Raw genomic sequence first — 57,671 nt, 5'->3', positions numbered from 1 at the left:
ATCCATATCGGCCGCAACTTCTATGCGAACACCGACTGCATCGTCCTCGACGTCGCGCCGGTCACGATCGGCGACAATGTGTTCTTCGGCCCGCGCGTCGCGCTGTGCACGCCGTACCATCCGATCGACGCCGCCACGCGCAACGAGCAGCTCGAAGGCGGTCTGCCGATCACGATCGGCTCCGACGTCTGGTTCGGCGGCGGCGTGACCGTCTGCCCGGGAGTGACGATCGGCGACGACGTCGTCGTCGGCGCCGGGTCCGTCGTCACGAAGGACATCCCGTCGCATGCGGTCGTCGTCGGCAACCCGGCGCACGTCGTGCGTGCGATCGGCGAGGAGGACCGCCGCCGGTGGCGCGCGCAGGCCGACGCCTACCGCGCATGGAAGGACGCGCAGTAGGGTTTCCGCATACGGCGCGCGGCGCGGCGCGGGCGAGGGCTTGTGCATTAGAATGGCGAACGTGTGCACGAAGAGGACAGCATTGATCATCGTCGACGTCCAGCCGACGTTCACCGAGGGCGGCGAGCTCTCCGTCGCGGGCGGCGATGCCGTCGCCCGGGCCATCCACGACTTCGTCGAACGCGAACGGGGCCATTACGCGCTGATCGCGACGACGCAGGACTGGCACGTCGACCCCGGCGACCACTGGTCGGCCGAGCCGGATTACGTGGACACGTGGCCGCGGCACGGCGTCGCCGGATCAGAGAACGCGCGGCTGCATCCGGCGATCGGGTCGCTCGACGTGCCGCACCACATCAGGAAAGGGCAGTACGCGGCCGCCTACTCCGGCTTCGAAGGCGTCGAGGACAACGACGACCATGTCCCGACGCGCGGCGACGTCGACGCGGCGCTCGCAGCGGGACGTACGCTTGACGGGCTGCTGCGCGCGCACGATATCACCCGCGTCGACCTCGTCGGCATCGCGCTGTCGCACTGCGTGCGCGACACGGCGCTCGACGCGGCCGCGCGCGGCTACGAGACGCGCGTCTACGAGGACCTGACTGTGCCGGTGAGCGCCGAACTCGGTGCGCAGGCGGTCGAACGGATGCGCAAGGCCGGCGTCGCGATCATCGAAGGGGAACGATATGTCGATTAGCGCGAGCGAAAAGCCGCTGTCCAAGGTGTTCACATCCGACTACCGCTTCGCGATCCCGGCGTTCCAGCGCGCCTACAGCTGGCATGACGTGCAGATGCGGCAGCTCATCGAGGACGTCGCCGACGCGTGCGCCGTCGACGACGGACCGTATTTCCTCGGCTCGCTGATCCTCGTGCGCGACGAACGCGGCATGCATCAGGTCATCGACGGCCAGCAGCGCCTCGTGTCGCTGTCGATCGTCTTCTCGGTGCTGCTCACGCTCGAGGACGACCCGCAGCTGGCCGCGAGCCTCGCCGGGCTGCTCACCGAGACCGGCGACAAGCTGCGCGGCATCGCCGCCGAGCCGCGGCTGAGCCTGCGCGAACAGGACGAGGGCTTCTTCCGCGAATACGTGCAGCGCGGCGACCTCGAGGCGCTCTTCGACCTGCGCGAGACCGACATCGCGACGCAGGCGCAGCGCAACATCCAGACGAACGCGAAATGCGCGTACGACATGCTCGCGCCGCTCAGGGAGGACGAGCGCCGCCGCTTCGCGTCCTACCTCGTCAACGACGTCATGTTCGTCATCGTGACGACCGACGACATCTCCGGTGCCTACCGCATCTTCGACGTCATGAACATGCGTGGCATGCCGCTGACGCCGTCCGACGTGTTCAAGGCGAAGGTCGTCTCCGGCATCTCGAGCGCCGCGCGCGACGTCTACGCGCGCTACTGGGACGACATCATGGAGCCGATGGGCGACGACAACGCGCGCATCGAACGCTTCTTCGCCGACCTCGACCTGATCTTCACGCGCGCGCCGATGTGCCAGTCGCTGCTCGCCGACTTCGGCGACCATGTGCTCGCGAAGTACATCGGCAAGGGGCAGTGCATCGAGTTCATCGACGACGTGCTGCGTCCGTACGCGATCTGCGACGAGATCGTGCACAGGCCGGGCGAGAGCCTGCTGCCCGCCAAGGTGCGCGACCTGCTCGCCGGCCTCGCCGACTACCCGTACGACGACTGGCAACCGGTGGCGCTGTGGGCGCTCGTGCATTCGCTCAAGCATCTCGACGACCCCGACACCGTCGTCTTCGAACGCTCCGGCAGGGTCGGGCCGCACGTCTCGCTGCACGACGGCGAACGGCTCGTGCAGATTCTCACATTGCTCGACCGCGTCACCGGCATCGACTGCCTCAACGGCAAGTCGGAGCTCGAACGGCGCACGCGTTCGGCGACGATCGTGCGCGACCTGAGAAAAGGCACGCCGCTGCAGCGCGTCGCCGGCTTCCACGTCAGCGGCGACGAGCAGCGGCTCGCGATGCTGCATCTGCGCGGCGAGCTGTCGATCGACGCCGGCATGAAGCGGCTGCTGCTCATCCGCGCGAACGAACAGCTCGCCGGTGCGCGCATCACGCGCCCGCGCAGCCTCAACGCCGTGCCGATCATCCCCGAGCACGTGTCGGCGAGGTCGCCGTTCGCGTCGTGGCCGGCGGGCACCTGCGACTACTGGGCGGAGCGGATCGGCAACTTCGTGCTCACGCAGACGATGCCGCGTTCGCTCGACGACGTCGGCGACTTCGCGACGCGGCGCGCAATCATCCTGCGTTCGCCCAGCTCGCAGCGCTTCCCGCTCACGCGCGCGCTGCTCGACCTCGAGACGCTCACGCCGCAGTTCCTCGAGCTGCGGCAGACGCAGATCATCGACCTCATCGCGCAGGCGTGGCACATCAGCTACGAGGAGATCGTCGTCGCCGAACAGGAGGAGCGGCGCCGCGAGCGCGCCGGCGGCAGCACGCACCGTTCGAAGCGCACATCGAAGCGCGTGACGGTCGCCGAGGTCGTGCGCGCCGGGCTGCTCAGGCCGGGCGACCGCTTCGTGTGGGTGCGTCCGCGCAAGCACGAGACATGGATCATCACCGTCACCGAGGACGGCTTCGCCGGCGAGGACGGCGCCGAATACGCGACGCCGACGGCCGCGGCGCGCGCGGTCGGCGGTGCGAGCGCGAGCCTCAACGTCTGGAAGCGCGAATCGGACGGCCGCGCGCTGAGCGACATCTGGAAGGCGTACCGCGCCGCGATGTGATCGGACGCGGATCGCGCGCGGAACGATCGCGGACGGACGGCGTTGCGAACGGAACGGGTGCGGATCGCGCGCGGGACGATCGCGGGGAGCAGTCGTTGCGAACGGAACGGGTGCGGGATGCGTCTGCGATGGTCGCGAAGAGGCCCCGCGGCGATCGGAAGAGGTGCAGATTGCATCCGTTCCGGTCGCCGCGGGGCCTTCGTATGTCCGGTGGGGCGGGCCGTCAGGCTTCGGCGAGCTGCCTGGCGCCCGGCGCGGACAGGTCGGGGCGGTTGCGGCGCAGCTTCGAGAAGGCGAGGCCGAGGCAGATGAACGCGACGCCGAAGAGCAGCACGAGGCCGTTGCACGACAGCCATGCGCCGGCGTCGACGCGGCCGTCGACGCCGTTGACCGCGTCGACCGACTGGCAGAACCACCAGCCCGGCAGCAGCTTGCCGATCGCGATCATCACCTTCGGCATCATGTCGACCGGGAAGGCCATGCCCGACGTGAACATGATGAGCAGGCCGAACACGTTCGCGATCGCGTTGACGGCGACGGCGTTGGCCGACAGCATGCTGATCATGAAGCCGGCGGCCACGGCGATGAGCGCGTAGCTGACGAGCGAGGCGCCGGAGTACAGGATGGTCGGCAGCGGGACGCCGTCGATCGGCAGGCCGGCGAGCGCCGGCAATGCGAGCGATGCGGCCCAATACAGCAGGCTGACGACGACGCCGAAGAGCGCGCATCCGGCGAACTCCTGGATGACCATCGCGCCGGTGCGCTGCGGTGATGCGTACAGGCGGCGGCGCACGTTCGACTCGGCGAAGGAGATCATCGTCAGCGCCGTGCACACGAGCATCGCGGCGAGCAGCGGGTAGACGCCCATCTTGACGGTCGTCACATAGGCGACGTGCGCGGACTCCTGCCGGTCGCTCGCGGCCTTGGGGTCGTCGGCGACGTGGATCGCCGGGTAGGCGTCGGCGTCGTCGGCGAGCGTGGCGACGACCTGCGTCGCGGCGTCGCCGAGCGTCGCCGGCGTCGTCGCCGCGCCGGTCGCGCTCTGACGGGCGAGCGCCTCGAGACGTGTCAGGCGCAGGAAGTCGTCCACCTGCAGCCTGGCGAGCGAGCCGTAGGCGCCGGTGAAGCTGACGACGACGTCGAGCTGCGGCTCCTCGCCGCCGTCGGCGAGCGCGTCGGCGAGCCGCTGCGTGTAGCCGTCGGGGACGATGACGATCAGGTCGGCGTAGTTGGACGCGGCGGCCGTCTGCAGCTCCTCGCTCGTCGTGCCGACGTCGACGAGGTCGCAGTCCTTGCCCAGGAAGCCGCGCAGCGCGTCGCCGAACGCCTCGCCGTGCACGTCACGGCTGACGACGGCGACCTCGGGGCGCGCCGAGTCGAAGGTGGTCGAATTGTCCGACTTCGCGAGGCCGGCGATGATCGACCAGCTCAGGCCGAACATCATCAGGCACAGCCATACGACGTAGATGAGGATCATCAGACGCTGCGCGAGCAGGATCTTCAACGTGGTTTTAAAGGTGTGCATAGCGCTGCCTCCTGAGGAACACGGTCGCGAGGGCCAGGGCGAGGACCGACATCGTCAGCAGGATGCCGACGGTGCGGAAGAACGGGGTGTAGGAGTCGTAGTAGAGGATGTCGTAGAACAGGTTCGTCACCTGCTGCGTGGGGTTGATCGTCGCGACGACCGGCGCATGGCGCTGGATCCAGTCGCTCAGCGCCATCGCGCCCGAGCCGTACAGGCCACTGAGCAGCGACAGTGCGCAGGAGGACGCCGTCGTCAGGCCGATCTTCGTGCCGGCACTCAGCTTCGGCAGCGAGCCGAGCAATGTGCCGAGCGCGTTCGCCGTGAACGAGGCGACGACGATCGCGAGCAGCGTGGCCGCCCACCGTCCGCCGAAGGAGATGCGGCACACGAAGTGGATGTAGAGCAGCGCGACGACGAGCGAGCAGAACGTGCACAGCCAGCTGGCGAGGAAGCCGCCCATCAGCTGACGGAACCGCGTCAGCGGCGCGAGCGAGCGGCGCATGCCGAGCGCGGACAGGTTCGCCTGCGTCGAGCACACCGTCGTCACGGCGAAGGTCATCGCCATCAGCGCCGTCATCGCGAGCAGCGCGTAGTAGTAGCGGGCGCCTTCGTCGGGCTTGAAGTTCGTCAGGCGCACCTGGCGCGTGAACTCGGGCGTCCGTCCGGCGGCCTCCTGGAATCCGGCATCGGCGAGCGCGGCCGGGTCGGTGCGCATGATCTGTTCGACGGTCAGCGTCTGGCGGTTGAACATGCCGAAGGCGCCGTTGAGGATGCTCAGCGACACCGGCAGTCCGGGCGAGCCCATCGCGTCGTTCGCGTTCGAGACGGTCGCATGGCTGATCGTCATATGCGGCAGGCCTTCGTCGTCGACGCTGACGAAGCCGCGCACGTCGTCGTCGGCGTTGATCAGGTCGCGCGCCGCGTCCGCGTCGTCGACGGCCGTCAGCTCGAGCAGGTCGCGCAGGTCGACGCCGCCGGTGTCGACGTCGTCGACGTCTGCTCCGGCCGCCGGCGCGTTCCCGTCGGCCGTGCAGGCCGCCGGCTCGACCGGCTCGCGCTGCATCGCGTCGAGCAGCTTCCGCGCGCCGGCCGCGTTGCAGTAGGCGTCGTCGGCCACGACGGCGAAGCGCATCGTCGTGATCTCGTAGGTGGCCTCCAGATTGCCGAACATGCCGAGGAACATCGTCGACAGCAGGATCGGGAAGCAGAACAGCCAGAACAATGAGGACTTCTCGCGCAGGTTGATGCGCAGCGTCGTCAGGAACGTGGCTCCCATCGTCGCTCTCCTTTCGTTGGTGCGGTCGTCCCGGTCGTCTCAGTCGCGCAGGTCGGTGCCGGTGAGCGCGAGGAACACGTCGTTGAGCGTCGGCGTGCGCGAGCTGACATGGCCGGCCGGCACGTCGAGGCGGCGCAGCTCCTGCAGTACGTCGATCAGGTTGTGCGCGCCCTGCACGCACGAGACGGTGAGCACGTCGTCCTCGTAGGCCGCGTCGTGCACGGCGTCGAGCGCGCGCAGCGCCGCGAGCGTGCGTTCGCGCATCGCCTCGTCGGCGGCGAGCGACGGCGCCTCGATGCTGATGCGCTCGCCGACGTCGATCATGCGCTTGAGCTCGTCGGCGGTGCCGAGCGCGATCTGGCGGCCGTGGTCGATGATCTGGATGCGGTCGCAGATCTGCTCGACCTCCTCCATGTAGTGGCTCGTATACACGATCGTCGACCCCTCGGCGTTGAGCTTCTCGATGCCCTCGAGGATCGAGTTGCGGCTCTGCGGGTCGACGGCGACGGTCGGCTCGTCGAAGAAGATCAGCTCGGGCTTGTGCACGACGCCGCACGCGATGTTCAGCCGCCGCAGCAGGCCGCCCGACAGCTTGCGCGGACGGAAGCGGCGGTAGTCGTCGAGGCCGACGAACGCGATCGCCTCGTCGACGAGGCTTTTGCGGCGCGCGCGGTCGGCGACGTACAGCGAGCAGAAATAGGAGACGTTCTCCTCGACCGTCAGCTCGTTGAACACGGCGATGTCCTGCGGGACGACGCCGATGCGGCGCTTAAGGTCGTAGCTCGTCGGCCCCATCGGCTCGCCGAAGATGCGGATCTCGCCCGAATCGTAGGTGAGCAGCCCGAGGATGCAGTTGATCGCCGTCGTCTTGCCGGAGCCGTTCGGTCCGAGCAGGCCGTAGATCTCGCCGCGGCGCACCTCCATGTTGAGGTAGTCGAGGGCGAGCTTGTCGCCGTAGTGCTTGACGAGCTCGTCGACGGCGATGGCGGGGGAGGGGTGCGCGACGCGCTGCGCGGGTCGTGGTGCCGTGCGCGTCCTGGAATCGGCATGGGTCGTATCGTTCATGGACACCATGATGCGCGCGCAGGCGGCGGCGACACGGTGCCGCGAATACCGGATTTCGTGAACGGATGGTGACTTTTGTCACGACGCGCGTGACGCGGGCCATGCTGTACTCGATAATGGAAGCCGCACATCAGCGGCGCCGGCGGACGGCGGCGGAGGAAAGGAGACACGGATGGCGGACACGGTCGTGCATGCGCTCATCGTCGCCGTCTGCGTGCTGCTCGCCGTCGCCCAGCACGGCGACGTCACCTCCGCCCTCATCGTCGGCGTCCTCGTCGTCGTCTCGCTGTCCGCGCTCGGCGTCCTCGTCGGCCGGCGCCGATGGCTCGCGATGGCCGTCCTGTGCTGCGCCGCCGCGCTCGCGCTGCCCGGATGGTCGGCGCTGCTGCCGGTCCTCGGCGCCGACGTCGCCCAACGGATCGTGCAGGGACGATGGCCGCGCGCGCGCCGCGCGCGCATCGCGCTCGCGGTCGTGCCGTGCGCCGCGTCGGCCGTGGCCGCCATGTCCGCGCTCGCGCACGCCACGGCCGTATGGCCGCCGACGACGGCGACGCTCGTCGCGCTGCTGCTCGTGCCATTGACGGCGGCGACGAGCATCGCCGGATGGATGCGCGCCGCAGGACGCGACGCGCAGCGGCGCTACCGCGCGCTCGCCGATCTCAGGCGTGAACGGCTGCGGCTGACGCACGCGCGCATCAACGACGTCGAGGCGTCGCGCGCCTCCGACCTGCGCCGTGCACGGCTCAGCGAACGCATAAGGATCGCGCGCGAGATCCACGACAACGTCGGCCATACGCTCACGCGCGCGATCATGATGACGCAGGCCGACCAGGTCGTCGCGACGACGCTCGGCGACGACATGCACGCCGCGCAGTTCGCGCAGATCGGCGCGACGCTCGACGAGGCGATGACGATGATCCGCCGTTCGGTGCACGACCTCAAGGACGAAGGCACCGACTTCCAGGGGATGATGGAGGACGCGGCCGCCGTGCCCGAAGGCGCGGCGCTGCAGGTGCGGCTCGACGACGGCATCCGGCAGGCGCCGTCGGCGCTCGCTCACTGCTTCGCCGCCGTCATCCGCGAGGCGCTGACGAACACGGTGCGCCACGGCACGGCGCGCGAGGCGACGGTGCGGCTCATCGACCTGCCGGGACTGTGGCAGCTCGTCGTGCAGGACGACGGCGGCAAGCCGGAGCGCACGGCGCCGCGGGGCGGCATCGGGCTCGCCGACATCGAGGAGCGTGCACGCGCGCTCGGCGGCACCGCCACATGCGGGCCGTACGCGCAGGGCTGGCGCGTCTTCGTCTCGGTGCCGAAGACGACGGCCGGCGACGCGCGGGAGACGGCGGCGTCCGCGCCGGCGTACGCGACGGAAAGGACGGAGGAATGACGACGATCTCGGTGGCCATTGTGGACGACGACCCGATCGTATGCTCGTCGATCGGCACGATTCTGACGGCGACCGGCACCACGACGGTGCTGTGGACGGCGCACGACGGCGCCGCTGCGGTGCGCGAATACGCGGCGCATACGCCGGACGTGCTGCTCATCGACGTGCAGATGCCGGGCATGGACGGCCTCGACGCGGCCGAACGGATCCTGGACGGGCATCCGGACGCGCGGATCCTGATACTGACGACCTTCGCCGACCCCGACTACATCCGACGCGCCGTGCAGCTGCACACGAAGGGCTATCTGATCAAGCAGGACGTCGCGTCGGTCATCCCGGCCGTGCAGGCCGTCATGGCCGGGCAGGTCGTGCTCGGCGCCGAGGTGCTCGGGCAGATCGCGGCCGACGGCGGACACGACGGGGGGCGGGACATGCAGGTCGTCGAGGACGAACGCTTCTCGCGGCTGACCGAGCGCGAGCGCGACGTCGTCGCGCTCGTCGCCGAAGGCTGCGACAACCGTCAGATCGCCGCCGAGCTCCATCTGAGCGAGGGCACGGTGCGCAACCGCATCAGCGACATCCTCGCGAAGACGAACATCGCGAACCGCACGAAGCTCGCCGTCGAATGGCTCAGCTGCCACTGAGCGGCGGCGTCCGCCGTCGTCCGTCATCGTTGTCCGCCGTCGTTGTTGCAAATGTTGTCATGCTGCTACGCAATATGAGTAGACGGATTTTGTTTTCAAATCTGCATAGGTTATCATCGTGCTATGGAGACGACGGAGATGAAGACGGCGGCGGACGCCGGAACGACGATGGACGTCAACGGCAGGCCCTATGAGGTCGTGCGGCTGCTCGGCAAGGGCAAGGGCGGCTACTCGTATCTCGTGCGGGACGTGGACGGCGTGCTGCGCGTGCTCAAGCAGATCCACCACGAACCCTGCGCCTACTACCAGTTCGGGGACAAGCTCGCCTCGGAGCTCAGCGACTACCGCACGCTCACGTCGATCAGCGTCGCCATGCCGAGGATGATCGACGTGGACGAGGCCGCCGAACGCATCCTCAAGGAATACGTCGACGGACCCACCGTCTATGAGCTCGTCCTCGCGGGCGACGTGCGTCCCGCCCACATCGAGCGGATGCGCGCGATATGCCGCAGGCTGTACGCGGCGAACACGAACATCGACTACTTCCCGACGAACTTCGTCGTGCAGGGCGACGGGCTGGTCTACGTCGACTACGAATGCAACGCCTACATGGAGGAGTGGGACTTCGAGCACTGGGGGATCCGCTACTGGAGCCGCACGCCGGAGCTGCTCGCCTACGCCGCCGAGCACGGCGACGAGGTGCATGGGGAGGACACCGGGAGCGCCGGCGACGGGCCGGCCGCGGACAAGGAGGAATGATGACACCGTTCGAATCACTGTGGCGCGCCTTCGCGCAGCTGCCCGAGGTGACGGCGATCGCATTGGGCGGATCGCGAGCCGGCGGCGCGGCCGACGCGACGAGCGACTACGACCTGTACATCTACTGCGACGCGCTGCCCGGCGAGGACGAGCGCCGCGCGATCATCGCCGAACATTGCGGCTACGCCGAGATCGGCAACACGTTCTGGGAGCTCGAGGACGACTGCACGCTCAACGACGGCGTCGACATCGACATCCTCTACCGCAGCCTCAACGACTTCGCGCGCTCGATCTCGGCGGTCGTCGACGAGGGTCGGGCCTCCACCGGATACACGACGTGCATGTGGCACAACCTGTTGCGCAGCCGCATCCTGTTCGACCGCGACGGACGCCTCGAGGCGCTGCGCCGGCACTATACGGTCGACTATCCGGACGAGCTGCGCGCGAACATCATCGGCAAGAACATGCGTCTGCTCGCCGCGAACCTGCCGTCCTACGACCATCAGATCGCGAAGGCCGAGGCGCGCGGCGACCTCGTCAGCGTCAACCACCGCACGGCCGCGTATCTGGAATCGTATTTCGACGTGCTGTTCGCGCTCAACCGGCTCACGCATCCGGGCGAGAAGCGCATGGCGAGCTACGCGCGCGAGCATGCGGGGCTGCTGCCCGCGCATTTCGACGAGGACCTCGATACGCTGTTCTCGTCGATGTTCACCGACGCCGCCGCGACGTCGCGCACGCTCGCGCGGATGACCGGCGAGCTGGGCGACCTCGTCGGCGCGGACGCCCGCGCCGAATGAGCGGCGACGGACGACAGACGCAATGGACGCGAGGGGCGTGCGGTCCCAACGATGGGACCGCACGCCCCTCGCGTCCATTCGGATTCCGCGGTCATGCGACGCGCACGACGAAGGAGGGGCGCAGTCCGGGTCCAATGTGCACCGAACTGCGCCCCTCCGTCATTCCTCCGTCCTCATCGGTCCGCGGCGGCCGCCCACCGCGGCATGCGGCTCACGCGACGTACAGCGCGGCCGGGTAGGCGAGGTAGCGAATCTCGTCGAGCTGGTCGACGGTGACGTAGCCTGCCGGCGCGTTGAGCACGTCGGGGATGCGGTTGACGACCGTCGCGCAGGTGTGCGCGACGGTGGCCGGCTTGACGACGTGGAACTCGGTGTCGGGCTCGCCCTCGATCCTCCAGTCGCACATGTCGCCGTCGTCCGGTCCGTAGACCTTGCCGATGCAGGCGGTCTCGAGCACCGGTTCCTGCATCGTCTCCGTCGTGACGACCGCCGACATGCCGACGCACTTGCCGGCCGGGATCGTCTCGCCCATCGTCTGCGAGTACACGTCGACGTCGTTGAAGTACGGCACCGACTTCTGCGTCTGCGACCTGATCGTCAGGCCGAGTTTCTGCGCGAGCGCCTCGTTCGAGTTCCACACGTACGACGGCACGATCTCCTGCGGGTGCGCGAGCTGCGCCTTGAACTCGTCGGCTGTCAGGCCCACGCCGTGCGCCTTCGCGAGCGCCAGGCCGTAGTCCTCGACGTTGTAGCTGACGGCGCCGGTGATCTTGTCAACGCGGTCGCATCCGCCTGCGACCTGCGCGACCATGTTGATCCAGAAGATGTCCTGCATGCCGGTGCCGACGATCGTCGCGCCGTGCTCCTTGGCGATGCGGTCGAGGCGGTTCGTGACGGCCGGGTCCGTCGTCCACGGGTAGATCGCCTCCTCGCAGGTCGTGACGACGCTGACGCCGTGCTCGAGGCACAGCTCGCACATCGGCGCGATGTCGTCCATGAAGCTGAACAGCGTGACGACGGCGATGTCGGCGTCGCACGAGTCGAGCACGGCCTCAGCGTCGTCGCTCACCTTGACGTTGAGCGGGCCGATGCCGGCGAACTCGCCGATGTCCATGCCGACGACGTCCGGGTTGACGTCGATCGCGCCGACGATCTGGATGCCCTTCTCGTGCATGTAGCGCACCGTATACTTCGCCATCTTGCCGCAGCCGTACTGAATCGCTCGTATTGGTTCCATCGTCGCTCCTTTGGTCAAATGGATGGGTGCCGGTCGATCCGGGCCGTCGTCGTCGGCGTCCCGGGCCGTGCCCTCCACTATAGACCGCCATGCAAGCTGCGACGCACCCGCAATCGCCGTCCGAAGGCCGTCGAAGCCGGGAATACCGCCGCTTGGGCGGCTGTTGTGAAGATACTGCGAACTTTTGCGGGCTCGCATGGTTTTCCCAGCCGCCTTTCAGCCGGCGGCCACGGACGGCCGGTAGAATGGGGCCCGAACAAGCAAACCAAGGAGCAACAATGACTTACGGTCAGCAGCCGGGCGCGCGGCGCCCCGACGACCGCCAGCCGTACGGCGCGGCGCCGCAGTACGGCATATATGGCAATCCGAACCAGGGCGCCGGAACGATGCGCCAGGGCGTCGACGGCATCTACACGATCCAGCCCACGGCCGTCACCGAACGCGCCGAACATGTCTCGATGACGCGCGCCTACGGCGAGATGACGATCGCGCTCGTGCTCACGGGCCTCGTCGCGATCGTCACGAACATGACGGGCCTGTATGAGAGCTTCTTCAAAGCGGCTGGGGTCATCGGCGTGTGGCTGCCGATGATCGTCGAGGTCGGCATCGCCATCTACCTGGGCATGCGCGTCATGAACATGAAGGCATCGACGGCACGCGTGTGGTTCTACGTCTACGCGGCGTTGATGGGCTTCTCGCTGAGCGTCATCTTCAGCGCCTACAGCATCGCGACGATCGGCTACGCGTTCCTGATCAGCGCCGTCTTCTACTTCGCGCTGACGATGTTCGGCCTGACGACGAAGGCGAACATGCTCAAGGCGGGGCCGGTGCTCGTCATCGGCCTCATCGTGCTCATCGTCACGCAGGTCGTGCTGATGTTCGTCGCGCCGACGAACACGACGCTCAAGGTCGTCGCCGCGATCGGCATCGTGCTGTTCGCCGCGATGACGATCTACGACGCGCAGTTCACGAAGCGCGTCTTCGCGCAGTACGCGTCGCAGGGCCCGGAGATGATCAAGCGCGTCTCGATCCTGTGCGCGCTCAACCTCTACCTCGACTTCGTCAACATGTTCCTTTACGTGCTGCAGCTGCTGGGGCTGAGCAGGGACTGATGTAGACGGCACGCCGCCGATGATATGGGCGGCTATATGCGGAAGGCGGCCGACGCATCATCACGATGCGCCGGCCGCCTTCCGCTTTTTCGTTCGCCTCTGCGCCGTCGCCGCGCTCAGCCGAGCGGCCGCGTCCTGTCGTCCGTCGACGGCGCCTGCGTGCCCTGCGGCGCGCCGTTGATGTCCCGGTGGATCGACTGCATCTGCGTTTCGACGTTCTGCAGCGCGCGCGCGCAGTCGAGCAGCGTCTGCGAATGCTCGCTGAGCTTGGCGTCGGGAAGGTCGGTCTTGTAGCGCAGCGCGTGCTCGAGGCTCGCCCAGTAGTCCATCGCGATCGTGCGGAACTGCACCTCGACCGGCGTGTAGTGCGCGCCCGACGATAGGAACACCGGCACCGCGTAGATGACGTGCAGCGAACGGTAGCCGTTCTGCTTGGGGTTGAGGATGTAGTCCTTGACGCGCAGCACCTGGATGTCCGACTGCGCGGACAGGTAGTTGGCGACCGAGTACACGTCGTCGCGGTAGTTGCAGATGACGCGGATGCCGGCGACGTCGAAGAGGTTGTCGCGCACCGACCTGACGGTGATCGGCAGATGCTTGCGGTGCATCTTGTCGATGATCGAGTCGATCGACTTGAGGCGGCGCTCCATATGGTGGATCGGGTCGTGCGAGAAATGCACCTGGAACTCGGAGTCGAGGATCTCGAGCTTCGTGCTGATCTCGTACATCGCGCCCTCGTACACCTGCATCTGGTCGATGAACTCGCTCACGGCGTCCACGTCGGCGGTCTCGATCGGCGACGTGCCGTCGCGCTGCTCGAGCTCGTCGGCGATCGCGCTCAGGCGCGCACGCAGTTCGTTGGTGTTCACACGGTTCTGACGGTCAAGTATCACGATCGACCATTGTAGCGAGGTCACCTGCCGGGATGCTGGGAACGCCGCCGGCGCATGCGGCCGCGCGGTTGTGCGGCCGCCGTGACGATGCGCCGCCGGGCTCGCGCACTGTGCCCGCCGTCGGTTAGCATGTGCGGTATGAACGAAGAGATGATGACCGAAGAGGAGCGCGCGTTCGCGGACGCTCCCGCGGCGGCCGCGGACCGGGGCAGGGGCGTGTTCGCCGTGCACACGCTCGGCTGCCAGATGAACGTGCACGACTCCGAACGCATCGCCGGCGTCCTCGAGGCGGCCGGCTACGTGCGAGCGAGCCGGGAGCAGGAGGAGGCGCACGACCTCGACCTCATCGTCATGAACACCTGCGCGGTGCGCGAGAACGCCGCCGAACGCATGTACGGGACGATCGGCCTGTGGGCGAAGATGAAGCGTGAGCGCCCGCACATGCAGATCGCGATCGGCGGCTGCATGGCGCAGCTCGACCGCGAGCGCATCGCGAAGCGGACGCCGTGGGTCGACGCCGTCTTCGGCACGCGCAACATCGAGGACCTGCCGGCGCTGCTCGAAAGGACGAAGGCCACCGGACGCCCACAGACAAAGGTCAACGAGCGCCTCGAGGTCTTCCCGAGCGACCTGCCGGCGCACCGCGCGTCGAAGACGTCGGCGTGGGTGGCGATCTCGGTCGGCTGCAACAACACCTGCACGTTCTGCATCGTGCCGACGACGCGTGGACGCGAACGCGACCGTCGTCCCGGCGACGTGCTCGCCGAGATCCGCGCCGTCGTCGCCGGCGGCGCGAAGGAGGTCACGTTGCTCGGTCAGAACGTGAACTCCTACGGCTACGGCATCGGCGACCGCTACGCGTTCTCGAAGCTGCTGCGCGCGTGCGGCGACATCGAAGGCCTCGAACGTGTGCGCTTCACGTCGCCGCATCCGGCCGCGTTCACCGACGACGTCATCGCGGCGATGGCCGAGACGCCGAACGTCATGCACCAGCTGCACTTCCCGCTGCAGTCGGGCTCCGACCGCATCCTGCGCGCGATGCGCCGCTCGTACCGTTCGGGGAGGTTCCTGGCGATCCTGGACAAGATCCGCGAAGCGATGCCGGACGCGCAGATCTCGACCGATGTCATCGTTGGCTTCCCCGGCGAGACCGAGGAGGACTTCCAGGACACGCTGCGCGTCGTCGAGCGGGCGCGGTTCTCGTCGGCGTTCACGTTCATCTACTCGCCGCGTCCGGGCACGCCGGCGGCGGCGATGGAGCAGGTGCCGCACGACGTGGCGCGCGAGCGCATCGAACGGCTACTCGCGCTGCAGGAGCGCATCACCGCCGAGAACCTGCGCGGCTTCGAGGGACGCGACGTCGAGGTCATGGTGACCGGCCGCGCCGGCAAGAAGGACGGCGAGACGCATCGCGTCACCGGCCGCGAGCGCACCGGCGTGCTCGTGCACGTCGGCGTGCCGCAGGGCGAACCGATGCCCGAGGTCGGCGACTTCGTGACGGCGACGGTCACGCACGCCGGCGTGCACAACCTCATCGCCGACCCGGACGTCGCGGCCGGGCAGACCTACATGGTGCGGCGCTGAGCGATCGATCGGAAAGGCGAAGGAGACGAAGCATATGACGAAGGACGATGAACGGACGCGCGACATCGATGTGACGGCGGACGGCGCCGGCGGCGCCGGCAAGGGCATGTGCGGAGCGGACCCGGACGCCGCGGATCGGCGGACGACGACGCCGCGGCTCGTGTCGATCGTCGGGCCGACGGCCTCGGGCAAGACCGGCCTCGGCGTCGCGATCGCGCAGCGGCTCGCCGAACGCGGCGAACGCGCCGAGATCGTCAACGCGGACGCCTACCAGATGTACAGGGGAATGGACATCGGCACCGCGAAGGCGAGCGCCGCCGAACGCGCCGCCGTGCCGCACCATCTGCTCGACGTCATCGGACCGGACGAGACGATGTCGGTCGCGCGCTTCCAGCGGATGGCGCGCGAGTGCATCGCCGACCTGCAGACGCGCGGAATCCGCCCGATCCTCGTCGGCGGCTCGGGGCTGTATGCGCGCGCGGCGATCGACGACATCACGTTCCCGGGCACCGACCCGGCCGTACGCGCGCGGCTCGAGGAGCGCGCCGAACGCGAGGGGCCGGGCGTCCTGTTCGCCGAGCTCGAGCGGCTCGACCCCGAGGCCGCGGCGCGCATGGATCCGCACAACCCGCGGCGCACGGTGCGCGCGCTCGAGGTGATTGAGGTCACCGGCAGGCCGTATTCGGCGTCGCTGCCGCGCTACCGCTACGTCATCCCGTCGGTGCAGCTCGGCCTCGACCTGCCGCGCGCCGAGCTCGACCGGCGCATCGACCTGCGCACGCAGGCGATGTTCGGCGACGGCTTCGTCGACGAGGTGCGCGCCCTGCGGCCGCATCTGGGCGTGACGGCGGCACGCGCGCTCGGCTACCAGCAGGTCATCGACTACCTCGACGGCCTGGCCGACCTCGACGAGACGCGCTTCCTCGTCGCGCAGCGCACGAAGCGCCTCGCACGCAAGCAGATGGGCTGGTTCGGCCGCGACCCGCGCATCCACTGGCTGCAGGCGCTCAACCCGCGGCTCGTCGACCTGGCGATGGAGATCGTCGACATGGCCGACCGCGGCGGCTACGACGCCATCGACATGCATGCGGACGAATACGTCCAGCATCATCTCGGCGACCTGTCGTGACATGTCCGGCCCCGGCTGCGCGTGCCGCCGGGGCGGGCGCGGCCTCGCGGTAGAATCAAGGACTGTTATGGCACGATCCACATCCTCGAACGCAAGCAAACGACCGCGCAAGGCGAGCTCGAACGGCTCGTCGGCGCCGGCGGCGAAGGGGCGCAGTACGGCGCAGGCCGCCGAAGAACCCTCATGGAAGCGGGCGCTGCTCGCGGTGCCGCGTGCCTTCGGCGCCGCCGTGCGCAAGGTGAGCGTCGGCGACTACGACCCGGCGTACCGGCGCGACGGACTGTGCTTCGTGCTCATCGTGCTCGCCGTCTTCTTCATCGGCTCCGAATGGTTCCGCGTCGAAGGGCCGCTCGGTCAGGGCCTGCACGCCTTCGCATCCGGCCTGTTCGGCGTCATGAGCGTCGTCGTGCCGGTGCTGCTCGTGCTCGTCTCGGTCCGACTGATCCGCAACTCCGGCAAGGGCTCGGGCAATCCGAGCGTGCTCGTCGGCTGGACGATGCTGCTGTGGTCGGTGTGTTCGATCATCGACGTCGTCATGGCGGCCGACACGAAGGAGTTCTCCTGGTCCAACCTGCAGCACGCCGGCGGCCTGTTCGGCTTCCTGATCGGCTCGCCGCTCGCGTGGGGGCTCTCGCAGACCTTCGCGATCGTCGTGTTCGTCGTCTCCGCGCTGTTCTCGCTGCTGCTCATCACACGCACCCACGTCACCGAGGTCCCCGGCAAGCTGCGCTCGCTGTTCGGTCGCGACGCACGCGAGGAGCGCCGCGAGGACGGCGACGACGACCGGTTCCCGGACGAGGTGCGCGTCGGCGACGACGACACGCTACGCTTCGCCGAGGGCGTGCCGACGCATGACGGCGACGACGACGGGGAGGACGCGCGGCCCCGTCGCGAAGGGTTCCTCAGCCGCCTGTTCCGCCGTCGTTCCAGGCGCGACGGCGACGGCAGGCTCGACAGCTACGCCGGCGACGAGGCCTTCGTCAACGCGGCGAGCCGGCACGGCGAGGCCGCCGAGACGCGCGTCGCCGGCTCGCCGCGCACGGTGAGCAGCGGCGGCGCCTACAACGACGACGCGACGCGCAGCATCGACTCGAACACCTGGTCGGCGCAGCAGCCGGTCGTCCATACGACGCCGATGCCGTCGGGGTCGATGCCGGCGGCATCGGCGGCGAACGACCCGTGGGATGCGCTCGACGACGACGCGTCGTCGCTGCTCGTCTCGCTGCGCACCGGCGAGGTCGCCGACATGCACGCGGCGCGGCAGCCACGCGTCGACTGCGCCGCGGCCGCACCGGCGCAGACCTCCGTTCCATCCGCCGCCTCGCAGGTCTCCGCCCAGGCCGGCGCCGCGGTCTCCGGCGATGCGGAGGACTCGCAGGCCGCGCTCGACGCGGGCGCCGAACTCGCGCCGTACCGGCTGCCCGACCTGAACCTGCTGATGAAGGGCAAGCCGCACGCGGCGCACACGCAGGCGAACGACAACGTCATCCGCGCGCTCAACAACACGTTCCGGCAGTTCAAGGTCGACGCGAAGGTCGTCGGCTTCCTGCGCGGCCCGTCGGTCACGCAGTACGAGGTCGAGGTCGCCCCGGGCGTCAAGGTCGAGAAGGTGACGAACCTCGACAAGAACATCGCCTACGCCGTCGCGAGCTCCGACGTGCGCATCCTCTCGCCGATCCCCGGCAAGTCGGCGATCGGCATCGAGATCCCGAACACCGACCGCGAGATCGTCCATCTGGGCGACGTGCTGCGCTCGGACAAGGCGATGAACGACCCCAACCCGATGCTCGCCGGCGTCGGCAAGGACGTCGAGGGCCACTTCGTGACCGCCGACCTGACGAAGATGCCGCATCTGCTCGTCGCCGGCGCCACCGGCTCGGGCAAGTCGAGCTTCATCAACTCGATGCTCACGTCGATCATCATGCGCGCCACGCCCGATCAGGTGCGCATGATCATGGTCGACCCCAAGCGCGTCGAACTGTCCGCGTACGCCGGCATCCCGCATCTGCTCACGCCGATCATCACCGATCCGAAGAAGGCCGCGCAGGCGCTCGAATGGGTCGTCAAGGAGATGGACGCGCGCTACAGCGACCTCGAGTTCTTCGGCTTCCGCCACGTCAAGGACTTCAACGAGGCGGTGCGCGCAGGCAAGGTGCACGCGCCGGCCGGCTCGAAGCGCAAGGTGGCGCCGTACCCGTACCTGCTCGTCGTCGTCGACGAGATGGCTGACCTGATGATGGTCGCGAAGAACGACGTCGAAAGCTCGATCCAGCGCATCACGCAGCTCGCGCGCGCCGCCGGCGTCCATCTCGTGCTCGCCACGCAGCGCCCGTCGGTCGACGTCGTCACCGGTCTGATCAAGGCGAACATCCCGTCGAGGCTCGCCTTCGCGACGTCGTCGGCGACCGATTCGCGCGTCATCCTCGACGCGACCGGCGCCGAGACGCTCATCGGCCAGGGCGATGCGCTGTTCATGCCGATGGGCATGGCCAAGCCGATCCGCGTACAGGGCGCATGGGTCAACGAATCGGAGATCCGCAAGGCCGTCGATTTCGTGCGCCGGCAGCGCAAGCCGCACTACCGTCCGGACATCGAGCAGATGGCGAACGAGGCGGAGAAGTCGAAGCTCGACCCGACCGAGGACATCGGCGGCGACATGGACGAGCTGCTGCAGGCAGCCGAGCTCGTCGTCAGCTCGCAGTTCGGCTCGACGTCGATGCTGCAGCGCAAGCTGCGCGTCGGCTTCGCGAAGGCGGGACGACTGATGGACCTGCTCGAGTCGCGCGGCGTCGTCGGCCCGTCGGAGGGCTCGAAGGCGCGCGAGGTGCTCGTGCAGCCGACCGACCTGCCGCAGGTGCTCGCGTTCATCAAGGGCGAGACGACGTCGCTGACCGGCGGCGCGCAGCCGGCGCAGGAGACGCCGGGCGCGTCCGGGGCCTGAGCGGCGGCGCCCTGTCATACGGCGTGGGGTAGTCTGAACGGCATGGAACAGCGAAGCAAACGTTCATCATGGTGGGACGGATGGAACGCCCCGCCCAATCTCGTCACCTTCTCCCGCATCATCCTCGTCGTCGTCTTCCTCGGCCTGTACATCGGCGCCGGGCAGTGGGGCTCGCGCAGCATGGGCATGCGCTGGGCGGCGGCGATCATCTTCGCCGTCGCGGCGTCGACCGACAAGATCGATGGCTGGATGGCGCGCAAGTACAATCAGGTGACCGAGCTGGGCAAGCTGCTCGATCCGATCGCGGACAAGCTGCTCACGCTCGGCACGCTCATCGTGGCCGCGAGCCTCAACGAGTTCGGCATCGCATGGCTCGGCTGGGTCGTCACGGCGCTGTTCGTCGTGCGCGAGGTCGGCATCACGGTGATGCGCTTCCTCGTCATCGACCACGGCGGCGCCGTCATCGCCGCGTCCCAGCTTGGCAAGTACAAGACCTTCACGCAGTGCCTGGGTCTGGGGCTGCTGCTCATCCCGGTGTGGTCCTTCGCTCCTGCCGGCGCACATCCGGCGTGGCTGACCGTCTACTTCGTCATCGCCTACACGCTCATCTACGTCTCGTTGATCCTGTGCCTGTATTCGGGCTGGCAGTACGTCAACGGCGTGCTCAAGGCGTCGAAGGACTCCGGCGCGCACGTCAAGGACGCACAGGGCGGCGCCGACGCGGTCGCGGCCAAGCCCGATGCGGACAATGCCGCGGCCACGCAGGACCGTCCCGGCGACGACGCCGCGCCGTCCAAGGGCTGAGCGGGGCTCCGCGGCGGCGTCTGCCTGCGGGCGGGCGGCGCCGGTGACGACATGCCGCCCGGTGGTCTTCATGTGTGCGCGCTCCTAGTATGGAGCGCGCACACGCATATGCAGGCACAACGGAAGGTGGATGGTCATGGCACAGTTCGCGGGCGAAGGCGCCGATCCGCGCCTGATCGAGGACATGGGGCAGCTGCGTCGCTACTGCGACGTGCAGGCAGCGGCGATCCTGGAGTGGTGCGCCGAACGTGGCGTGAGGATCGCATGCGCCGAATCGCTCACCGGCGGCCTGCTCGCCGATGCCTTCGTCCGGATCCCCGGAGCCTCCCGGGTGTTCCTCGGATCGGCCGTGACCTATGACATCCATGCGAAGGCGAAGGTGCTCGGCGTCGACGCCGAGCTGCTGCGCACGCACGGCGCCGTCGACCCCGAGGTGGCCCGACAGATGGCGGCGCGGACGGCGCAACTGTTCAGCCAACCGGAATATCGCTCCGGGATTATCGGACTGTCGACGACCGGCGTCGCCGGTCCCGGTCCAGATGGCGGAAAACCGGCCGGACTAGTGTACTTCGGCGTGTCGCTTCCGCAAAACGAGTTTTTCCACACAGGGTCTTCACGTTATGCAAAGGCGTTGAATTTGCAAGGTTCCAGAGACGTTATTAGACAGCGGACCGTGGGTTGTGTTCTGGGAAACCTGAGACAATTCACAGGTTCTTCACAGGATTGATTCCCGATACTGGAGAAGAAGAACACTGTCGATAAGGAAAGGAGTGTAATCGCCATGAACAATATGGATATGATGACTTTCACCGAAGGACAGACCGAGGTCAAGAAGGTTGAGGTCCCCACTCCGTCGCGTAACGGAACGGCGCGTATGCGCGAACTGACGCCGGCCCAGCGCCGCGCTGTCATGTTCGCGCAGCAGCAGGTGCTTTGTGCGCGCGCGGCCAAGAAGGCCAAGGACGAGCGTCAGGCGGCGCTCGTGCGCATGTGGCAGGAGGAGGACGCCGAGACCGCCAAGCCCCGCACCGTCATCCGCAAGCGCGAGACGATGGGTGAGGTCAAGGAGGTCTCGCTGCGCGAGGCCATCGGCCATGTGCTGCGCGACCTGCGTACGCACGACCATAAGACGCTGCGCGAGGTCAGCGAGAAGGCCGGCGTCTCCCTCGGCTATCTCTCCGAAGTCGAGCGCGGACAGAAGGAGGCCAGCTCCGAACTGCTCGCGTCGATCTCCGAATCGCTCGGCCTGAGCACTTCGCAGATGCTGCGTATGGTCGCCGACTACCTCGACTCCGTGGACGCCTGAACGGCGGGCCGGCGTGCCGCGCCGCACCTGACCGCCGCCCGCATTTGAACATGGATGGGGACACCCCGTGAGGGGTGTCCCCATCCATGTTTGTGCAAGTCCGTCCGGTTCCGGGTCTTTTGCACGCGCCGCGGACGGTGTACAGTGGCGCGGTATGCGTGAACGAGAATTCTGGGAACTGCTTGAGGAAGTGTTCGGCAGAAGCTACGGGCGTGCGCTCGCCCATGATCAGCGCCTGACGAAACTCGGCGGCAGGACCGTCGTCGAGGCGCTCGACGACGGCGAGGAGCCGCGCGTCGTATGGAACGTGCTGTGCGATCAGATGGACGTCCCCGATGCGCGGCGCTGGGGCAAGGACCATGTCGCACCGCCGCTGCCGGTCGACTTCCGCTGACGGCGCCGGCGCGGCGATGCCGGAGGCGACACGCCGACGACATTCGAACAAATGTTCGCATCTTCGGGTATGATGGTGTCTCGGCACAACCGACACGGCTGTGCGGCGCTCGGCGAAATGTGGATGACGGCATCGTCCGTACACATGCCCCGTCACGCTGGACGGACGCCGCGCGGCGCGCATACCGTGGAGGGTGCCCGGGCGGTCCCGGCCGCGTGGGGCCCGTGGCATCGTAAGACAAAGGAGGGCTGCAATGGCAGCAGCGAAGGCGGAGAAAGCCAAGGAGTCCGACAAGGACATGAGCTTCGGGCCGAATGTGGACCCGCGGCGTCAGGAGGCGCTCAGGAACGCGCTCAAGCAGGTGGAGAAGAGCTTCGGCAAGGGATCGGCGATGCGTCTGGGCGACAAGCCGGTGCAGGACGTCGAGGTCATCCCGACCGGCTCGCTCGCGCTCGACATGGCGCTCGGCATCGGCGGTCTGCCGCGTGGCCGCATCGTCGAGATCTACGGACCCGAATCGTCGGGCAAGACGACGCTCGCGCTCCACGTCGTCGCGAACGCGCAGAAGAACGGCGGCGTCGCGGCGTTCATCGACGCCGAGCACGCGCTCGACCCGGTCTACGCGCGCAATCTGGGCGTCGACACCGATTCGCTCATCGTCTCGCAGCCGGACAACGGCGAGCAGGCGCTGGAGATCGCGGACATGCTCATCCGCTCCGGTGCGCTCGACGTCATTGTCATCGACTCGGTCGCGGCGCTCGTGCCGAAGGCCGAGATCGAAGGCGACATGGGCGACAGCCACGTCGGCCTGCAGGCGCGCCTGATGAGCCAGGCGCTGCGCAAGATGACCGGCGCGCTCGCGCAGGCGAACACGACGGCGATCTTCATCAACCAGCTGCGCGAGAAGATCGGCGTCTTCTTCGGCAGTCCGGAGACGACGACCGGCGGCAAGGCGCTCAAGTTCTACGCGTCGGTGCGCATGGACATCCGCCGCATCCAGACGCTCAAGAACGGCGACGAGGCGGTCGGCAACCGCACGAAGGTCAAGGTCGTCAAGAACAAGATGGCGCCGCCCTTCAAGTCGGCCGAGTTCGACGTGCTCTACGGCGAGGGCATCTCGCGCGAGGGCTCGGTGCTCGACATGGCGCTGCAGACCGACATCGTCAAGAAGTCCGGCTCGTGGTTCACCTACGAGGGCGAACAGCTCGGCCAGGGACGCGAGAACGTGCGCCGCTTCCTCAAGGACAATCCGCAGATCGTCGACGAGATCGAGAACAAGGTCAAAATCGCCTACGGCCTCATCGACGCGCCCGAGGACACCTTCGCGCAGGGTGAGGAGGTCGAGTCGACGATCGAGTCCGAGGACATCGCCGCGACCGAGGCCGGCGGCGAGACGGCGAAGAAGAACGGCTGATGATCTCCGTCGAGGAGTTCCTCGCGGCGCATCCGGTGCCGGCGGCGCCGCGGGACGATGCCGCCGCGCGCAGGCCTGCGGGAAACGGCTGTGGCGCCGGCGGTCCCGCGTCGGCCGCGGACGAGTCCGCTCCGGTTGCTTCCGGCGCCGATCGGCGGTCCGTGGACGTCGCCGACGGCGTCGTCGGCGACGATGAGTCCGGATTCTCCGATGACGACGCCGACCGCGCCGCCGCGCAGGCGATCGCCGACGGCGGCACTGCGATGGACGTCGACGTCGACGCGGATATGGGGGCATCCGCGGATCCGCCGCGCCCCGTATCGCGTTTCGGCGGCACCTTCGGCGCGTCGCGGGACGACGACGTCGTCCGTTACGCGCGTGGCGGACGGCGTGCGCGCGATGGGCGACGGGGCCGCGGGGAGCGACGCGGAGGATATGGAAAGGACGGCGCCGGCGCAGGCCTTGGCGGCCGGCGGCGCTCGTCGGGCGGCTTCGCCTATACGCCGACGGACGATCCGCACGACGAGGAACGGTGCAAGGAGGCGGCGCTGCGGCTGCTCGACGCCGCCGCGCGTTCGACGGGCGCATTGCGCGCCAAGCTCGCCGAACGCGGCTACGCCGACGACGTCATCGGCAGGGTCGTCGAGCGTCTGACCGAGCTGCGGCTGCTCGACGACGAGGAGTACGCGCGCTCGGTCGCGCGCTCCTGCGTGAACCGGATGATGGGGATGCGCGGCGCCGTAATGGAGATGACGCGCAAGGGCGTCGACCGTGCGTTGGCGACGCGCGTCGCCGCAGAGGCGGCCGACGACGGCGTCTTCGTCGACGCGGCGTGGGCGCTCGGACGCTCCGTCGCCGCACGCACGCGCGGTAAGGATCCGCAGACCGCACACCGGCGCTTCTGGAGCGCGGGCGGGCGCAAGGGGCATGACCCGCAGACGCTGCGCGAGGTCAGCGAGGCATTGTTCGCCATGCGGGGATCCGATATGTCGACCGACGACGAACGTGAATGATGGGGCGAAGGGTGAGACCTCTTATACCCCGGGTTCTGTCGTGGCGCGGCGTCCCGGGACGTCGCGCCACGGATGGCCATCCATCTCGACCTGACGTCGCCGTCAGGCTCTAGCAGCCTACCCGAAGACATTGGGCGAGCAGCCCTCAAGCGTCTTCTGCTTGGCCTTGCTCCCGATGAGGCTTGCCATGCGGCCGACTGTTGCCAGCGGCCCGGTGGTCTCTTACACCGCCGTTTCACCCTTACCCGTCCCGAGGGACGGGCGGTCTGTTCTCTGCTGCGCTATCTCTCAGGTCGCCCTGGGCGGACGTTATCCGCCATCGTGCTCTGCGGAGCCCGGAAGTTCCTCAACCATTGCTGGTCGCGGCCATCAAGAGGTCTCAAAGGCAGTATTCTAACACGATGCGCGACATCGCCGCCAACCGTGGGCATCGTCGTATCGAAAAAAGTTAAACCATCGGCTTTACCGCATTTTCCCGCATGTCGTCGGTTACAATGAGTGGTATCCGGACGGCGGCACCGTCGTCTCGGTCCGTATATAGCGGCATGGCGCCGCTTGAGTCTAGGGAGGTCCACATGGATATCGTGATTACCGGCCGTCACATTCAGATCAAGCAGAAGTTCCGTGACGTCGTCGAAAGCAAGATGAATCGTGTGACCGCAATCGCCCCCGATGCGCAGCGCGTCCAGGTCGTGCTGTCGCATGAGGGCAATCCGCGCCTGCATGACACGGCGATGCGCGTCGAGCTCACCGTCATCGCCGGCTCGACTGTCATCCGCGCCGAGGCGTCGAGCCTCGACGAGATCAGCGCGCTCGATCTGGCGCTCGACAAGCTGACGCTGCGTCTGCGCCGTGCGCGTGACCGCCGCAAGGATCACCGCAAGAACTACACGCCGGTCCCGGTCGACGCGGGCGAGTTCGTCTCGCCGTCCGAGGAGGAAGAGGACATCATGGGCGCCGCCGCCGACGCCAACAGCCCGGCCGCCGCGGTCGCCTCCGACCTCGGCCCCGGCGAGTCCATCGAGGTGCACGTTGGCGACACGCCGATCGTCATCCGCCGCAAGCTCCACGTCGCCGAGCCGATGAGCATCGACGAGGCGCTCTACGAGATGGAGCTCATCGGACACGACTTCTTCCTGTTCGTCAACAAGGACACGATGCGTCCGTCGGTCGTCTACCACCGCCACGGCTGGAGCTACGGCGTCTTCGAGATCGACACCCCGGAGAACATCAAGAAGGCCGAGGAGGCCAAGAAGGCCTGAACCGAGGCCGGCGCCGCCGATCTGAAGGGGTCGCGGCGCGAAACGGACGATCGGAGCCGACTCCCGAGGAGGGGAGCTGGCTCCGATTCGTTTTTTCCGGATCCGCATCCGCGAGGCAGGGGGTGGACGGTCGGGTCGGTTGTGGACGTCTTGTGACGGAACATGAGAAACTTACGTAAACAGGTCGGAAAACGTGCGGAAAAATCCGTGCGCTCGCTATCGTTGATGATGTTAGCGACCATCTCACAAAGGGAGTGACATTGGTAGACATCGTAGACAAGGCCCTCCGCATGGGCGAAGGCCGTCAGATCAAGCGCCTGGAGAACGTGGCCAAGGAGGTCAACGCGCTCGAGGACCAGATCTCGGCGCTCAGCGACGAGGAGCTCAAGGGCCAGACCGCCAAGTTCAAGCAGAAGCTCGACAACGGCGCGACGCTCGACGACATCATGGCCGAGGCCTTCGCCACCGTGCGCGAGGTCTCGAAGCGCACGCTCGGCCAGCGCCACTTCGACGTCCAGCTCATGGGCGGTGCGGCGCTGCACTGGGGCAACATCGCCGAAATGAAGACCGGTGAAGGCAAGACGCTCGTCGCGACGCTGCCGAGCTACCTCAACGCGCTCGAAGGCAAGGGCGTGCACGTCATCACCGTCAACGACTACCTCGCCAGCTACCAGAGCGAGCTCATGGGCCGCATCTACCGCTTCCTCGGCATGAGCGTCGGCTGCATCGTCACCGGACAGAAGCCGCCGGAGCGCCGTAAGCAGTACAACGCGGACATCACCTACGGCACGAACAACGAGTTCGGCTTCGACTACCTGCGCGACAACATGGCGTGGGAGAAGAACGAGCTCGTGCAGCGCGGCCACCACTACGCGATCGTCGACGAGGTCGACTCGATCCTCATCGACGAGGCCCGTACGCCGCTGATCATCTCCGGGCCGGCCGAGGGCGACGTGACGCGCTGGTACCGCCAGTTCGCCAAGCTCGTGCTCAAGCTCGTGCGCGACGAGGACTACGAGGTCGACGAGAAGAAGAAGACCGTCGGCATCCTCGACCCAGGCATCACGAAGATCGAGGACTACCTCGGCATCGACAACCTGTACGAGCCGAGCAACACGGCGCTCATCGGTTACCTCAACAACGCGATCAAGGCCAAGGAGCTGTTCCTGCGCGACCGCGACTACGTCGTCACCGGCGGCGAGGTGCTCATCGTCGACGAGCACACCGGCCGCATCCTGCCGGGGCGCCGCTACAACGAGGGTCTGCACCAGGCGATCGAGGCGAAGGAGAACGTCGAGGTCAAGGCCGAGAACCAGACCTTCGCGACGATCACGCTGCAGAACTACTTCCGCATGTACGACAAGCTCGCCGGCATGACCGGCACCGCCGAGACCGAGGCCGCCGAGTTCATGGGCACCTACAAGCTCGGCGTGCTGCCGATCCCGACGAACCGCCCGATGATCCGCAAGGACAAGGACGACCTGATCTTCCGCACGAAGAAGGAGAAGCTCCAGGCGATCATCAAGGACGTCGCCGCCCGCTACAAGAAGGGCCAGCCGGTCCTGCTCGGCACCGCGTCCGTCGAGGCCTCCGAGGTCGTCTCCTCGCTGCTCGACGTCGCCGGCATCCCGCACAAGGTCCTCAACGCGAAGCAGCACGAGAAGGAGGCGGCCGTCGTCGCCGTCGCCGGCCGCAAGGGCGCCGTGACCGTCGCGACGAACATGGCGGGCCGAGGCACCGACATCATGCTCGGCGGCAACGTCGAGTTCCTCGCCGACGCCAAGCTCAAGGAGGAGGGCTACTCGCCGGAGGACACGCCGGAGGAGTACGAGAAGCTGTGGCCCGAGACCCTCAAGCAGATCAAGGAGCAGGTCAAGGACGAGCATGAGGAGGTCGTCGAGCTCGGCGGCCTGTACGTGCTCGGCACCGAGCGCCACGAGTCGCGCCGCATCGACAACCAGCTGCGCGGCCGTTCCGGCCGTCAGGGCGATCCGGGCGAGTCCCGCTTCTACCTGAGCCTCGAGGACGACCTGATGCGCCTGTTCAACACGCAGCTCGTCGCGCGCGTCATGGCCAAGGGCATGCCGGAGGGCGAGCCGATCGAGTCGAAGGCCGTCTCCAAGGGCGTGCGCAACGCGCAGAAGGCCGTCGAGTCGCGCAACTTCGAGATCCGCAAGAACGTCCTCAAGTACGACGACGTGATGAACAAGCAGCGCACCGTCATCTACTCCGAGCGTCAGGCGGTGCTCAAGGGCGAGGACATCCACGAGGACATCGAGCGCTTTATCCGTGACACGGTCGCCAGCTACGTGACCGGCGCCAAGCGCGGCTCCGACAAGCCGAAGGACTGGGACTGGGACGGCATGTTCAAGGCCGTGCGCGGGCTCTTCCCGACGACCGTGACCGAGGACGAGGCCAAGCAGGCCGCCGAGGGCCTCAAGGGCGCGAAGGCCGTCGACGCCGTCGTCGACCTCTTCGTCAAGGACGCGCAGGAGCAGTACGCGAAGTACGAGGACAGGCTCGGCAGCGAGGGCCTGCGCACGCTCGAACGCCGCGTCGTGCTCGCCGTGCTCGACCGCAAGTGGCGCGAGCACCTCTACGAGATGGACTACCTCAAGGACGGCATCGGCCTGCGCGGCATGGGCCAGCGCGATCCGCTCGTCGAGTACCAGCGCGAAGGCTACCAGATGTACAACTCGATGATCGAGGCGATCAAGGAGGAGAGCATCCAGCTGCTGTTCCATGTGGACATCGACTCAGTCGCGCAGACGCAGGACCATGAGGACATGGCCCAGGACGTCACCGACGACCAGGTCGTCGACGAGGCCGAGGTCGCGCTCGGCGAGGGCGCCGACGTCGACGAACGCGACTCGGACGAGGTGCGCATCGTCGAACCGGAGGAGCCGTCGCGCTACGACGACACGGCCGACGAGACCGCCGTCGCGCTCGGCGACGCCGTCAAGAAGGAGGTCGACGAGGTCTACGACGAGACGCACGGCATCGTCGGCCCGGCCCCGATCTCGCATGCCGAAGGCAAGGTCCCGGCGGACAAGCGCCCGAAGAACGAGGAGCTCAAGACGCCGTGGGCGGACGGCCGCACGTTCCCGGGCACGCCGAAGAACGCGCAGTGCCCGTGCGGTTCGGGTCGCAAGTACAAGCTGTGCCACGGCCAGAACGAGCGCAAGGAGCAGTGAACTGAACATGTCCGGTCGCTGACCGGTTCATGACACGAAAGGGGCGCCCCGGCCATCATGGCCGCGGCGCCCCTTTCGTCGTTCGCACCGCCCCGCCGCCGGCGCGCGGATGACCATGATGCGGGAATCGAAACAGGTTCGTTGCACGGCCTTCCTAGACTGGGCGGTGCATTGTACGATATCGATGAGGAGAGGTCATGGCCGACATAACCTGGAAAACGATCCTGACGAAGCTCGTGAACGGCGGGCATCTGAGCGCCGAGGAATCCGAATGGTTCGTCGACGACCTCATGCAGGGCAACGCGCAGCCGGCGGCCGTCGGCGCCGTGCTCGCGACGCAGCAGCAGCTGGGGCTGACGGCCGACGAGGTCGCCGGCGCGGCGAAGGCGATGGTGGCGCACGCCGTCCCTCTCGACGTGGACCGCGAATGCACCGACATCGTCGGCACCGGCGGCGACGGCGCGCACACCGTCAACCTGTCGACGATGGGCGCCGTCATCGCGGCGGCCGCCGGCGTCATGATCGTCAAGCACGGCAACCGCGCGGCGAGCTCGAAGTGCGGCGCCGCCGACTGCCTCGAAGCGCTCGGGCTGCCGCTCGACCTGAGCCCGCAGGCCGTCGCCGAGATCGCCGATGAGGTGGGCATCACCTTCGCGTTCGCGAAGACCTTCCATCCGGCGATGCGCTTCGTCGGACCGGTGCGCGCCGCGCTCGGCGTGCCCTGCGTCTTCAACGTGCTCGGCCCGCTGACGAACCCGGCGCATCCGAAGCATATGGCGATCGGCTGCGCGAACCGGGCGATGAGCCCGATCATGGCCGCCGTCTACGCGGCGAACGGCCAGAGCGGCATGGTGTACACGTCGAACGAGGGACTCGACGAGATGGCGCCGACCGGCCCGATCTCGGTCTGGGAGTTCAAGGACGGCGAGGTGAGCGAGACGACCTTCGACCCGGTCGAGGAGCTGGGGCTTGCGAAGATCACGATCGACGACCTGCGCGGCGGCGAGCCGGACTACAACGCGCAGGCGGCGCGCGACCTGTTCGCGGGCGAGGACGTGCCGTTCCGCACGACGGCGCTGCTCAACGCCGCGTCGGCGATCGTCGCCGACGGTTCGCTCGTCGACGCCGAGGCGACGCTCGCCGAACGCTTCCGCCAGGCCTACACGATCGCCGAACGCACCGTCGACGACGGCAAGGCGCAGGCGCTGCTCGACGAGTGGATCGCCGTCGCGAAGAGCAAGGCCTGAGTTTGTACGGTGCCCGCGCCGACTGCGACGTCAGACGCGGGCACCGTTGTCCGAATCGTCGTCGTGGATGACGTCGCGGCCCTCGTGCTGCGCGATGAGGCCACCGGCGCCGACGAGGACGCACAGCGCGGCGATGAGGCCGACGATGCCGACGATGTGCGGCAGGCAGGCGGCGACGATGATGCCGACGACGCCGATTGCGAGGATCGCCGCGCAGATGAGCTTCGAGACGCGGATGCCCTTGAGCGACGGGTTCGGCGCCGAGAAGCCCATGCCATGGCGGTCGAGGACGTCGTCGGTGTCGAGCCAGCTGCTCGTGTAGTCGCGCGGACCGTGGCCCGCGCCGGTGAACGCCTCGTCGGACAGGTCGTCGGCGGTGAGCATCGTCTTCTTCTCCTCGCGCCTGGCATGGCGGTCGAAGCGCTTCGCCGTGCGCGAGCGTTCGACGTCCTCGAGCTCGCCGGCGTGGTCGTTGAGGAAGGCCTCCCAGTCGTCATGGCCGGATGCATCGTCTGGACGGCGCGCGTCGCCGCCGTTGCTGCTATTGTTGAGGTCGGTCATGACCACTACTGTAGCAAGCGGAATGTGAAGCGCGTAAGGAGACTTCGGATGCTGTACTGGTTTTTCGTCAAGACGCTTGGGCCGATCGCGCGCCGGCGCTTCAATCCGACGGCCGAGGGCCTCGAACACATCCCGCATGAGGGCGGCGCGATCATCGCCGCGAATCATCTGGCCGTCATCGACGACGCGTTGCTGCCGATGACCTGCCCGCGCATGATCCATTTCATGGGCAAGGCCGAATACTTCGAAGGCAAGGGGATCAAGGGCCGCTTCAAGAAATGGTGGTTCACGTCGGTAGGCGTGTTCCCGGTCGACCGCTCGGGCGGCTCCAAGTCGCTTGGCGCGCTCGAGCATGCGCGCGAGATCATCGAGGACGGCGAGCTGTTCGGCATCCACATCGAGGGCACGCGCAGCCCCGACGGCCGCCTGTACAAGGGGCACACCGGCGCCGCGCGCCTCGCACTCGAGACCGGCTGCCCGATTGTACCGACGGCGATCATCGGCTCACGCGACCTGCAGAAGCCCGGTCAGGTCATCCCCGGCAAGGGCAGCAGCAAGGTCATCTACGGCGAACCGATCGCCGTCGAGAAGACGCCGGCTGACCGGGTCACGCACGAGCGGCTGCGCGAGCTGACCGACGAGGTGACGCGTCGCATCGAGGCGATGAGCGGTCAGGAGTACGTGCCCGAATACGCGCAGGTCGTCAAGAAGCAGATGCAGCAGGAGCAGACGACGATCGACGAGGCCGCCGCGCAGAAAGCCGACCAGAAGTAGAAGCTGCGGGCAGAAGCAGAGCGTTCTGTGGCTTCCGACTGGAGGTCGCATATGGAGGGAGCCGGGCGGCCGATCATGGCCGCCCGGCTCCCTCCATATGCGCCGGCGGAGCGCCGATGGCGCTCGCCGCCGCACTCAGTTGACGGTACTCAGACGATGCGGATCGTCACCGTCGTCGGATCGCCGTCCTTCGTGCGCTTGGGCACGTCGGAGCCGGCCTTCGGATCCTGGCCCTGCACGCGGTGCAGCACGTCCACGCCGAGCGGCTTGTCGATCTTGACCTTGAGGCCGAGCGCCTCGAGCTCCTTACGCGCGTCCTCCGGCGACTTGCCGACGACGTCCGGCATCTTCACCGTCTCCGGCCCCTTCGAGACCGTCACCGTGACCGCATCGCCCCAGTGCAGCGTCGAACCGGCGTCCTGCGAGGTGTAGAGCACCTGACCGACGGGGACGCTGTCGCTGAACTCCTCCTCGAACGTGACCTCGAGCTTGTCCTCCTCGAGCGTCTTCTGCGCGTAGTCCTTCGTCTGGCCGATCAGGTCGGGCATCTGCACCGGCATCGGACCCTTCGACAATACGACGTCGACGGTCTCGTTGTGCGCGATCGTCGTGCCCGGCTCCGGCGTGATGCTGATGACCATGCCCTGCGGCACGTCGAGCGACCATTCGTCGGTGTCGTCCGAATGCTCGATGTGTTCGATGCCGGCGCGCTTGAGCGCGGCGAGCGGGTCGTCGGACGACTTGATGTCCTTGGGGATCGTCACCTGCTGGATGCCGAGCGAGACGACGACTTTGACCGTCTGCTCGTGACGTTTGCTCACATGCGCGTCGACGTAGGCCGGGTCGGTGGAGATGACGTCGCCCTCCGGCACGTCGTCGCTGTGGGCGCGGCTCACCTCGTAGTGGATGTCCGAGACATTGAGTGCGCTTTCATAGCTCTTCCAGTCGACGCCGGTGATCCTGCACGGCGCGTTCTGCTCGCATTCGAGCCCCTCCGGCTTCGGCATCGTGTTGTAGCTGCCGGGGCCCGCGTAGTACCACCATGCCCAGGTGCCGCCGGCGGCGAGCACGGCGACGATCGCGGCGACGATGCCGACGATGAGCCCGACATGGCTCTTGCGCTGCGGCTGCATCGCCGTCGGACTGTCGTCGCCGGCGAACGGCGCGGCGGAGGAGCCGGACATCGGTGGACGGCCGTCCGACGGCGTCTGCGGAGGTCGCGCAATCGTGCTCGTCGGGTCGTCGTTGCCGCGCGGCGCCGTGCCGCTCTGCATACGCTCCATCGGCTGTGCGGGCGCGGGCCGTCCTGCGGCGTTCGGATCGTGCGCGATGTCCGTACTGTTCGCGGCATTCGCCGCGTTCGCCGCGACGGCCGACATCGCCGTCGTCGGCTGCGGCTGCGCCGACGGGTCGTAGCGGTAGCGCAGCGCCTCTGGAGGCAGCGTGCGCATGAGCTCCTGGAGCCGGTCGAGCGCGACCGACGCGTCGGCCGGACGGTCGGCCACGTCGCGGTTCGTCAGGCTCGAGATGAAGCGTGCGACGCGCGGGTCGATGCCGGCGCACACGGTCGCGATCGACGGCACGTTCTCGTTGACGTGTTTGAAGACCATCGTCACCGGGTTGTCGGTCTGGAACGGCACTCGTCCGGCGAGCATCTCCCAGGCCATGATGCCGACCGAATAGCAGTCGCCCTGCGGCAGCGCCTCGTTGTCGCTGATCATCTCCGGCGCGAGGTAGGCGGCCGTGCCCAGCAGCATGCCGGTCGACGAGAGCGTGGCCTGCGAGATCGCCTTCGCGAGCCCGAAGTCGGTGATTTGGACGCGTCCGCGGTTGTTGATTAGGATGTTCTCGGGCTTGATGTCGCGGTGCACGACGCGCGCCGCGTGCGCCGCCGCGAGGCCGCTGAGCGTCTCGGAGACGACGCGCAGCGTCTCGCGCACGCTGAACGTGCGCTTGTGCTGCATCTCGGCGCGCAGGTTGACGCCCTTGACGTATTCCATGACGAGGTAGTCGAGGCCGTCGTGCTCGCCGGAGTCGTAGACCTGCACGATGTAGGGGCTCGCGATCGAGGCCGCCGCGTTCGCCTCGCGGTGGAACCTCGCGATGAACTGCTCGCGGTACGGTCCCTGCGCGAGCTGCTGGTGCATGATCTTGATCGCGACGTCGCGGCCGAGCCTGACGTCCACCGCCTGGTAGACGGTGGCCATGCCGCCGTCCGCGATCTTGCGCACGATGCGGTAGCGACCGTCGACGAGCCTGTCCTTGGGCATATCCTGCGCTTCACTCATGCCTGATCCGTCGTTTCCCTTACCCGAAATGCTGTGCGGCCTGCATGGCCGATGACGAGGTCATTCTACATGGTGGTGTGCTGCTCACGCGCGCGCCGACTGAGGGATGAACCTCGCGCAGATCGCGGTCAGCCGCGCGCTGCGCCCGTCGTCGAGCCCCATCGCGCCGATCGCGTCGGTCGTGCGCGTCCACATCTCGCCGATGCGCGCGTAGGAGCGTTCGACCGCGCCGGTCGAGCGCATCAGCGCGGTGACGCGCTCGACGTCCGCCCGGCCGCGCCGGCGCTTCGCGTAGATGCGCGTGAGCTCGCGCGCCTCCTTCGGCGATGCCGCGCGCAGCGCGTCGGACAGCAGCACCGTGCGCTTGCCCTCGCGGATGTCGCCGCCGACCGGCTTGCCGGTCTGCTTCGACGAGCCGATGACGTCGATGAGGTCGTCGGCGAGCTGGAAGGCCACGCCGAGCGGCCAGCCGATCGCCATCGCATGGCGCGTCGCGTCGTCGGAGCCCATCCCGGAGGCGAGGAACGCGAGCTCGAGCGGCGCGATCGTCGTGTAGCTCGCCGTCTTCCAGCGGAACACCTCGTAGGAGGCCTTGCCGAGTTTGTCCGGATCGCTCAGCGGCATGCGCTCGATCGCCAGGTCGAGCACCTGGCCGATCTCGACCTCGTGATGCATCGTGATGAACGCGCGGCGCAGGTCCCGCGACTGCGGGATGTCGAGACGCTGGCTCGCGTCGTCCATGATCGCCGTGCATGCGGTGGCGAGCAGGTCGCCGAGCATGACGCCCAGCCCCCTGCCGATCGCCTCGCTGTGCGTCGCCTGCGCGAGCGCGCGGTGCGCCGACGGCTTGCCGCGACGCAGGTCGGCGTCGTCGATGATGTCGTCGTGCACGAGTGCCGCCGTCTGGAACACCTCGATCGCGCAGGCGATGTCGAGCATCGCGCTGCGCCTCGCCTCGCCGGCGTCAGGCATGAGCAGGTCGTAGGCGCCGAGCGCGAGCAGCGCGCGCAGCCTCTTGCCGCCCTCGCTCGAGACGACGGCCTGGTCGATCGTGCGCTCGAGTGTGTCGTCGAGCTCCGGGGGGATGTCGGCCTGCCGGGCCAGTCCCGCGTATTCACGCACGAGCGCGCCGATTCGCGATTCGATCTGCTGCAAGTCTGTCGAGGAGCTCATAGCTGCCATTCATCCACAGTGTTGCGACAATCGCCGGCGCCCGACGCGGACGCGCCGGAGCGTGAGTCCGGCGCGCGACACCCACATCGCAGCGGATTCCTCCGGCCGTGAATTGTGGACAACCGCACCGTCCGTACACATGCCTCCGTCCGGGTGGACACGGCGCCTGCGGGACGGCGAGAGTGGAGACACGTCCGGGCCGACGGGGATCCGGACGGCGCCGGGCGGACGTCCGGCGACAGGACAGGCATGACGAACGGAGGACATGATGAGCGAGGACACCAGGGACATCAGGACGGCCGCGGACGTCGGGACGGCGGGATGCTGTGACGCCGCACAGAATGGCGATGCCGTGCGGGACATCGATGCCGCAGGGGGCGCCGATGCGGCGCCGGCGGCGTGCGGCGGACGGACGCGCGCTGCGGCGACGGAACAACGGGACGGGGACGGGGACGCGGACGTCTGCGCGCTGTTCGTCCCGGGCGAGGGATTCGAACCGGACGAGGAACGGATCGTCGACGAACGCGACGCCGCACGCTGCGAGGCGCTGCGCGAGCGCTACCGCGAGCGCTGCCGCGACCGCGGGCCCGACGAGGCGACCGGCGAGCGCTTCGCCGCCGTCTGCGCCGACTGGCTCGCATGGCTCGACGCCGACGACTTCGACCCCTTCGACTGCGAGGCGGACAAGCTGTGCGCGCTCGCCGTGACGATGACCGATTCGCTCGCCTCGCGCGACGCGCTCATCATGACGCTCGTGGGCCCCGAGGGCGCGCGCGACCCGGCGGATTTCATCGGCTTCGCCGTGCATCCGCACGCGCCCGGCAACGCCGCGCGCATGGAGCGCGAGCTCAATGCGGCGTTCGCGGCGCAGGAGGCGCCCGACGTCGAACGCATCCTGCGCGGCGTCGAGATATGCGAACGCGCCGCGCAGATCGTGCCGGACGGCTTCGCCGCGCATCCGCTCGCCGTCGCCGCCTACGGGATGTGGTGGATCGGCGACTCCCGCGCGCTCGAGACGGCGACGCAGGCGATCATGCTCGATGAGGGCATGCGTCTGGCGGGCATCATCCTGACGGCGCTGCTGCGCGGCGTCGCGCCGCAGTGGATCGGGAGCCGGCCGTGACGGGGGCGCCGCCCGCAGGGGCCGACCGGAGGGAGCGGGCCGGGAATAATCGTCTCCGAGGCATGGTTAACTCACTTAGTGCGCGACTTGCCTTTGCCGCAACTATGCCCTCGCGAAGGGAGGCGGCTCGGGCGTCGCATGATCATGAGCGAGCAGGAGGAACAGTTTGGCCACGAAGCGAACGGCGAACACCAAGGACAAGTCGGAAGACAAGGACACCTCCACCGTCGAAGGCGCCTCCGCGACGAAGGAGACGTCGGCCAAGCCGGCGAAGCGCACGCGCAAGAGCACGTCCGCCAAATCGGGCGCGCGCAAGGGCACGGCGAAGAAGAAGTCCGCGTCCGCGCAGGCCGAGGCCACGAAGCAGCCGCGCAAGAGCACGGCGAAGAAGAAGACCGCGAAGAAGGAGACGACCGGGCACGCCGCGCAGCCCGAGGACGACGAGGACGTGATGCTCGACGATGACGACGAGCAGATCGACGAGGACAGCCTCGACCTCGACGAGGACCTCGGCGACGTGGACGGCCAGGACGTGGACGCCGACGACGAGGACGACGAATCGGAACCGGAGCCCGAGGAGGACGACGAGGACGAGGAGGAGAAGAAGCCCGAGGAGCCCAAGGAGAAGGGCGCCTTCGTCGTGCGCGACGACGATGACGACGAGACGCTCGCGCCGACCGGCTCGAACCCGCGCCGCCGCGTCGTCACGACCGGCGCGACGGCCGACCCCGTCAAGGACTACCTCAAGCAGATCGGCCGCGTCTCGCTGCTCAACGCCGAACAGGAGGTCGACCTGTCCGAGCGCATCGAGGCGGGCCTGTACGCGCAGCACCTGCTCGACACCGAAGGCGACAAGCTCGACTTCAAGCGCAGGCGCGAGCTCAAATGGGCGGCCGCCGACGGCAAGAAGGCGAAGGACCATCTGCTCGAGGCGAACCTCAGGCTCGTCGTCTCGCTCGCGAAGCGCTACACGGGACGCGGCATGCTCTTCCTCGACCTCATCCAGGAAGGCAACCTCGGCCTGATCCGCGCCGTCGAGAAGTTCGACTGGAAGAAGGGCTTCAAGTTCTCCACCTACGCGACCTGGTGGATCCGTCAGGCGATCACGCGCGCGATGGCCGACCAGGCGCGCACGATCCGCGTGCCGGTGCACATGGTCGAGGTGATCAACAAGCTGTCGCGCGTCCAGCGCCAGATGCTGCAGGACCTCGGGCGCGAGCCCACGCCGGACGAGCTCGCACGCGAGCTCGACATGCCGGTCGAGAAGGTGCAGGAGGTGCAGAAGTACGGCCGCGAGCCGATCTCGCTGCACACGCCGCTCGGCGAGGACGGCGATTCGGAGTTCGGCGACCTCATCGAGGACACCGACGCGATCGCGCCGTCGGACGCCGTTGCCTTCTCGCTGCTGCAGGAGCAGTTCCGTCAGGTGCTCGAGACGCTCTCGCCGCGCGAGGCGGGCGTCATCAAGATGCGCTACGGCCTCGAGGACGGTCAGCCGAAGACACTCGACGACATCGGCCGCGTCTACGGCGTGACGCGCGAGCGCATCCGCCAGATCGAGTCGAAGACGATGTCGAAGCTGCGTCACCCGTCGCGTTCGCAGACGCTGCGCGACTTCCTCGACCAGTGACCGACGCCCGGTGAACGACGCCCGGTGAACGGGCGCAGCACAAGAGCGCGGGCCGTGCGGCTGCGCGCTCTTTTGCGTGACAGACGCGCGGCCTGCACGGCCGCGGCAATCCAGGAAGGCGGAAGATGGCGAAGAAAGACTACGGCGCCGACTCGCTGACGGTCCTCGAGGGCCTCGACGCGGTGCGCAAGCGCCCCGGCATGTACATCGGCACGACCGACACCCAGGGCCTGATGCACTGCCTGTGGGAGATCATCGACAACGCCGTCGACGAGGCGCTCGCCGGCGCGTGCACGCACATCGTCGTCACGCTGCACAAGGACGGATCGGTCGAGGTCGCCGACAACGGACGCGGCATCCCGGTCGACGTCGAGCCGAAGACGAAGCTCACCGGCGTCGAGGTCGTGCTCACGAAGCTGCACGCCGGCGCGAAGTTCGGCAACGCCTCGTACAACGCGGCCGGCGGCCTGCACGGCGTCGGCTCGTCGGTCGTCAACGCGTTGAGCTCGAGGCTCGACGTCGAGGTCGACCGCAACGGCAACACGTACCACATGGCCTTTCACCAAGGGCATCCGGGCGTCTACACGGACGCCGACCCGGAGCATCCGTCGCCGGATTCGCCGTTCAGGAAGACGCGCAAGAACCGGCCGACCGAACTCGAGATCATCGGCCACGTCAAGCCGAAGACGACCGGCACGCGCATCCGCTACTGGGCCGACCCGGAGATCTTCAACGACACGGCGCGATTCGACTACGACCAGCTCATCGACCGCGTGCGCCAGACGAGCTTCCTCGTGCCGGGACTCAAGCTTGACGTCGTCGACGAGCGCATCGAGGCCACCGGCGACGAGCACGTCGACGAGCTCATCGAGAACGACATCGGCGCCGCGCAGGCCGCGGCCGCGGAGACCGCCGACGACGAGGACGCCGCGATCGTGCGCGCCTCGGCGGGCGACGACGCGATCGCGCGCACCGAGGCCGAGAACATGCAGCAGCAGGCCGAGGCCGGTGCCGCGACGACGCTCGAAGCCACGGTCTCGCCGCAGCCGGACGCGCCGACGCCCGGACACCGCAGACTTGAGGAGTTCTGCCACACCGGCGGCGTCGTCGACTTCGTCGACTTCCTGTCACAAGGCGAGCCGGTGTCGAACATCTGGAGGATCACCGGACAGGGCACCTACCACGAGGAGACGCAGGCCGTCGACGAGCACGGCGACCTGCATGCGCAGGACATCACGCGCGCATGCGACGTCGACATCGCGCTGCGCTGGGTCAACGGGTACGACACGACGATCCGCAGCTTCGTCAACGTCGTGGCGACGCCCGGCGGCGGCATGCACGTCGACGGCTTCCTCAACGCCGTCACCAGGCAGGTGCGCAAGGCCGTCGAGGACAACGCGCGCAAGCTCAAGGTGAACCTCAAGGACGCGAAGATGAAGGTCGAACGCGACGACATCCTCGCCGGACTCGTCGCCGTCGTCACCGTGCGCATCGCCGAGCCACAGTTCCAGGGGCAGACGAAGGACGTGCTCGGCACCGCGCAGGTCAAGCCGGTCGTCACGCGCATCGTCGACAGGCAGTTCGCCGAGATGATCACCGGATCCAAACGCGGCTACAAGGAGCAGTCGTCGCGTGTGCTCGAGAAGATCGTCGGCGAGATGCACGCGCGCATCCAGGCGCGCAAGACGAAGGAGGTCGCACGCCGCAAGACCGCGCTCGAATCGGCGAGCATGCCGCCGAAGCTCTCCGACTGCCAGCCGGGCAACGACGACGTCGCCGAACTGTTCATCGTCGAGGGCGACTCGGCGCTCGGCACGGCGAAGGCGGCGCGCAACTCGGCGTTCCAGGCGCTGCTGCCGATCCGAGGCAAGATCCTCAACGTGCAGAAGGCGTCGCTCGCGCAGATGCTGTCGAACAAGGAATGCGCGGCGATCATCCAGGTCGTCGGCGCCGGATCGGGCGCCTCCTTCGACCTGTCGCAGGCGCGCTACAACAAGGTCATCATGATGACCGACGCCGACGTCGACGGCGCGCACATCCGCACGCTGCTGCTGACGCTGTTCTACCGCTACATGCGCCCGCTCATCGAGGCCGGGCACGTGTACGCGGCCGTGCCGCCGCTGCACCGGATCGCGCTGACCGGGCCGCGCAAGGGCGAATACATCTACACGTACTCCGACGACGAGCTCGCCGGCAAACTCGAGCAGCTCGACCGCGACCACATCAGCTACGCCGACGACATCCAGCGCTACAAGGGCCTGGGCGAGATGGACGCGAACCAGCTCGCCGACACGACGATGGACCCGCGCACGCGCCTGCTACGCCGCATCCGAATGGAGGACGCCGAACGCGCCGCCGGCATCTTCAGCCTGCTCATGGGCGACGAGGTGCCGCCACGCAGGCAGTTCATCGTCGACAACGCGGACGACTTCGATCGTTCGAAGATCGACACCTGACCGACGCCCGTCCGGCGTGCGGCCGCCGCGCCGCGCTCAGCGGCGGCGGTCGGCGATCGCGCGCCGGTAGACCTCCTCGACCCGGTCGGTGACCGCCGCCACGTCGTAGCGGGCGAGCAGCGCGCGCTCGCGTTTATGCAGCGCGTGCGCCCAGCCGGGGTCGGCGATCGCGCGGCGGATGCGCTCGGCGAGGATGCGGGCGCGGTCCGGGCCGCTGATCGGGAACAGCGCGTCCTCGTCGCCTCGCATCGTCCAGCGGTAGCCGGGATTGTCGCCGGCGAGCGTGACGCCGGCGCCCGAGGCGATGGCCTCGGGAAGCACGATGCCGAAGGTCTCGCCCGGCAGCGACGGGAACGCGGCGACGTCGGCGCTCGCGAGCAGCGCCGCCTTGGTCTCGTCCACGGTGCCCAGGAACTCCACCGGCGTGCGCAGCCGGGAGGCCTTCGCGCGGCATTCGCACATCAGCGGACCGTCGCCGGCGACGGTCACATGCAGTCCAGCGGGCAGGATCGACGCCCGCTCGCCGTAGGCGATGGCGTCCAGCAGCTGCATGGGGCCTTTGCGCTCCACGAGGCGGCCGAGGAACACGACATGCGGCGCTTGCGGATCGCGCCTCGCATGGCGGGCGGCGTCGGCGAAGCGGTCCACGTCGACTGGGTTCGGGATGACGACGCCGCGCACATGCGCGGTCGCCGCGGCGTATTGCGCGGCGACCTGCGAGACGGCGATGACCTCGTCGACGCGCCGGTGCGTCTGCATATTGATCAGGCCGAGCAGGCGGCCGCCGACCTGCGCCGCCAGATCGGCGCAGGCGATGTGGTAGGTCGCGACGACGCCGGTGGCGGGGGAGGCCTCCCGCAGCACACGACCGGCCAGGAACGGGCTGTATGGGGCCTGCACGTGCAAGACATCGAAGTCGTGCGCCGCGAGGACGCCGTGGATCGCCGCACGCCTCGCCGGCAGCGGGATGCGCATGCGGTTGCCGTTGAAGCGCACCATGATGTTGCGCGAGAGCGGGTGCGTGTTCGGCACCGGCGAATCGTGCGTCTCCCCGACGAGGTAGTGCACGTCGTGGCCGCGTCGGCGCAGCTCCTCGCCGATCGTGACGATGTGCTGCTGCACGCCGTCGAGCGCGTCGAGCGTGTCGTCGAAGACGAATCCGATGGTCAGGGGCATAGGAGCCAGTGTATCGTCGCGAAGCGACGCGGCGACGCGGCGCGCGGAGGGACGACGAATTTCTTGTTTCGAGAATATAATGTCGTGTCCGTCCGCATCGTCCGTTCCGCCCGTGCACAAGGAGGCGCCATGACGAATCTGCTGCTTGCGATCATCTACCTCGCGTTCATCTCGCTGGGCCTGCCCGACGGCCTGCTCGGCGCCGCCTGGCCGACGATGAGCGGCGACCTGGACGCGCCGTTGTCGTGGGCCGGCGGCATCTCGATGGTCATCAGCGCCGGCACGATCGTCTCGGCGCTGATGAGCGACCGCCTGACGCTGCGTTTCGGCGCCGGGCGTGTGACGGCCGCGTCGGTCGGGCTGACGGCGCTCGCATTGTTCGGCTTCTCCCTCGCGCCGAACTACTGGACGCTGCTGCTGATGGGCATCCCGTACGGCCTGGGCGCCGGCGGTGTGGACGCCGCGCTCAACAACTATGTGGCGGTCCACTACGCGAGCCGGCATATGAGCTGGCTGCACTGCATGTGGGGCGTCGGCGCCCTGCTCGGCCCGTACATGATGGGCTTCGCGCTGTCGCGCCAGTACGGATGGCAGTGGGGCTACCGCTCGGTCGGCGTGCTGCAGGTCGTGCTGACGGTCGTGCTCATCGCGAGCCTGCCGCTGTGGCGCAAGCGCGTCGCCGCCCCGAAGGACGCCGACACGGCCGGCGAACGCAGGCCGATTGGCCTGGCCGGCGTGCTGCGCATCCGTGGCGCCGCGCAGATCCTCATCATGTTCTTCTGCTACTGCTCGATCGAGCAGACGACGATCCTGTGGGCAAGCAGCTACATGGCCGGCGTCGACCATGTGGACGTGCAGACGGCCGCGAGCTATGCGAGCCTCGTGTTCATCGGCATCACCGTCGGACGCTTCGTCAGCGGCTTCGTGACGATGAGGCTCAGCGACGCGCAGATGATCCGGCTCGGCGCCGCGATCATCGTCGCCGGCATCGTGCTGCTGGCGCTCCCGGTCCCGGGCGCATGGAACGCCGTCGCCGGCTTCGTCGTCATCGGCCTCGGCTGCGCACCGGTCTACCCGTGCATCATCCATGCGACGCCGGCGTACTTCGGCGCCGACAAGTCGCAGGCGATCGTCGGCGTGCAGATGGCGAGCGCCTATGTCGGCACGATGCTGATGCCGCCGCTGTTCGGCCTGATCGCGCAGCACACGTCGCTCACGCTGCTGCCGTGGTATCTGCTCGTGTTCACCGTCGGGCTCGGCGTCATGCACGAATGGCTACGCGCGCTGCGCCGCGACTCGATGCACGCCGTCGACTGATCCGCGCGCCGCGCGTTGCGCCGTCGGCGTCCACTTGCGATGGGGCATATGCGGGACGATAATCGAACATATGGTCGAATACATGGCATCCTTCAGCGAACCGACGCGGCGATGGTTCACACGCGTCTTCGGAGCGCCCACCGAGGCGCAGACGCTCGCATGGCCGGCGATCGCCGGCGGCGGCGACGTGCTCGTCATCGCGCCGACCGGCTCGGGCAAGACGCTCGCGGCCTTCCTCGCGGCGATCGACCGCATCATCGCCGGCATGGTGGCACGGGAGGGAACGCCTCCGCACGGTGAATCGGCGGCGAAACCGGCGGGGCGCCGGGGCAAGGCGAAGCGGGGCGTGCGCATCCTGTACATCTCGCCGCTCAAAGCGCTCGGCGTGGACGTGGCGAAGAACCTCGAGGCGCCGCTCGACGGCATCCGCGGCGAATACCGCGACATGGGGCTGGCCGTGCCGCAGGTCTCTGTCGCGATGCGCAGCGGCGACACGACGGCCAAGGAGCGCCGCGCGATCGCGGCGCACCCGCCGGACATCCTCGTGACGACGCCGGAGTCGCTGTATCTGATGCTCACGTCGAAGGCGCGCAGCGTGCTCGACACGGTGGACACCGTCATCCTCGACGAAGTGCACGCGCTCGCCGGCACGAAACGCGGCGCGCATCTGGCGCTGAGCCTCGAGCGGCTCGACGCGCGGCTCGCACGTCCCGCGCAGCGCATCGGGCTGTCGGCGACCGTCAATCCGGCCGAACAGGCGGCGCGTTTCCTCGGCGGCGCACGCGACGTGACGATCGTGCAGGCGCAGGGCCGTCCGCGTCTCGACATCCGGATCGCCGACCCGGGCGCCGCGCTCGGCGCCGCACGGGGGCAAGGTACGGCTTCGTCGGGCATATCGGCTTCGGAAGGATCGGGGCTTGCGACACCGGAGCGCATCACCGGCGTCACGCCGGCGATGGAACGCGCGGCGCGCCGGCGCGGCGATGGCGCTGCGCCGCCGCGGCCGGGCGGCGGAACAGCCGGCGGCGGCGAGCCGAACGCCTCCATCTGGCCGTACATCGAATCCAGCGTGCTCGACGAGGTCCTCGCGCACCGCACGACGCTCGTCTTCGTCAACTCGCGCGGACTGGCCGAACGCCTCACCGCGCGGCTCAACGACCTGTACGCGGCACGCCGCGGCAGGACGCGCGACGAGGGGAGCGAACCGGCGCACTACAATTCGCTGATCGGTTCGACGACGAAGCTCGTCGGTGCCGTCGACCCCGACGACGCGATCGCGATGGCGCACCACGGATCGGTCTCGAAGGACCGCCGCAAGCAGATCGAGACGCAGCTCAAGCAGGGGCGTCTGCGCTGCGTCGTCGCGACGAGCAGCCTCGAACTGGGCATCGACATGGGCTCGGTCGACCTCGTCATCCAGATTACGCCGCCGCTGTCGATCTCCTCGGGGCTGCAGCGCGTCGGCCGCGCCGACCACCACGTCGGCGGCGTCTCCCACGCGATCATGTACCCGTGCACGCGCCAGCAGATCGTCGCGGCGGCCGCGAGCGCCGAACACATGCTCGCCGGCGCGATCGAGCCGCTGCACGTGCCGCAGTGCCCGCTCGACGTGCTCGCGCAGCAGACGGTGGCCGCCGCGAGCCTCGAACCGCTCGACGCGGACCGCTGGTTCGAAGTGGTGCGCCGCGCCGCGCCGTGGCGCACGCTCGAACGCGACGTCTACGACGCCGTCGTCGGCATGGTCTCGGGCGCCTACGACGGCGAGGAGTTCTCGGCGTTCCGACCGGCGCTGACCTACGACGCGCAGACGCATATGCTCGCCGCGCGCCCCGGCGCGCAGCGCCTCGCCGTGACGAGCGGCGGCACGATCCCCGACCGCGGCATGTACACGGTCGTGCTGCCCGAGGCCGAGGCCGGCCGCGGACCAAGACGCGTCGGCGAGCTCGACGAGGAGATGGTCTACGAGTCGCGCGTCGGCGACGTCATCACGCTGGGCACGACGTCATGGCAGATCCAGCAGATCACGAACGACCGCGTCGTCGTGCTGCCGGCGCCGGGACGCAGCGCGCGCCTGCCGTTCTGGCACGGCGAGGGCGACGGCAGGGACTACGGCTTCGGACTGGCGATTGGACGGTGGGTGCGCGAGGTGGGCGCGGGCCTCGTCGAGGCCTCGCGCGCGGAGGCGGACGGCGCCGGCGCCCCCGAGGCCGTCGCGAAGCCGCGCTTCACGCCCGAGGTGCGCGCCAGGCTCGCCGGCGACGGCCTCGACGACGACGCCATCGACGCGGCCGCCGCCTTCCTCGCCGAGCAGCGGGCCGCGACCGGCGTCATCCCCGACGCCACGCACATCGTCATCGAACGCTGCCGCGACGAGGAGGGCGACTGGCGCATCCTCGTGCATGCGCCCTTCGGACGCAGGGTACATGAGCCGTGGGCGCTCGCGGTCAACGCGCGGCTGCTGCGGCGCTACGGCGTCGACGGACAGATCTACGCGGCCGACGACGGCCTCGTCATCCGTCTGCCCGACGGCGACGGCTCGATCGACGTCGCCTCGCTCCTCGCCTTCGACGCCGACGACGTCGCGCGCCTTGTGGAGACGCAGGTCACCGGCAGCGTGCTGTTCGCGGCGCGGTTCCGCGAATGCGCGGCGCGCGCGCTGTTCATGCCGCGCGCCGACCCGTCCAGACGCGTGCCGCTGTGGCAGCAGCGGTTACGCGCCGCGCAGCTGCTCACGGCCGCGCGCACGCACAGGAACTTCCCGCTGCTGCTCGAAACGGCCCGCGAATGCCTGCAGGACGTCTACGACGTGCCGGCGCTGCGCGAGGTGCTCACCGGCCTCGCCGAAGGACGCATCAGCATGCACGAGACCGTCACGTCCACGCCGTCGCCGATGGCCGAGCAGCTGCTGTTCGGCTTCGTCGGCTCGGTCATGTACCAGTACGACGTGCCGCAGGCGGAGCGCGACGCGCGGCTGCTGTCGATGGATCCGGAGGTGCTCGAACGGCTGCTCGGCTCCGACGACCTCGCCTCGGTGCTCGACGACGCCGTCATCGACGAGGTCGCCGCCGCGCTCGCGAAGCGGACGTTCTGGAACGCGCTCGCCGACGACGACGTGCGCGGCCGTGTGCACCGTTATCTGTCGACGCACGGGCCGTTCACGGCCGACATGATGATCGCCGACCTGCGGCTGCCGGCCGAGGCCTGCGTCGACGAGCTCAACGCGTTGCAGGCCGCCGACGAGGCGCTCACCGGACGCTTCGACGACCGTCTGCCCGCCGACGTGCCGCAATGGGTGGCGCTCGACGTGCTCAAACGCATCCGCTCACGCTCGCTCGCCAAGGCGCGCAAGGCCGTCAAGCCGGTCGCCGCCGCCGACTTCCAGCGCTTCGTGCTCGAGCGGCAGGGCGTCGGCTCGGCCGGCGGCCAGCGTTTCGACGGCGTCGACGGCGTCATGAGGGTCGTCGAGCAGCTCGAGGGCGTCGCGCTGCCGATCGACGTGTGGGAGCGGGCCGTGTTCCCGGCGCGCGTGCGCGACTATGCGCCGTCGATGCTCGACGAGCTCGTCGCCGCAGGCGAGGTCGTCTGGGTCGGCGCGGTCGGTGCATCGTCCTCGTCCGCCTCATCCTCGGCGGACGGACTCGGGGCGGTCATGCTGTTCCCCTTCGATTCGGCGCAGCTTGAGGGACGATGCGCATCCGACGCCGCGCAGGACGGCCGCTCGGCGCCGGCGGACGGCGACATGGGGCCGCTCGGCGTCGGCGACGCGATCGTCGCCGCGCTCGGGGATGGCGGCGCCTATGGTCCGCTGCCGCTCGAGGAACGCGCCCACGCATGCTGGGAGCGCGCGTCGGCGGCCCGCGGCCTCGAGCCGTCCGTCGACGAGACGACCGGCGAGGTCGTCGCCGCGGCATGGAGCCATCAGGGCTTCGAGGACGCATTGTGGGCGCTCGCCCGGCGCGGCCGCGTCACGAACTCGTCGTTCCCGGTGGCGCGCGCGGCGGCGACGCGGGGCGCGGCGCACGCGCCTGCACGCCCCGTGCGCCGACGGCGCATGCGCGCGCACATGGCACGGCCGGCCATGAACGGCGGCCTGTGGTCGCTTGTGCGCGCGGGCGGCGAACCGTGCACGCCGGAGGAACGCGTCATCGACCTGATCGACGTGCTGCTCGACCGCTACGGCGTGATCACGCAGCCGGTCGTCGACCATGAGGGCGTCCCCGGCGGCTTCTCGGGCCTGTACCCGGTGCTGCGGCGCATGGAGGAGCAGGGCGCGCTGATGCGCGGCATGTTCGTCGACGGCTTCGGCGCGGCGCAGTTCGCGCGGCGCGAGACCGTCGACATGATGCGCGACCTGATCGGGCGGTCGCCGGCCACGGTCGCTCTCGACGCCGCCGATCCGGCCGTCCTCTACGGCACGGCGATCCGCTGGCCCGGGCCGATGCGGATGGCCGGGACGCAGGACGCGGACGGCGCCGACGACGCGGACGACGCGGACGACGCGGCGCGTACGGGCGGCGTCAAGCCGACGCGTCGCGCCGGGTCGCTCGTCGTGCTGCGCGGCGGCGACGCACTGCTGTACGCGGCGCCGCGCTCGGGACGCCTCGTCATGTTCGACGAACCGATGAGCCTCGCCGAACGCGCATGCACGGCGCTCGCCGACATGCTGCGGCACCTGCCGGGAGGGTCGGTCACGTTCCGCGACTGCAACGGCGTGCCGCTCACGGCGCGCCTGCCGGTCACACCGGCGTTGCGCGCCGCCGGATTCGCGCCGTCCCCGCAGGGCATGAAGCTCTACCGGTGAGCCTGCGGCGTACGGATAGGACGCGATATCGACGCTATGAGCAAAAGACGGCCACGTCCCGCCGCATGACGGGCATAGAATGACTGACGTCGTGCCGCCGTTCGTCCCGATATACGGCGGACGGCCCCCCGCGCGCCTCCGTGGCGTTCGTGGATTCGCGACAACGGACACTCGCACACGGAGAGAGGCAAGGGAGGGCGTCTTTCGCATGGACATGCTCATCGCGCTGCTACCGGCGCTGTTCCTCGGATCGAACAGCGTCATCACAGCGAAAATCGACGGCAAACCGAGTCAGGGGACATTGGGCACGACGATCGGCGCCGTCATATTCGCGGTGCTCGTCTCGGTGTTCTACACGGTGCCGAACGCCGGACTGGCCTTCGCGTTCAACCCCAGGATCTGGCTCGTAGGCCTGTGCTCGGGCGTCTTCTGGACGATCGGCTCCTTCGGCCAGTTCTCCGCGCTCAAGCCGTTGGGTGTCTCGATGGCGATGCCGATCTCCACGGCCGGGCAGGTCGTCGGCAACGCGCTGCTCGCCGCGATCGTGCTCGGCCAGTGGCGCACGCTCAACGTCTGGGTCATCGGCGTCATCGCGATCATCCTCGTCACGTCCGGCGCCGTGCTGTGCTCGGCGAAGGACTCGGCCGCCGACGCGCGCCGGATCAGCGCGAAGGACATGCGCTTCGGCCTGGGCGCGCTGCTGTTCTCGACGATCGGCTTCATGCTGTACTTCATCTTCCCGAACCTGCTGCACCATACCGGATTCATCTCCGACGCCATCTACAATGCGCCGAGCGGCAACGGGCTCTATTACATGACCGCCGTCATCCTGCCGCAGTCGATCGGGCAGATCATCACGGCGCTCGCGATCGTCAACTTCGTCGAACGCGACCGCACGCTCATCCTGCACCGCAAGACGGCGCTCAACATCATCACCGGCCTGCTGTGGGCGGTCGGCAACATGCTCATCTTCGTGTCCGCGGCGAACCCGCACGTCGGACAGGCGATCGCTACGACGTTCTCCCAGCTCGGCGTCATCGTCTCCACCTACGGCGGCATCGTCGTGCTGCACGAGCACAAGACGAAGCGGCAGATGGCCGGCATCCTCCTCGGCACATTGCTCATCGTCGCCGGCGCCGTGCTGATGGGTCTGTACACGACGACCTGAGGTCGTCCGCCCCGCTCCGCGCGCCGGCTACGAACATGATGCGCGCGCCATACACCCGTGATGTTCGCACCGGTGACCGTTGGCGAGCGCTTCGGGTGCGTCACATGTCCGATATGTTCGCGGCGACGCCCGTTTGCGAACACGCCGCGCGCATCATGCACTCGCGGTGTTTGCGAAGATGCGTTTGCGAACACCGCGGGCGCGTCATGCGACGTAGCCGATCGCGGCGGCCAGTTCGCTGCCGGAGCCGTCGCGGCGCATGTCCGGGGCCGGCAGCGCCACCGCATGCCCTGATTCGGTGCACGCGACGAGCGGCCAGGCGCCCACATATGCGCGGATCAATGTGTTCTGCCCCTTGAGGAAACGCTGCGAGCGCACGCCGCCGGTGCCGCGCCCCTTCGTCGGATACAGCGCGAGCGGCGAGACCTTCGCCGATCCGGTGTCGGTGCCGAGCAGCGACGCGCCGTCGCCGGCCACGGTGAGCACGACGGCGCCGTGCGCGGGCGACGTCGTGCCGTCCTCATGTTCCTCTTCGGGCGTCCACGCCAGCTCGTCCTCATGCACGACGGCGAAGGCGAGCACCTCGCAGCCGTCGGCGAGGCGGATGCCCGCCATGCCGGCAGCCGTGCGCCCCTGCGCGCGCACCTGCTTCGCGTCGAAGGTAAGCAGCGACGAGTCGGTCGAGACGAACACGAGACGGCTGCCGTCGGGCGCCTCACGCGCGGCGAGCAGCTCGTCGCCGTCCTTGAGGTCGATGACGCTCCATGAATCCATCGTCGTCGGCGATTCCCTGTTCCAGCGTTTGACGACGCCGCCGCGTGTGCCGAGCGCGAGCGGCGCGGCTTCCTCGTCCTTGTCCTTCGGCAGTGCGACGACGGCGACGACGCGTTCGCCGTCGATCGGCTCGGTGCTCTGCGTCGACGACACGAGTTCGCGCGCATCGATGCCCGTGGACAGGTCGAGCGGCGTGTCCGCGGCGACATGGGGCAGCTCGACGGCGTGCGCGAGCACGAAACGTCCCGCCGACGTGACGATGCCGTAGTCGGCGCGCGTGCTCGTCGCGATCATCGACATGACGCAGCCGTCGCCGCCCGCCGTCGTCTCCGGCGTGCGCGCCGCCCACACCTCGGATGCCTCCGGGTCGAGGCGCGCGATCCGTCCGGTCGCGCTCAGCGCGACGACGCACGGCTCGTCCTCGATCTGCAGCGCGCTCGCCGCGTCGCCGGTCGCGGCGCCCTTGCGCGCGGCCGCCACGTCCGCCGCGGCCTCGGAGACCTGTTCGACGTGGCGCGCCGCGTCGAGCGCGAACGCGTTGAGCGTGCTGTCGGCGCCGCGCGCCTCGACCGGCGTGAGTCTGCCGTCGGCGTCCATGTCGAGCAGCACGGTGCGCCGCGGCGTGCCGTAGGCGGCGACGGTCTCGTCCATCTCCTTTTCGACGACCCCGTCGAGCGCCGCGTCGGACGCGAGGATCGCATCGAGCTCGTCGATGCGTCCGCGCAGCTCGTCGCGTTCCGCCTCGAGCTCGATGCGGCTCATCTTCGTGAGCCTGCGCAGCCGTAGGTCGAGGATGTACTGCGCCTGCACGTCGTCGAGGTCGAAGACGGCGATGAGCTTCGTCTTCGCTGCGTCCGCGTCCTCGGATGAGCGGATGACCTGGATGACCTCGTCGATGTCGACGAGTGCGAGCAGCAGGCCTTCGACGAGGTGCAGCCGCTCGAGCGCCTTGCGGCGGCGGTATTCGCTGCGACGGCGGATGACGCCGCGCCGGTGCCCGATCCACACGTCGAGCATCTCGCGCAGCCCCATCGTGTGCGGGCGGCCGTCGACGAGCGCGACGTTGTTGATCGTGAAGTTCTCCTGCAGCGGCGTGTGCTTGAACAGCTGGGAAAGCACGGCGTCCGGGTCGAAGCCGGTCTTGAGCTCGATGACGATGCGCGTGCCGTTGTGCCGGTCCGTCAGGTCGATCGCGTTCGAGATGCCTTCGAGCTTGTGGCTCTTGACGCCTTCCGAGATGCGTTCGAGCACGCGTTCGGGGCCGACCATGTACGGCAGCTCGGTGACGACGATCGCCTTCTTGCGTGCCGTGACGTTCTCGACGTGCGTCGTCGAACGCGTCGTCAGCGAGCCGCGTCCGCTCTCGTACGCCTCGCGGATGCCGTCGCGTCCGATGACGATGCCGCCGCCCGGCCAGTCCGGCCCGGGCAGGTAGTCCATCAGCTCGTCGAGCGTGGCCTCGGGGTGGCGCATGACGTGCTTGGCGGCGGCGACGACCTCGCCGAGGTTGTGCGTGGCCATGTTCGTCGCCATGCCGACGGCGATGCCGGAGGCGCCGTTGACGAGCAGGTTCGGGATCGCCGCGGGCAGCACCTCGGGTTCCTTGAGCTTGTTGTCGTAGTTCGGCGTGAAGTCGACGGTGTCCTCGTCGAGGCCGGCGTTCATGCCGAGCGCGGCCGGCGCCAGACGCGCCTCGGTGTATCGGGAGGCCGCCGGGCCGTCGTCGAGCGAGCCGAAGTTGCCGTGGCCGTCGACGAGCGGCAGCCGCATCGCGAAGGGCTGCGCAAGGCGCACCATCGCCTCGTAGATCGCCGAGTCGCCGTGCGGGTGCAGCTTGCCCATGACCTCGCCGACGACGCGCGCCGACTTCATGTACGGGCGCGTCGGCAGCAGGTTCATCTCGCCCATCTGGTAGACGATGCGCCGTTGCACCGGCTTGAGTCCGTCGCGCGCGTCGGGCAGCGCGCGGGCGTAGATGACCGAATAGGCGTATTCGAGGAAGGATTTGCTCATCTCCTCGCCGAGCGGCGTCTCGACGATGTGTTCCTTGACCGTGCGCGGATCATAGGCCGCTGCTGGCGGCTTGCGACGCGAAACCATGCTGACTTCCCTCCATATGACTCGAGAACCGTACCATTCTAGCAAGCGGGCTGATGCGCGGAACGCCGGGGCATCGGCGGCTGCCGCTACACTGGGCAGGGCGGGCGTGCGCCATGCATGAGCGTGCAGCGAAGGGACGCGTCCGTGCAGAGAGCAGAAGGAACACCGAAGATGTCAGGTACCGCCATGCCGCCGCAGCGGCCGACGCCGCCGAACCCCGCGCAGCCGCAACGTCCGCAGTCCGGCATGAACCGTCCGGCCCCGGTGCCGCGCCAGCCGCAGGGGCTCCGGGCGCGTGCGCCGCAGGCGCGTCCGCCGGCGGCGCGCCCGCAATATCCGACACTGCAGCAGCCGCCGCGCGCCGCCGCGCCGCGTCCGGGCGCCGACCAGACGCGCACCTTCCTCGGCGGCCTCCACTTCGGTCCCGAGACCGTCGTCGTCATCGAGGACGGCAACGCGAGCGTCTACCCGCTCGCCGGCCATGAGGTCTGGGCGCTCGGCCGCGTGATGAGCCGGGAGCCGGGGGTGCCGACGCTGCGTGTGCATTCGAGCATCGTCAGTGCGAACCACGGCGCCTTCGTGTTCAACGACGGCCGTTGGCACTACCAGTCGCGCCAGACGACGAACCCGACCTACATCAACGGCCGCAGACTGCAGCCGGACGCGCGCTATCCGCTCGCCGACGGCGACCTCATCCGCATCGACGGCGACCTGGGCAACCCCGACGTGCAGGGCGTCATCATCATCTTCACCGTCGACCAGAACCTCGGCCTGTGGCGCTCGTACCCGCTGCCGCGTCAGGAGGGGCGCACGACGTACATCGGCCGCGCCTCGGCGCCGGACACGATCGTGCAGAACGTGCCCTACGTCTCGCGCAGGCACGCGCGCATCGACTTCGTGCGCGGGCAATACGTGATCCGCGACATCAAAAGCCGCATCGGCACCTACATCGACGGCCGTCCGCTGCGCGGCGCGCATGTGCTGCAGGAGAAGGACGTCATCGCGATCGGCGACTGCCGCTTCTACTTCACGAAGGGCACGATCGTCTACGACCAGCGCGTCGGCGCCGGCGTGCGCGCGGCCGCGCAGCCGACGCCCGCGCCGTCGATCGCCGTGCCCGCACCGGCCGCCGCGACGGGACCTTTGATGCCCGCGCCGATCACGACGGCGCTCGGCAAGCGCCCGGCATCGCCGGCGCCGAGCACGGCCGTGCAGCCGGCGCCCGCGCAGATCGCGCAGCCCGTCATGCTCGACGTGCAGATCGACGACAAGACGGTCGGTGGAAGGCATCCGAAGACGCTGCTCAAGGACATCCATTTCCAGATCCCGCAGCACAGCCTCGTCGCGATCATCGGCACATCGGGCGCCGGCAAGACGCTGCTGCTCAACTGCCTGTCCGGCAAGGACTCGCTGTACAACGGGCACACGCGCTACAAGAACCAGGAGGACCTGCGCGCGCACTACAAGAACCTCGGGCCGATGATCGGCTACGTGCAGCAGAGCAACGTGTTCCTGCCCGAGCTCACCGTCTTCGAGGAGATCTACTCGTCGGCGAAGCTGCGCATGGCCGAGGATTCCTCGCGCGCCGAGATCCAGGAGCAGGTCGATTCGGTATTGCGCAAGCTCGACATCTACGCGCTGAAGGATTCGCCGATCAAGAAGCTCTCCGGCGGCCAGAAGCGCCGTGTGAGCGTCGCGCGTGAACTCGTCGGCTACAAGCCGGTACTGTGCCTCGACGAGCCGGACGCCGGCCTGAGCTACATCGACAAGGACAAGCTGTTCACGAAGCTGCGCGACATCGTCCACCCGCCGCGCGATATGCAGCGCACAGCCGGCGAGGACGGTTCGGAACGCGTGCTGTCGATCATCATGGTCATCCACGAGATCGACATGCTCGACATGTTCGACGAGGTCATCGTCGTCGCCGCGCCGCGCGCGAAGGACCCGGGGAAGCGCAACCCCGGGCGTCTCGCGTTCGCCGGCACGCCGGCCGACGCTCTGCGGCACTTCGGCGGCGCGAGGGACTTCCGCGAGATGTTCAAGAACCTCAACGACCAGATCAGCGACCCCGACCACATCACCTTCAGGCCGTACGAGGTGCCGGGGCTCGCGCCGCAGCCGCCGCTCGACGCATGAGACGGCGCGTGGGCGGCCGGGACGAACAACGAGAGCGGATGAGAGCAGAGAGCAGGGGAGTGCAACGATGAAGATGGTGCTCAGGCAGTTCGCGAACTGTTTGGACGTCGCGTTCAAACTATTGTTCCGCGGAGGCAAAAGCCTCGTCATCATGATGATGTTCCCGATCGCGGGCGTCGCGATCGTCATCGCCGTCGCCGGCGACAACGTGTTCCATCTGCAGACGGCCACGAAATCGGTCGCGTTCCTGCTGATGTGCACCTGCATCTGGGGCGGCCTGTTCAACTCGGTGCAGGTCGTCGTCAAACAGCGCACCGTGCTGCAGGCCGACCTCGCCGCCGGACTCTACCCGGTCGCGTTCACGCTCGCGAACGCGATCGTGCAGTTCTTGCTGTGCGCGTTCCAAAGCGCCGTGCTGTGCCTGTGCTTCCCCGGCATCGCGCTCGTCTACGACGCGCGGCCGCCGTCGGGCGGCGCGCTGATCGGCGGTCCGGGCGGCGTCTACTGGGAGTACTACATCACGTTCCTGCTGCTGTTCTACGCCTCCGACGCGCTCGGCATGGTCGTCTCCACGTTGATGAAAAGCGCCGAGACGGCTACGTCGGTCACGCCGTACATCCTCATCGTCGAACTCGTGTTCTGCGGCATGCTCTTCGAACTCAAGGGCGTGCTCAACAAGATCTCCTACGGCATGATCAGCCGTTGGGGCATGGAGGCGCTCGGCACGACGAGCGACCTCAACTGCCTGCCGCTCAAGGACCCGTCCGAGCAGGACGAGAACTCGTCGTCCGGCGGGGCGACGGGCGGCAGCGCGCAGGCGAGCGCGGCGCCGACCGACGCGGCCGCCGATCCTTCGGCGCTCGCGGCCAGGAAGCCGAAGCTTCCCGACGACCTGTCCTACTGCCCGTCCGGCATGAAGGACGAGATGCTCGACGGCGGCGGCTTCAAATACAGCGACGACTACCTCTACAACGACTGGCATATCGCGAAGGCGTGGATCATCCTCGGCTGCTCAGCGCTCGCGTTGTTCGTCATCGCCGACCTGCTCGTGCACCGCTTCAAGAACACGAACAACCTCGGCAGGGAGTGAGGGGCGGGGCGCCGGTACCGTGTCGCCTGTAGCAGCGTCGATGTCTACAACGATTCCGTGCCCACGGCGTTTCCGAATGGTTCCTCGTCGGCGTGGTATTCCTTGTTCCGTTTCTCGAAGAGCCAGGAAAGATCGGCGATTCGGATGATGCGTGTTGATTCGGCATTCTCGTCGTATGCGTTCATGCCGCTTGCCGACGAGCTCTGGTGCTGAGGTTCTTCTTCCGATATCTTCATTATGTCGTCCTTCGCAGGCTGATTGTGCATGTGCAGTGATATGAGCGGCATAGATCTGATGCGTTATTCAGATGCCTCGATGCCGGTGTCGTCATGGCCGATTGTGCTCTGTGGTCGATTGTGCATCTGCGCTTTGTCGCACATCGTACTTCGGCATATAGGATGCCGTATCGAGACGATGATTGCCGAGAAGCGGAGATGTGTTTTTTCTTACGAGTAGTCGACCATTTCTCACTTCTCTCGACATGTGCGACCGTCGTGTTGGCAATGTGGATGCCGACAGGGTCAATCGTGGACCCTACTGATTGTGACGAACGGCAGAGAGCGGAGCGTGGTATCGATGAGGTCGGAGATGGCTGATCGGCACATGCGTGCCGTCGGTCAGCACGAAATCGCTTTTCGTGATCGCCTCGACGAAGTCGAAGTTCACCAGATAGCTCGAATGGCAGCGGTGGAACCGCGACGGCAGACGTTCGGCGACGTCGGACAGCTTCATGTATGTGCGCACGGCGCTGTTGTTCTCGCCGTGGAAGACCGCCACGCGCAGCTTGCTCTCCACATACATGACCTGTGCGGGCCTGACGATGTAGGAGGTGTTGTTGAAGCGCACGGCGAAAGGCTGCTCACGCAGGTCGCGCAGACGGCCCAGCGCGCGATGGAACGCGTCGGACAACTCCTGACGCCTGACCGGCTTGACGAGGAAGCCGATGTGCCGCGTGTCGTAGACGGCCGAGCAGTATTCGACGTGCCCGGTCACATAGATCACCTGGATGGACGGACGGACGGTCGGCGAACATCTGCAGCACCGCCTCGATGCCGTTCCCGCCGTCCGCCAGACAGATGTCGGCGAAGACGATGTCCACCTGTTGCCCGTCGAGTTCGCCCAGGCTGGCGTACATGTCGATGCTGCAATCGAACTCCGTGGGGATGAGGTCCCGGAGCATGTCGTGCAGGCCGGCGCATTGCCCGGCGTCGTCGTCCACAATCGCGATACGGTACATGATTTCCCTTTCCTGCTCATGCCCACCAGCCTTCTCCACTAGCACCGATAAGCGGAAATCGTTATACAACGCCGGATGCGTCCGACATGCCCCGATGTCATAAGCTCCCGATGACGTGTCAGAAATGTCGGCCCCCACGCATGTATCGTCATGATTCCCCGTGACGATTATGACGTGAACCCGTACGTTTCTTACATCGTACATCCATCGTCGTCGCATGTGTCTGCTATGGGCGCGTTGGTGGCTCCGGGCCCGTTCCGCGGCCACCGGCGTCCGGCAACCGCGCTTGAATGGAGGCCATGAGCATCGACGTTCCGGATATGGCGACCCTATTGCAATTCGTGCCCACCGCGCAGTACGGCGACACGATCGACCAGATGCGAGGCTGCGACGTGCCCGCGCCGTTTACGCCGGCGGACACGGCGCCGCGCGGGGGAGCGCTGCACCTGTCGTCGGTGCTGCCGGCGCTGAGCGCGGCGATCGGCGCGCCGACGACGACGGCCGTGCATAAAGAGCCCGCCGAGCTCGCCGCCGCGCTCGGCATCCCCGAGGCGCGCAGCGCAATCGTCGTGCTCGTCGACGGCCTGGGGTTCTGGAACCTCAAGATGAGCCTCGGGCACGCGCCATATCTGCGCGCATTGCTGCACGACGCGGCGAACGACCGGCCGATCTCCACCTGCTCGCCGAGCACGACGGCGGCGGCGATGGCGACCTTCGGCACCGGCACCTGCCCGGGATTGACGTCGATGACCGGATACACGCAGCGCAATCCGCTCACCGACGAGATCTGCCAGCTCATCCAGTTCCGAGGCGCGCCGCATCCCGAGGAGCTGCAGCGCGTCGAGACCGTCTTCGAGAAGCTCGCAGTGCAAGATGTGCGCGTCACGAGCGTCGGTCTGACGCGCTTCATGGCGTCGCCGCTGACGCGCGCGGCGCTGCGCGGCGCGCACTACATCGGCAAGGACAATCCGCTCGGCCGCGTCCGCGCGGCCGCCGACAGCGCGAAGGAGCCGGGACTGACCTATCTGTACCTGCGCGACATCGACAAGACAGGCCACGCCGAAGGGTGGCGCTCCGAACAGTGGACGACGACGCTCGAGAAGATCGATGGACAGCTGGAGACGTTGCGCAGGCTCGCACCGCATGGCACCGTGATCGTCGTCGTCGCCGACCACGGCATGGTCGCGATCGACCTGGAGCGTCAGATCGACGTCGCCGCCGAACCGCAGCTGCTCGACGGCGTGAGGATGATCGGCGGCGAACCGCGCTCGGTCATGGTGTATGCGGCCGACGGCGCCGACGTGGACATGCTCGCCGCGCGCTGGCGTGCGCGGCTCGACGGACTCGCCTGGGTGCGCACGAAGAACGAGGCGATCGACGCGGGATTCTACGGGCCGGTCAGCGAGGAGACCAGGCAGGTGCTCGGCGACCTCGTCGTCGAGGCGTCCGACGACGTGACGATCGTCTATTCGCGCACGCAGACCGAACTCGCGATGGCGATGCCGGGCGTGCACGGTTCGCAGACGATGCTCGAGATGGACATCCCGTGCATCATCGACATGGTCTGAGCCAGGAACGAAACCGCCGACGGCATCGAACGCGGTTGCGAAAAGGGAGCCGGCAGTGACATTCGGTTCGGCTAGGCCTTCGGCTTGCCGAACATGATCTCGTCCCAGCTGGGGACCGGGGGACGGTGGCGGTCGGTGCGGCGCTCGGG

At 68.2% G+C, this 57,671-nt stretch carries 43 protein-coding genes, 1 other RNA gene and 1 pseudogene (2 of these 45 only partly in view); 31 read left to right on the top strand and 14 right to left on the bottom strand.

Annotated elements, in window-relative coordinates:
* The 3 genes from BcFMB_RS08810 to BcFMB_RS08800 form a co-directional block, all read left to right on the top strand.
* On the top strand, nt 1-399 hold the 3' portion of the coding sequence (locus BcFMB_RS08810; RefSeq protein WP_099721587.1) for a sugar O-acetyltransferase. It extends 255 nt beyond the left edge of the window; the window shows 399 of its 654 coding nt (coding positions 256-654); the start codon falls outside the window, past its left edge; the stop codon is at nt 397-399.
* A gap of 61 nt (nt 400-460) precedes the next feature.
* Nucleotides 461-1,096, top strand: coding sequence for an isochorismatase family protein (locus BcFMB_RS08805; RefSeq protein WP_232513801.1), 636 nt, complete (start codon nt 461-463; stop codon nt 1,094-1,096).
* Nucleotides 1,086-3,161 (top strand): GmrSD restriction endonuclease domain-containing protein, encoded by a 2,076-nt coding sequence (locus tag BcFMB_RS08800; RefSeq protein ID WP_099721584.1) that lies wholly within the window; start codon nt 1,086-1,088, stop codon nt 3,159-3,161. Before BcFMB_RS08805 ends, BcFMB_RS08800 begins: the two co-directional genes overlap by 11 nt.
* A 223-nt stretch (nt 3,162-3,384) precedes the next feature.
* Here the strand turns inward: BcFMB_RS08800 and BcFMB_RS08795 are convergent, their stop codons facing one another.
* From BcFMB_RS08795 to BcFMB_RS08785, 3 genes are read right to left on the bottom strand one after another with little or no spacing between them, the layout of a single operon-like run.
* Complete coding sequence (locus tag BcFMB_RS08795) at nt 3,385-4,686, bottom strand: ABC transporter permease (protein ID WP_232513800.1); 1,302 nt, start codon at nt 4,684-4,686, stop codon at nt 3,385-3,387.
* Complete coding sequence (locus BcFMB_RS08790; RefSeq protein ID WP_099721582.1) at nt 4,673-5,962, bottom strand: ABC transporter permease; 1,290 nt, start codon at nt 5,960-5,962, stop codon at nt 4,673-4,675. The genes BcFMB_RS08795 and BcFMB_RS08790 overlap by 14 nt, the downstream gene beginning before the upstream one ends.
* Before the next feature lie 39 nt (nt 5,963-6,001).
* Entirely contained in the window at nt 6,002-7,027 is a 1,026-nt protein-coding gene (locus BcFMB_RS08785; protein ID WP_099721580.1) for an ABC transporter ATP-binding protein, read from the bottom strand.
* Between the two features lie 172 nt (nt 7,028-7,199).
* Here BcFMB_RS08785 and BcFMB_RS08780 point away from each other — a divergent pair, with 172 nt between their 5' ends.
* From BcFMB_RS08780 to BcFMB_RS08765, 4 genes are all read left to right on the top strand, one after another.
* Nucleotides 7,200-8,417 (top strand): sensor histidine kinase, encoded by a 1,218-nt coding sequence (locus BcFMB_RS08780; RefSeq protein ID WP_099721579.1) that lies wholly within the window; start codon nt 7,200-7,202, stop codon nt 8,415-8,417.
* A 5-nt stretch (nt 8,418-8,422) separates the two neighbouring features.
* On the top strand, nt 8,423-9,061 hold the full coding sequence (locus BcFMB_RS08775; RefSeq protein WP_024540548.1) for a response regulator transcription factor: 639 nt from the start codon (nt 8,423-8,425) through the stop codon (nt 9,059-9,061).
* A gap of 123 nt (nt 9,062-9,184) precedes the next feature.
* Entirely contained in the window at nt 9,185-9,820 is a 636-nt protein-coding gene (locus tag BcFMB_RS08770) for a serine/threonine protein kinase (protein ID WP_198405410.1), read from the top strand.
* The gene (locus BcFMB_RS08765) at nt 9,820-10,620 is read left to right on the top strand and encodes a DUF4037 domain-containing protein (RefSeq protein ID WP_024540546.1); all 801 of its coding nucleotides are present in this window, start codon (nt 9,820-9,822) and stop codon (nt 10,618-10,620) included. Before BcFMB_RS08770 ends, BcFMB_RS08765 begins: the two co-directional genes overlap by 1 nt.
* A 211-nt stretch (nt 10,621-10,831) precedes the next feature.
* Here the strand turns inward: BcFMB_RS08765 and BcFMB_RS08760 are convergent, their stop codons facing one another.
* A complete protein-coding gene (locus BcFMB_RS08760) occupies nt 10,832-11,857 on the bottom strand; it encodes an NAD(P)H-dependent amine dehydrogenase family protein (protein WP_099721578.1) in 1,026 nt (341 codons plus the stop codon).
* 278 nt (nt 11,858-12,135) lie between these two features.
* On the opposite strand from BcFMB_RS08760, the gene BcFMB_RS08755 reads away from it, so the two are divergent.
* Complete coding sequence (locus tag BcFMB_RS08755) at nt 12,136-12,969, top strand: Bax inhibitor-1/YccA family protein (RefSeq protein ID WP_024540544.1); 834 nt, start codon at nt 12,136-12,138, stop codon at nt 12,967-12,969.
* Nucleotides 12,970-13,085: 116 nt separating this feature from the next.
* Here BcFMB_RS08755 and BcFMB_RS08750 read toward each other — a convergent pair whose 3' ends face one another.
* Nucleotides 13,086-13,862 (bottom strand): GTP pyrophosphokinase, encoded by a 777-nt coding sequence (locus tag BcFMB_RS08750; protein WP_099721577.1) that lies wholly within the window; start codon nt 13,860-13,862, stop codon nt 13,086-13,088.
* 138 nt (nt 13,863-14,000) lie between these two features.
* On the opposite strand from BcFMB_RS08750, the gene miaB reads away from it, so the two are divergent.
* From miaB to BcFMB_RS08705, 9 genes and pseudogenes are all read left to right on the top strand, one after another.
* Nucleotides 14,001-15,446 carry a tRNA (N6-isopentenyl adenosine(37)-C2)-methylthiotransferase MiaB gene (gene miaB / locus BcFMB_RS08745; RefSeq protein ID WP_024540542.1) on the top strand — a complete coding sequence of 482 codons (1,446 nt, stop codon included), beginning with the start codon at nt 14,001-14,003 and terminating at the stop codon, nt 15,444-15,446.
* A gap of 106 nt (nt 15,447-15,552) precedes the next feature.
* Complete coding sequence (gene miaA / locus BcFMB_RS08740) at nt 15,553-16,575, top strand: tRNA (adenosine(37)-N6)-dimethylallyltransferase MiaA (protein ID WP_099721776.1); 1,023 nt, start codon at nt 15,553-15,555, stop codon at nt 16,573-16,575.
* A gap of 196 nt (nt 16,576-16,771) precedes the next feature.
* Nucleotides 16,772-19,516 carry a DNA translocase FtsK gene (locus BcFMB_RS08735; RefSeq protein ID WP_418215017.1) on the top strand — a complete coding sequence of 915 codons (2,745 nt, stop codon included), beginning with the start codon at nt 16,772-16,774 and terminating at the stop codon, nt 19,514-19,516.
* A 42-nt stretch (nt 19,517-19,558) separates the two neighbouring features.
* Nucleotides 19,559-20,197 (top strand): annotated as a pseudogene (gene pgsA / locus BcFMB_RS08730) (CDP-diacylglycerol--glycerol-3-phosphate 3-phosphatidyltransferase); the annotation flags it as partial.
* 259 nt (nt 20,198-20,456) lie between these two features.
* Nucleotides 20,457-21,047 (top strand): CinA family protein, encoded by a 591-nt coding sequence (locus tag BcFMB_RS08725; RefSeq protein ID WP_033491534.1) that lies wholly within the window; start codon nt 20,457-20,459, stop codon nt 21,045-21,047.
* A 63-nt stretch (nt 21,048-21,110) separates the two neighbouring features.
* The gene (locus tag BcFMB_RS08720) at nt 21,111-21,626 is read left to right on the top strand and encodes a helix-turn-helix domain-containing protein (protein WP_024540537.1); all 516 of its coding nucleotides are present in this window, start codon (nt 21,111-21,113) and stop codon (nt 21,624-21,626) included.
* Between the two features lie 154 nt (nt 21,627-21,780).
* Nucleotides 21,781-22,020: a DUF3046 domain-containing protein gene (locus BcFMB_RS08715; protein ID WP_024540536.1), complete on the top strand. Its 240-nt coding sequence runs from the start codon at nt 21,781-21,783 to the stop codon at nt 22,018-22,020.
* 298 nt (nt 22,021-22,318) lie between these two features.
* Entirely contained in the window at nt 22,319-23,434 is a 1,116-nt protein-coding gene (recA, locus tag BcFMB_RS08710; protein ID WP_162146633.1) for a recombinase RecA, read from the top strand.
* Nucleotides 23,434-24,447, top strand: coding sequence for a regulatory protein RecX (locus BcFMB_RS08705; RefSeq protein WP_024540534.1), 1,014 nt, complete (start codon nt 23,434-23,436; stop codon nt 24,445-24,447). Before recA ends, BcFMB_RS08705 begins: the two co-directional genes overlap by 1 nt.
* 8 nt (nt 24,448-24,455) lie before the next feature.
* Here the strand turns inward: BcFMB_RS08705 and rnpB are convergent.
* Nucleotides 24,456-24,829: RNase P RNA component class A (gene rnpB / locus BcFMB_RS08700), an RNA gene on the bottom strand.
* 193 nt (nt 24,830-25,022) lie between these two features.
* On the opposite strand from rnpB, the gene hpf reads away from it, so the two are divergent.
* The 3 genes from hpf (at nt 25,023) to trpD (ending at nt 30,150) form a co-directional block, all read left to right on the top strand.
* Nucleotides 25,023-25,709 carry a ribosome hibernation-promoting factor, HPF/YfiA family gene (gene hpf, locus BcFMB_RS08695; RefSeq protein WP_099721575.1) on the top strand — a complete coding sequence of 229 codons (687 nt, stop codon included), beginning with the start codon at nt 25,023-25,025 and terminating at the stop codon, nt 25,707-25,709.
* Between the two features lie 260 nt (nt 25,710-25,969).
* Complete coding sequence (gene secA, locus BcFMB_RS08690; RefSeq protein ID WP_024540532.1) at nt 25,970-28,903, top strand: preprotein translocase subunit SecA; 2,934 nt, start codon at nt 25,970-25,972, stop codon at nt 28,901-28,903.
* Nucleotides 28,904-29,100: 197 nt separating this feature from the next.
* Complete coding sequence (gene trpD, locus BcFMB_RS08685) at nt 29,101-30,150, top strand: anthranilate phosphoribosyltransferase (RefSeq protein WP_024540531.1); 1,050 nt, start codon at nt 29,101-29,103, stop codon at nt 30,148-30,150.
* Nucleotides 30,151-30,180: 30 nt separating this feature from the next.
* Here trpD and BcFMB_RS08680 read toward each other — a convergent pair whose 3' ends face one another.
* The gene (locus BcFMB_RS08680) at nt 30,181-30,711 is read right to left on the bottom strand and encodes a hypothetical protein (protein WP_099721574.1); all 531 of its coding nucleotides are present in this window, start codon (nt 30,709-30,711) and stop codon (nt 30,181-30,183) included.
* 48 nt (nt 30,712-30,759) lie between these two features.
* Between BcFMB_RS08680 and BcFMB_RS08675 the strand changes: the two genes are divergently transcribed.
* Nucleotides 30,760-31,485, top strand: a complete 726-nt coding sequence (locus BcFMB_RS08675) for a lysophospholipid acyltransferase family protein (protein ID WP_099721573.1) — start codon at nt 30,760-30,762, stop codon at nt 31,483-31,485.
* A 149-nt stretch (nt 31,486-31,634) separates the two neighbouring features.
* Here the strand turns inward: BcFMB_RS08675 and BcFMB_RS08670 are convergent, their stop codons facing one another.
* Together BcFMB_RS08670 and BcFMB_RS08665 are read right to left on the bottom strand one after the other, a co-directional pair.
* Nucleotides 31,635-33,773, bottom strand: a complete 2,139-nt coding sequence (locus tag BcFMB_RS08670) for a Stk1 family PASTA domain-containing Ser/Thr kinase (protein WP_099721572.1) — start codon at nt 33,771-33,773, stop codon at nt 31,635-31,637.
* Nucleotides 33,774-33,857: 84 nt separating this feature from the next.
* On the bottom strand, nt 33,858-34,946 hold the full coding sequence (locus BcFMB_RS08665; RefSeq protein ID WP_099721571.1) for a polyprenyl synthetase family protein: 1,089 nt from the start codon (nt 34,944-34,946) through the stop codon (nt 33,858-33,860).
* 268 nt (nt 34,947-35,214) lie between these two features.
* On the opposite strand from BcFMB_RS08665, the gene BcFMB_RS08660 reads away from it, so the two are divergent.
* The 3 genes from BcFMB_RS08660 (at nt 35,215) to BcFMB_RS08650 (ending at nt 40,155) form a co-directional block, all read left to right on the top strand.
* Nucleotides 35,215-36,069 (top strand): hypothetical protein, encoded by an 855-nt coding sequence (locus BcFMB_RS08660; protein WP_157775241.1) that lies wholly within the window; start codon nt 35,215-35,217, stop codon nt 36,067-36,069.
* 166 nt (nt 36,070-36,235) lie between these two features.
* A complete protein-coding gene (locus tag BcFMB_RS08655; protein ID WP_024540525.1) occupies nt 36,236-37,699 on the top strand; it encodes an RNA polymerase sigma factor in 1,464 nt (487 codons plus the stop codon).
* 125 nt (nt 37,700-37,824) lie between these two features.
* The gene (locus BcFMB_RS08650) at nt 37,825-40,155 is read left to right on the top strand and encodes a DNA gyrase/topoisomerase IV subunit B (RefSeq protein ID WP_024540524.1); all 2,331 of its coding nucleotides are present in this window, start codon (nt 37,825-37,827) and stop codon (nt 40,153-40,155) included.
* A 36-nt stretch (nt 40,156-40,191) separates the two neighbouring features.
* Here the strand turns inward: BcFMB_RS08650 and BcFMB_RS08645 are convergent, their stop codons facing one another.
* Nucleotides 40,192-41,331, bottom strand: coding sequence for a glycosyltransferase family 4 protein (locus BcFMB_RS08645; RefSeq protein ID WP_099721569.1), 1,140 nt, complete (start codon nt 41,329-41,331; stop codon nt 40,192-40,194).
* Between the two features lie 129 nt (nt 41,332-41,460).
* Here BcFMB_RS08645 and BcFMB_RS08640 point away from each other — a divergent pair, with 129 nt between their 5' ends.
* From BcFMB_RS08640 to BcFMB_RS08630, 3 genes are all read left to right on the top strand, one after another.
* A complete protein-coding gene (locus BcFMB_RS08640; RefSeq protein ID WP_024540522.1) occupies nt 41,461-42,648 on the top strand; it encodes an MFS transporter in 1,188 nt (395 codons plus the stop codon).
* A 70-nt stretch (nt 42,649-42,718) separates the two neighbouring features.
* Nucleotides 42,719-47,449 carry a DEAD/DEAH box helicase gene (locus tag BcFMB_RS08635; RefSeq protein WP_099721568.1) on the top strand — a complete coding sequence of 1,577 codons (4,731 nt, stop codon included), beginning with the start codon at nt 42,719-42,721 and terminating at the stop codon, nt 47,447-47,449.
* 208 nt (nt 47,450-47,657) lie between these two features.
* Nucleotides 47,658-48,617, top strand: a complete 960-nt coding sequence (locus BcFMB_RS08630) for a GRP family sugar transporter (protein ID WP_099721567.1) — start codon at nt 47,658-47,660, stop codon at nt 48,615-48,617.
* Between the two features lie 204 nt (nt 48,618-48,821).
* On the opposite strand, the gene BcFMB_RS08625 is transcribed toward BcFMB_RS08630, so the two are convergent.
* Nucleotides 48,822-51,491 (bottom strand): DNA gyrase/topoisomerase IV subunit A, encoded by a 2,670-nt coding sequence (locus BcFMB_RS08625; protein ID WP_099721566.1) that lies wholly within the window; start codon nt 51,489-51,491, stop codon nt 48,822-48,824.
* Nucleotides 51,492-51,662: 171 nt separating this feature from the next.
* On the opposite strand from BcFMB_RS08625, the gene BcFMB_RS08615 reads away from it, so the two are divergent.
* Nucleotides 51,663-53,627 (top strand): ATP-binding cassette domain-containing protein, encoded by a 1,965-nt coding sequence (locus BcFMB_RS08615; RefSeq protein ID WP_157775238.1) that lies wholly within the window; start codon nt 51,663-51,665, stop codon nt 53,625-53,627.
* Between the two features lie 73 nt (nt 53,628-53,700).
* Nucleotides 53,701-54,717 carry an ABC transporter permease gene (locus BcFMB_RS08610; RefSeq protein ID WP_157775235.1) on the top strand — a complete coding sequence of 339 codons (1,017 nt, stop codon included), beginning with the start codon at nt 53,701-53,703 and terminating at the stop codon, nt 54,715-54,717.
* 44 nt (nt 54,718-54,761) lie between these two features.
* On the opposite strand, the gene BcFMB_RS08605 is transcribed toward BcFMB_RS08610, so the two are convergent.
* Both BcFMB_RS08605 and BcFMB_RS09645 read right to left on the bottom strand, forming a co-directional pair.
* Nucleotides 54,762-54,953 (bottom strand): hypothetical protein, encoded by a 192-nt coding sequence (locus BcFMB_RS08605; protein WP_024540516.1) that lies wholly within the window; start codon nt 54,951-54,953, stop codon nt 54,762-54,764.
* 298 nt (nt 54,954-55,251) lie between these two features.
* Nucleotides 55,252-55,710, bottom strand: coding sequence for a LytR/AlgR family response regulator transcription factor (locus BcFMB_RS09645; RefSeq protein ID WP_157775232.1), 459 nt, complete (start codon nt 55,708-55,710; stop codon nt 55,252-55,254).
* A gap of 13 nt (nt 55,711-55,723) precedes the next feature.
* On the opposite strand from BcFMB_RS09645, the gene BcFMB_RS09640 reads away from it, so the two are divergent.
* On the top strand, nt 55,724-55,996 hold the full coding sequence (locus BcFMB_RS09640) for a hypothetical protein (protein WP_157775229.1): 273 nt from the start codon (nt 55,724-55,726) through the stop codon (nt 55,994-55,996).
* 257 nt (nt 55,997-56,253) lie between these two features.
* Nucleotides 56,254-57,522 (top strand): alkaline phosphatase family protein, encoded by a 1,269-nt coding sequence (locus BcFMB_RS08595; RefSeq protein WP_099721560.1) that lies wholly within the window; start codon nt 56,254-56,256, stop codon nt 57,520-57,522.
* 71 nt (nt 57,523-57,593) lie between these two features.
* On the opposite strand, the gene sepH is transcribed toward BcFMB_RS08595, so the two are convergent.
* Nucleotides 57,594-57,671, bottom strand: the end of a protein-coding gene (gene sepH / locus BcFMB_RS08590; RefSeq protein ID WP_099721558.1) for a septation protein SepH. Its footprint extends 936 nt past the window's final position; the window shows 78 of its 1,014 coding nt (coding positions 937-1,014); the start codon falls outside the window, past its right edge; its stop codon occupies nt 57,594-57,596.

Origin of the sequence: Bifidobacterium choerinum, assembly GCF_002761235.1 — a bacterium.
Taxonomy (GTDB): domain Bacteria; phylum Actinomycetota; class Actinomycetes; order Actinomycetales; family Bifidobacteriaceae; genus Bifidobacterium; species Bifidobacterium choerinum.
This window is presented reverse-complemented; position numbering and strand designations above follow the sequence as displayed.

What these genes read in the sequence shown, in the direction of transcription:
- BcFMB_RS08670 (WP_099721572.1), bottom strand. Translation starts at nt 33,773, where the DNA reads ATGAGTGAAGCGCAGGATATGCCCAAGGACAGGCTCGTCGACGGTCGC.
- BcFMB_RS08720 (WP_024540537.1), top strand. Translation starts at nt 21,111, where the DNA reads ATGGATATGATGACTTTCACCGAAGGACAGACCGAGGTCAAGAAGGTT.
- BcFMB_RS08625 (WP_099721566.1), bottom strand. Translation starts at nt 51,491, where the DNA reads ATGGTTTCGCGTCGCAAGCCGCCAGCAGCGGCCTATGATCCGCGCACG.
- BcFMB_RS08725 (WP_033491534.1), top strand. Translation starts at nt 20,457, where the DNA reads ATGGCACAGTTCGCGGGCGAAGGCGCCGATCCGCGCCTGATCGAGGAC.
- BcFMB_RS08680 (WP_099721574.1), bottom strand. Translation starts at nt 30,711, where the DNA reads ATGACCGACCTCAACAATAGCAGCAACGGCGGCGACGCGCGCCGTCCA.
- BcFMB_RS08795 (WP_232513800.1), bottom strand. Translation starts at nt 4,686, where the DNA reads ATGCACACCTTTAAAACCACGTTGAAGATCCTGCTCGCGCAGCGTCTG.
- BcFMB_RS08760 (WP_099721578.1), bottom strand. Translation starts at nt 11,857, where the DNA reads ATGGAACCAATACGAGCGATTCAGTACGGCTGCGGCAAGATGGCGAAG.
- BcFMB_RS08635 (WP_099721568.1), top strand. Translation starts at nt 42,719, where the DNA reads ATGGTCGAATACATGGCATCCTTCAGCGAACCGACGCGGCGATGGTTC.
- BcFMB_RS08705 (WP_024540534.1), top strand. Translation starts at nt 23,434, where the DNA reads ATGATCTCCGTCGAGGAGTTCCTCGCGGCGCATCCGGTGCCGGCGGCG.
- BcFMB_RS08615 (WP_157775238.1), top strand. Translation starts at nt 51,663, where the DNA reads ATGTCAGGTACCGCCATGCCGCCGCAGCGGCCGACGCCGCCGAACCCC.
- miaA (WP_099721776.1), top strand. Translation starts at nt 15,553, where the DNA reads ATGTGCGGAGCGGACCCGGACGCCGCGGATCGGCGGACGACGACGCCG.
- BcFMB_RS08675 (WP_099721573.1), top strand. Translation starts at nt 30,760, where the DNA reads ATGCTGTACTGGTTTTTCGTCAAGACGCTTGGGCCGATCGCGCGCCGG.
- recA (WP_162146633.1), top strand. Translation starts at nt 22,319, where the DNA reads ATGAGCTTCGGGCCGAATGTGGACCCGCGGCGTCAGGAGGCGCTCAGG.
- BcFMB_RS09640 (WP_157775229.1), top strand. Translation starts at nt 55,724, where the DNA reads ATGGACGGACGGACGGTCGGCGAACATCTGCAGCACCGCCTCGATGCC.
- BcFMB_RS08780 (WP_099721579.1), top strand. Translation starts at nt 7,200, where the DNA reads ATGGCGGACACGGTCGTGCATGCGCTCATCGTCGCCGTCTGCGTGCTG.
- hpf (WP_099721575.1), top strand. Translation starts at nt 25,023, where the DNA reads ATGGATATCGTGATTACCGGCCGTCACATTCAGATCAAGCAGAAGTTC.
- BcFMB_RS08610 (WP_157775235.1), top strand. Translation starts at nt 53,701, where the DNA reads ATGGTGCTCAGGCAGTTCGCGAACTGTTTGGACGTCGCGTTCAAACTA.
- BcFMB_RS08595 (WP_099721560.1), top strand. Translation starts at nt 56,254, where the DNA reads ATGAGCATCGACGTTCCGGATATGGCGACCCTATTGCAATTCGTGCCC.
- BcFMB_RS08790 (WP_099721582.1), bottom strand. Translation starts at nt 5,962, where the DNA reads ATGGGAGCCACGTTCCTGACGACGCTGCGCATCAACCTGCGCGAGAAG.
- BcFMB_RS08660 (WP_157775241.1), top strand. Translation starts at nt 35,215, where the DNA reads ATGAGCGAGGACACCAGGGACATCAGGACGGCCGCGGACGTCGGGACG.
- BcFMB_RS08630 (WP_099721567.1), top strand. Translation starts at nt 47,658, where the DNA reads ATGGACATGCTCATCGCGCTGCTACCGGCGCTGTTCCTCGGATCGAAC.
- BcFMB_RS08715 (WP_024540536.1), top strand. Translation starts at nt 21,781, where the DNA reads ATGCGTGAACGAGAATTCTGGGAACTGCTTGAGGAAGTGTTCGGCAGA.
- BcFMB_RS08605 (WP_024540516.1), bottom strand. Translation starts at nt 54,953, where the DNA reads ATGAAGATATCGGAAGAAGAACCTCAGCACCAGAGCTCGTCGGCAAGC.
- BcFMB_RS08645 (WP_099721569.1), bottom strand. Translation starts at nt 41,331, where the DNA reads ATGCCCCTGACCATCGGATTCGTCTTCGACGACACGCTCGACGCGCTC.
- BcFMB_RS08770 (WP_198405410.1), top strand. Translation starts at nt 9,185, where the DNA reads ATGGAGACGACGGAGATGAAGACGGCGGCGGACGCCGGAACGACGATG.
- BcFMB_RS08765 (WP_024540546.1), top strand. Translation starts at nt 9,820, where the DNA reads ATGACACCGTTCGAATCACTGTGGCGCGCCTTCGCGCAGCTGCCCGAG.
- BcFMB_RS08800 (WP_099721584.1), top strand. Translation starts at nt 1,086, where the DNA reads ATGTCGATTAGCGCGAGCGAAAAGCCGCTGTCCAAGGTGTTCACATCC.
- miaB (WP_024540542.1), top strand. Translation starts at nt 14,001, where the DNA reads ATGAACGAAGAGATGATGACCGAAGAGGAGCGCGCGTTCGCGGACGCT.
- BcFMB_RS08650 (WP_024540524.1), top strand. Translation starts at nt 37,825, where the DNA reads ATGGCGAAGAAAGACTACGGCGCCGACTCGCTGACGGTCCTCGAGGGC.
- BcFMB_RS08640 (WP_024540522.1), top strand. Translation starts at nt 41,461, where the DNA reads ATGACGAATCTGCTGCTTGCGATCATCTACCTCGCGTTCATCTCGCTG.
- trpD (WP_024540531.1), top strand. Translation starts at nt 29,101, where the DNA reads ATGGCCGACATAACCTGGAAAACGATCCTGACGAAGCTCGTGAACGGC.
- BcFMB_RS08785 (WP_099721580.1), bottom strand. Translation starts at nt 7,027, where the DNA reads ATGAACGATACGACCCATGCCGATTCCAGGACGCGCACGGCACCACGA.
- BcFMB_RS08755 (WP_024540544.1), top strand. Translation starts at nt 12,136, where the DNA reads ATGACTTACGGTCAGCAGCCGGGCGCGCGGCGCCCCGACGACCGCCAG.
- BcFMB_RS08665 (WP_099721571.1), bottom strand. Translation starts at nt 34,946, where the DNA reads ATGAGCTCCTCGACAGACTTGCAGCAGATCGAATCGCGAATCGGCGCG.